Source organism: Nonomuraea insulae, from assembly GCF_042656245.1.
The window spans coordinates 110,753-167,776 of sequence record NZ_JBHSPA010000031.1 but is presented as its reverse complement, the minus strand read 5'-3'; the positions used below and the strand labels follow the sequence as shown (position 1 = coordinate 167,776).

At 69.3% G+C, this 57,024-nt stretch carries 50 protein-coding genes and 1 pseudogene (2 of these 51 only partly in view); 32 read left to right on the top strand and 19 right to left on the bottom strand.

Going from position 1 to position 57,024, the window contains the following annotated elements:
• On the bottom strand, positions 1–776 hold the 5' portion of the coding sequence (locus tag ACFPZ3_RS28035; RefSeq protein ID WP_379517229.1) for a LacI family DNA-binding transcriptional regulator. The gene continues 241 nt to the left of window position 1, outside the view; 776 of the gene's 1,017 nt are visible here — the first part of the coding sequence; its start codon is at positions 774–776; the stop codon falls past the left edge of the window.
• A 137-nt stretch (positions 777–913) separates the two neighbouring features.
• Here ACFPZ3_RS28035 and ACFPZ3_RS28030 point away from each other — a divergent pair, with 137 nt between their 5' ends.
• Positions 914–2,995, top strand: a complete 2,082-nt coding sequence (locus tag ACFPZ3_RS28030) for an amylo-alpha-1,6-glucosidase (protein ID WP_379517228.1) — start codon at positions 914–916, stop codon at positions 2,993–2,995.
• Positions 2,996–3,059: 64 nt separating this feature from the next.
• On the opposite strand, the gene ACFPZ3_RS28025 is transcribed toward ACFPZ3_RS28030, so the two are convergent.
• Positions 3,060–4,289 (bottom strand): MFS transporter, encoded by a 1,230-nt coding sequence (locus ACFPZ3_RS28025; RefSeq protein WP_379517227.1) that lies wholly within the window; start codon positions 4,287–4,289, stop codon positions 3,060–3,062.
• A gap of 347 nt (positions 4,290–4,636) precedes the next feature.
• Between ACFPZ3_RS28025 and ACFPZ3_RS28020 the strand changes: the two genes are divergently transcribed.
• Positions 4,637–5,788, top strand: a complete 1,152-nt coding sequence (locus tag ACFPZ3_RS28020; protein ID WP_379517226.1) for a sensor histidine kinase — start codon at positions 4,637–4,639, stop codon at positions 5,786–5,788.
• Here ACFPZ3_RS28020 and ACFPZ3_RS28015 read toward each other — a convergent pair.
• The gene (locus ACFPZ3_RS28015; protein WP_379517225.1) at positions 5,777–6,466 is read right to left on the bottom strand and encodes a winged helix-turn-helix transcriptional regulator; all 690 of its coding nucleotides are present in this window, start codon (positions 6,464–6,466) and stop codon (positions 5,777–5,779) included. The genes ACFPZ3_RS28020 and ACFPZ3_RS28015 overlap by 12 nt on opposite strands.
• Positions 6,467–6,581: 115 nt before the next feature.
• Here ACFPZ3_RS28015 and ACFPZ3_RS28010 point away from each other — a divergent pair, with 115 nt between their 5' ends.
• Complete coding sequence (locus ACFPZ3_RS28010) at positions 6,582–6,944, top strand: DsrE family protein (RefSeq protein WP_379517224.1); 363 nt, start codon at positions 6,582–6,584, stop codon at positions 6,942–6,944.
• A 317-nt stretch (positions 6,945–7,261) separates the two neighbouring features.
• Here the strand turns inward: ACFPZ3_RS28010 and ACFPZ3_RS28005 are convergent, their stop codons facing one another.
• Positions 7,262–8,248 (bottom strand): LLM class flavin-dependent oxidoreductase, encoded by a 987-nt coding sequence (locus ACFPZ3_RS28005; protein ID WP_379517223.1) that lies wholly within the window; start codon positions 8,246–8,248, stop codon positions 7,262–7,264.
• 229 nt (positions 8,249–8,477) lie between these two features.
• Between ACFPZ3_RS28005 and ACFPZ3_RS28000 the strand changes: the two genes are divergently transcribed.
• The 4 genes from ACFPZ3_RS28000 to ACFPZ3_RS27985 all read left to right on the top strand — a co-directional run bounded on the left by ACFPZ3_RS28000 (position 8,478) and on the right by ACFPZ3_RS27985 (position 12,396).
• Entirely contained in the window at positions 8,478–10,403 is a 1,926-nt protein-coding gene (locus ACFPZ3_RS28000) for an ABC transporter ATP-binding protein/permease (protein ID WP_379517222.1), read from the top strand.
• A 58-nt stretch (positions 10,404–10,461) separates the two neighbouring features.
• Positions 10,462–11,076 carry a VOC family protein gene (locus ACFPZ3_RS27995; RefSeq protein ID WP_379517221.1) on the top strand — a complete coding sequence of 205 codons (615 nt, stop codon included), beginning with the start codon at positions 10,462–10,464 and terminating at the stop codon, positions 11,074–11,076.
• A 92-nt stretch (positions 11,077–11,168) separates the two neighbouring features.
• Complete coding sequence (locus ACFPZ3_RS27990; protein ID WP_379517220.1) at positions 11,169–11,957, top strand: PAS domain S-box protein; 789 nt, start codon at positions 11,169–11,171, stop codon at positions 11,955–11,957.
• Complete coding sequence (locus ACFPZ3_RS27985) at positions 11,941–12,396, top strand: hypothetical protein (RefSeq protein ID WP_379517219.1); 456 nt, start codon at positions 11,941–11,943, stop codon at positions 12,394–12,396. The genes ACFPZ3_RS27990 and ACFPZ3_RS27985 overlap by 17 nt, the downstream gene beginning before the upstream one ends.
• Positions 12,397–12,468: 72 nt before the next feature.
• Here the strand turns inward: ACFPZ3_RS27985 and ACFPZ3_RS27980 are convergent, their stop codons facing one another.
• The 3 genes from ACFPZ3_RS27980 to ACFPZ3_RS27970 form a co-directional block, all read right to left on the bottom strand.
• The gene (locus ACFPZ3_RS27980) at positions 12,469–13,878 is read right to left on the bottom strand and encodes an arabinose isomerase (RefSeq protein ID WP_379517218.1); all 1,410 of its coding nucleotides are present in this window, start codon (positions 13,876–13,878) and stop codon (positions 12,469–12,471) included.
• A gap of 112 nt (positions 13,879–13,990) precedes the next feature.
• Positions 13,991–15,634, bottom strand: a complete 1,644-nt coding sequence (locus tag ACFPZ3_RS27975; protein WP_379517217.1) for a glycosyl hydrolase family 28 protein — start codon at positions 15,632–15,634, stop codon at positions 13,991–13,993.
• A 96-nt stretch (positions 15,635–15,730) separates the two neighbouring features.
• On the bottom strand, positions 15,731–16,774 hold the full coding sequence (locus ACFPZ3_RS27970; protein ID WP_379517216.1) for a LacI family DNA-binding transcriptional regulator: 1,044 nt from the start codon (positions 16,772–16,774) through the stop codon (positions 15,731–15,733).
• A 257-nt stretch (positions 16,775–17,031) separates the two neighbouring features.
• Between ACFPZ3_RS27970 and ACFPZ3_RS27965 the strand changes: the two genes are divergently transcribed.
• The 7 genes from ACFPZ3_RS27965 (at position 17,032) to ACFPZ3_RS27935 (ending at position 25,599) form a co-directional block, all read left to right on the top strand.
• A complete protein-coding gene (locus ACFPZ3_RS27965) occupies positions 17,032–17,985 on the top strand; it encodes a carbohydrate ABC transporter permease (RefSeq protein WP_379517215.1) in 954 nt (317 codons plus the stop codon).
• Entirely contained in the window at positions 17,985–18,809 is an 825-nt protein-coding gene (locus ACFPZ3_RS27960; protein ID WP_379517214.1) for a carbohydrate ABC transporter permease, read from the top strand. Before ACFPZ3_RS27965 ends, ACFPZ3_RS27960 begins: the two co-directional genes overlap by 1 nt.
• Before the next feature lie 41 nt (positions 18,810–18,850).
• Positions 18,851–20,122 carry an ABC transporter substrate-binding protein gene (locus ACFPZ3_RS27955; RefSeq protein WP_379517213.1) on the top strand — a complete coding sequence of 424 codons (1,272 nt, stop codon included), beginning with the start codon at positions 18,851–18,853 and terminating at the stop codon, positions 20,120–20,122.
• Between the two features lie 25 nt (positions 20,123–20,147).
• Positions 20,148–21,374: an enolase C-terminal domain-like protein gene (locus ACFPZ3_RS27950; RefSeq protein ID WP_379517212.1), complete on the top strand. Its 1,227-nt coding sequence runs from the start codon at positions 20,148–20,150 to the stop codon at positions 21,372–21,374.
• A gap of 5 nt (positions 21,375–21,379) precedes the next feature.
• The gene (locus tag ACFPZ3_RS27945) at positions 21,380–22,579 is read left to right on the top strand and encodes a hypothetical protein (protein ID WP_379517211.1); all 1,200 of its coding nucleotides are present in this window, start codon (positions 21,380–21,382) and stop codon (positions 22,577–22,579) included.
• 171 nt (positions 22,580–22,750) lie between these two features.
• Positions 22,751–24,100 carry a hypothetical protein gene (locus ACFPZ3_RS27940; protein WP_379517210.1) on the top strand — a complete coding sequence of 450 codons (1,350 nt, stop codon included), beginning with the start codon at positions 22,751–22,753 and terminating at the stop codon, positions 24,098–24,100.
• 77 nt (positions 24,101–24,177) lie between these two features.
• Entirely contained in the window at positions 24,178–25,599 is a 1,422-nt protein-coding gene (locus ACFPZ3_RS27935) for a WGR domain-containing protein (RefSeq protein ID WP_379517209.1), read from the top strand.
• 112 nt (positions 25,600–25,711) lie between these two features.
• Here ACFPZ3_RS27935 and ACFPZ3_RS27930 read toward each other — a convergent pair whose 3' ends face one another.
• Complete coding sequence (locus ACFPZ3_RS27930; RefSeq protein WP_379517208.1) at positions 25,712–29,743, bottom strand: glycosyl hydrolase 115 family protein; 4,032 nt, start codon at positions 29,741–29,743, stop codon at positions 25,712–25,714.
• A gap of 203 nt (positions 29,744–29,946) precedes the next feature.
• Between ACFPZ3_RS27930 and ACFPZ3_RS27925 the strand changes: the two are divergent.
• Positions 29,947–30,291, top strand: a pseudogene (locus ACFPZ3_RS27925) (LacI family DNA-binding transcriptional regulator); the annotation flags it as partial.
• A gap of 103 nt (positions 30,292–30,394) precedes the next feature.
• Complete coding sequence (locus ACFPZ3_RS27920) at positions 30,395–30,604, top strand: substrate-binding domain-containing protein (protein WP_379517207.1); 210 nt, start codon at positions 30,395–30,397, stop codon at positions 30,602–30,604.
• Positions 30,605–30,640: 36 nt separating this feature from the next.
• On the opposite strand, the gene ACFPZ3_RS27915 is transcribed toward ACFPZ3_RS27920, so the two are convergent.
• Positions 30,641–31,201: a TetR/AcrR family transcriptional regulator gene (locus ACFPZ3_RS27915; protein ID WP_379517206.1), complete on the bottom strand. Its 561-nt coding sequence runs from the start codon at positions 31,199–31,201 to the stop codon at positions 30,641–30,643.
• 84 nt (positions 31,202–31,285) lie between these two features.
• Here ACFPZ3_RS27915 and ACFPZ3_RS27910 point away from each other — a divergent pair, with 84 nt between their 5' ends.
• From ACFPZ3_RS27910 to ACFPZ3_RS27900, 3 genes are read left to right on the top strand one after another with little or no spacing between them, the layout of a single operon-like run.
• A complete protein-coding gene (locus ACFPZ3_RS27910) occupies positions 31,286–32,470 on the top strand; it encodes an alpha/beta hydrolase family protein (RefSeq protein WP_379517205.1) in 1,185 nt (394 codons plus the stop codon).
• The gene (locus tag ACFPZ3_RS27905; protein ID WP_379517204.1) at positions 32,467–33,072 is read left to right on the top strand and encodes a VC0807 family protein; all 606 of its coding nucleotides are present in this window, start codon (positions 32,467–32,469) and stop codon (positions 33,070–33,072) included. The genes ACFPZ3_RS27910 and ACFPZ3_RS27905 overlap by 4 nt, the downstream gene beginning before the upstream one ends.
• A gap of 41 nt (positions 33,073–33,113) precedes the next feature.
• Positions 33,114–33,389 carry a nucleoside hydrolase gene (locus tag ACFPZ3_RS27900; RefSeq protein WP_379517203.1) on the top strand — a complete coding sequence of 92 codons (276 nt, stop codon included), beginning with the start codon at positions 33,114–33,116 and terminating at the stop codon, positions 33,387–33,389.
• A gap of 278 nt (positions 33,390–33,667) precedes the next feature.
• Here the strand turns inward: ACFPZ3_RS27900 and ACFPZ3_RS27895 are convergent, their stop codons facing one another.
• Positions 33,668–35,989, bottom strand: coding sequence for an arylsulfatase (locus tag ACFPZ3_RS27895; RefSeq protein ID WP_379517202.1), 2,322 nt, complete (start codon positions 35,987–35,989; stop codon positions 33,668–33,670).
• A gap of 188 nt (positions 35,990–36,177) precedes the next feature.
• Here ACFPZ3_RS27895 and nhaA point away from each other — a divergent pair, with 188 nt between their 5' ends.
• Both nhaA and ACFPZ3_RS27885 read left to right on the top strand, forming a co-directional pair.
• Complete coding sequence (gene nhaA / locus ACFPZ3_RS27890; RefSeq protein ID WP_379517201.1) at positions 36,178–37,464, top strand: Na+/H+ antiporter NhaA; 1,287 nt, start codon at positions 36,178–36,180, stop codon at positions 37,462–37,464.
• 317 nt (positions 37,465–37,781) lie between these two features.
• Positions 37,782–37,928: a hypothetical protein gene (locus ACFPZ3_RS27885; protein ID WP_379517200.1), complete on the top strand. Its 147-nt coding sequence runs from the start codon at positions 37,782–37,784 to the stop codon at positions 37,926–37,928.
• Between the two features lie 12 nt (positions 37,929–37,940).
• Here ACFPZ3_RS27885 and ACFPZ3_RS27880 read toward each other — a convergent pair whose 3' ends face one another.
• The 6 genes from ACFPZ3_RS27880 to ACFPZ3_RS27855 all read right to left on the bottom strand — a co-directional run bounded on the left by ACFPZ3_RS27880 (position 37,941) and on the right by ACFPZ3_RS27855 (position 44,741).
• Positions 37,941–38,759: a trypsin-like serine protease gene (locus ACFPZ3_RS27880; RefSeq protein WP_379517199.1), complete on the bottom strand. Its 819-nt coding sequence runs from the start codon at positions 38,757–38,759 to the stop codon at positions 37,941–37,943.
• Between the two features lie 570 nt (positions 38,760–39,329).
• Positions 39,330–40,205, bottom strand: coding sequence for an alpha/beta fold hydrolase (locus ACFPZ3_RS27875; RefSeq protein ID WP_379517198.1), 876 nt, complete (start codon positions 40,203–40,205; stop codon positions 39,330–39,332).
• A 123-nt stretch (positions 40,206–40,328) separates the two neighbouring features.
• A complete protein-coding gene (locus ACFPZ3_RS27870) occupies positions 40,329–41,009 on the bottom strand; it encodes an alpha/beta fold hydrolase (RefSeq protein ID WP_379517197.1) in 681 nt (226 codons plus the stop codon).
• A gap of 124 nt (positions 41,010–41,133) precedes the next feature.
• Positions 41,134–43,458: an ATP-binding protein gene (locus ACFPZ3_RS27865; protein WP_379517196.1), complete on the bottom strand. Its 2,325-nt coding sequence runs from the start codon at positions 43,456–43,458 to the stop codon at positions 41,134–41,136.
• 72 nt (positions 43,459–43,530) lie between these two features.
• Entirely contained in the window at positions 43,531–44,424 is an 894-nt protein-coding gene (locus ACFPZ3_RS27860) for a hypothetical protein (RefSeq protein ID WP_379517195.1), read from the bottom strand.
• On the bottom strand, positions 44,421–44,741 hold the full coding sequence (locus ACFPZ3_RS27855; RefSeq protein ID WP_379517194.1) for a PadR family transcriptional regulator: 321 nt from the start codon (positions 44,739–44,741) through the stop codon (positions 44,421–44,423). Before ACFPZ3_RS27855 ends, ACFPZ3_RS27860 begins: the two co-directional genes overlap by 4 nt.
• 194 nt (positions 44,742–44,935) lie before the next feature.
• Between ACFPZ3_RS27855 and ACFPZ3_RS27850 the strand changes: the two genes are divergently transcribed.
• The 5 genes from ACFPZ3_RS27850 (at position 44,936) to ACFPZ3_RS27830 (ending at position 48,334) form a co-directional block, all read left to right on the top strand.
• Positions 44,936–45,454, top strand: coding sequence for a MauE/DoxX family redox-associated membrane protein (locus ACFPZ3_RS27850; RefSeq protein WP_379517193.1), 519 nt, complete (start codon positions 44,936–44,938; stop codon positions 45,452–45,454).
• Positions 45,454–45,972, top strand: coding sequence for a TlpA family protein disulfide reductase (locus ACFPZ3_RS27845; RefSeq protein WP_379517192.1), 519 nt, complete (start codon positions 45,454–45,456; stop codon positions 45,970–45,972). The genes ACFPZ3_RS27850 and ACFPZ3_RS27845 overlap by 1 nt, the downstream gene beginning before the upstream one ends.
• Positions 45,969–47,780, top strand: a complete 1,812-nt coding sequence (locus tag ACFPZ3_RS27840) for an ABC transporter ATP-binding protein (protein ID WP_379517191.1) — start codon at positions 45,969–45,971, stop codon at positions 47,778–47,780. The genes ACFPZ3_RS27845 and ACFPZ3_RS27840 overlap by 4 nt, the downstream gene beginning before the upstream one ends.
• A 123-nt stretch (positions 47,781–47,903) precedes the next feature.
• Positions 47,904–48,134 carry a hypothetical protein gene (locus ACFPZ3_RS27835; RefSeq protein WP_379517190.1) on the top strand — a complete coding sequence of 77 codons (231 nt, stop codon included), beginning with the start codon at positions 47,904–47,906 and terminating at the stop codon, positions 48,132–48,134.
• A gap of 50 nt (positions 48,135–48,184) precedes the next feature.
• Positions 48,185–48,334: a hypothetical protein gene (locus ACFPZ3_RS27830; RefSeq protein WP_379517189.1), complete on the top strand. Its 150-nt coding sequence runs from the start codon at positions 48,185–48,187 to the stop codon at positions 48,332–48,334.
• Positions 48,335–48,381: 47 nt separating this feature from the next.
• On the opposite strand, the gene ACFPZ3_RS27825 is transcribed toward ACFPZ3_RS27830, so the two are convergent.
• The gene (locus ACFPZ3_RS27825; RefSeq protein WP_379517188.1) at positions 48,382–48,990 is read right to left on the bottom strand and encodes a TetR/AcrR family transcriptional regulator; all 609 of its coding nucleotides are present in this window, start codon (positions 48,988–48,990) and stop codon (positions 48,382–48,384) included.
• Between the two features lie 147 nt (positions 48,991–49,137).
• On the opposite strand from ACFPZ3_RS27825, the gene ACFPZ3_RS27820 reads away from it, so the two are divergent.
• The 6 genes from ACFPZ3_RS27820 to ACFPZ3_RS27795 all read left to right on the top strand — a co-directional run bounded on the left by ACFPZ3_RS27820 (position 49,138) and on the right by ACFPZ3_RS27795 (position 54,748).
• Positions 49,138–49,851: an SDR family oxidoreductase gene (locus tag ACFPZ3_RS27820; protein WP_379517187.1), complete on the top strand. Its 714-nt coding sequence runs from the start codon at positions 49,138–49,140 to the stop codon at positions 49,849–49,851.
• Between the two features lie 95 nt (positions 49,852–49,946).
• Complete coding sequence (locus tag ACFPZ3_RS27815; protein WP_379517186.1) at positions 49,947–50,627, top strand: response regulator; 681 nt, start codon at positions 49,947–49,949, stop codon at positions 50,625–50,627.
• A gap of 308 nt (positions 50,628–50,935) precedes the next feature.
• Positions 50,936–52,264, top strand: a complete 1,329-nt coding sequence (locus tag ACFPZ3_RS27810) for a sensor histidine kinase (RefSeq protein ID WP_379517185.1) — start codon at positions 50,936–50,938, stop codon at positions 52,262–52,264.
• Between the two features lie 83 nt (positions 52,265–52,347).
• Positions 52,348–53,346 (top strand): hydroxymethylbilane synthase, encoded by a 999-nt coding sequence (gene hemC / locus ACFPZ3_RS27805; protein ID WP_379517184.1) that lies wholly within the window; start codon positions 52,348–52,350, stop codon positions 53,344–53,346.
• A gap of 297 nt (positions 53,347–53,643) precedes the next feature.
• A complete protein-coding gene (locus tag ACFPZ3_RS27800; RefSeq protein ID WP_379517183.1) occupies positions 53,644–54,309 on the top strand; it encodes a DUF6230 family protein in 666 nt (221 codons plus the stop codon).
• A gap of 34 nt (positions 54,310–54,343) precedes the next feature.
• The gene (locus ACFPZ3_RS27795) at positions 54,344–54,748 is read left to right on the top strand and encodes a DUF6114 domain-containing protein (RefSeq protein WP_379517182.1); all 405 of its coding nucleotides are present in this window, start codon (positions 54,344–54,346) and stop codon (positions 54,746–54,748) included.
• Positions 54,749–54,788: 40 nt separating this feature from the next.
• On the opposite strand, the gene ACFPZ3_RS27790 is transcribed toward ACFPZ3_RS27795, so the two are convergent.
• On the bottom strand, positions 54,789–56,588 hold the full coding sequence (locus ACFPZ3_RS27790; protein ID WP_379517181.1) for an alkyl/aryl-sulfatase: 1,800 nt from the start codon (positions 56,586–56,588) through the stop codon (positions 54,789–54,791).
• A 206-nt stretch (positions 56,589–56,794) separates the two neighbouring features.
• Positions 56,795–57,024, bottom strand: partial view of an FAD-dependent oxidoreductase gene (locus ACFPZ3_RS27785; protein ID WP_379517180.1) — the end only. Its footprint extends 1,129 nt past the window's final position; the window shows 230 of its 1,359 coding nt (coding positions 1,130–1,359); its start codon lies off the right edge, out of view — the gene reads right to left on this strand; the stop codon is at positions 56,795–56,797.

Below are 57,024 nucleotides of genomic sequence, written 5' to 3'. Positions count from 1 at the left end.
GCGGTGGCGCCGGCGGCGATCAGCTCCCTCGCCGCCGCCTCACCCTCGGCCGCCGACCCATCGGTCCGCCGCTCCAGCCCGCCCGCGTCCTGGAGGTTCGCACGCCGCATCAGGCTCGCGTCTTCGAGCTTCGGGTGCGTCGTCGGACCCGCGTCTTCGAGCGCCCGGGTCCAGCCGTTCCTGCGGTCGTCGCCCACGCCGGATCCCTCGGGCCAGCCGATGAACCCGATCCGCCGGTGACCCGCGTCGAGCAGGTGCCGGGTGGCGGCGGCCGTCCCCGCCGCGCCGTCCACATCCACCCACGGGTGGGCGTCGCCCTCCGGCGAGCCCCACGGCCGCCCGAAGGTGACGAACGCCAGCTCCCGCTCGGCGAGCCACGAGGTGCGCACATCGCCGTAATGCGTGCTGGTCAGCACGAACGCATCCGGTTCGTACGCCCCGAGCAGGTCGTCGAACGTGGCGATCTCCGACCGGTCGTCGTCGGCCGTGTAAAGGATCACCCGATATCCCGCCTTGGCCGCCGACCTGGTCAGCCCGTGCAGGAACCGGTCGAACACGTTCATGCCATCCTGGGTCTGCTCGATCCGGACGGCCAGCAGGCGCGACCGGCCGGTCCGCATGCGCCGAGCGGCCTGGTTCACCCGGTAGCCGAGCTCCTCGACCGCCTGCCGTACGCGCTCGCGGGTCTCCTCGCGGACGAGGCCGGGGGAGTTCAGTACGTTCGAGACGGTCTGCCGGGAGACACTGGCCCGCCGTGCGACGTCGGCAATCGTCACCTTTTCGGGCATCATGTCGCTTTCTAATGGTTTGAACGTTCAAATCGAAGTATGGCAGGATTGGATCGTTCAAGTTAACTGAGTGTTACGCACTATCTCTCCTGGACGATCCGCCTGTCAAGATTCGGGGGCCGCTTGTGCTCGACCAAGCCACGCACCGCCTGCAACCGCTGTTGCACGACCTCGTCAGCACCGTACTGGCACCGACGACCGCGCTGAGCGGCGCCGACGGGCAGATCAGGGCCGCCGGGGTCCAGGGCCTGTTCCACGCGGACGCGCGGGCGTTGTCGCAGGTCACGCTGGCCGTGGACGGCAGGGAGCCGGAGGCGGTGGGCCACGCCGACCAGGCCGCGGGCCGCACCAGGTTCGTGTCCGTGGTCCGCTGGCTGGGCGACCGGATCGCCGACCCCACGGTCCGCGTCGACCGCACCCGCGAGGTCGCCCCCGGACGGATGGCGGAGCTCATCGAGATCGCCTCCACCGCGACACACCCGGTGTCGGCCACCGTCACCCTGGACCTGAGCTGCGACTTCGCCTCGATCGACCTGGTGAAGTCCGGCGGCACAGCCGCCCCGGCCCCCGCCTCGGCCGCCGGCGACGGGTCCCTGGAGTGGCGGTCCGGCCGCGTCCGCGTACGGGCGACCGGCGAGAACGCGACGGCGGAAGCGCACGACCCGGCGGCAGCCTCGCCCGCGGTGGGCGGACGGTTGCGCTGGGAGATCTCGCTCGCGCCCGGCGAGCGTGTCACGCTGCGGTGGTCCGTCGTGATCGAGGACCCCGGCGCGGTGGTCACCGCGCCGTCCAAGCCGCTGGAGTGGAGCGTCCCCCAGGTGACGGCCGACGACGCCCGCCTGGTACGGCTGGCGGCCCGCTCTCTCGAAGACCTGCGCTCCCTCCGGCTGGCGGAGAGCGGCGAGCCGGAGGAGACGTTCCTGGGCGCGGGGGTGCCGTGGTTCCTGACGCTGTTCGGGCGCGACAGCCTCTGGGCCGCCAGGATGCTCCTGCCACTGGGCACCGACCTGGCCGCGAGCACCCTGCGCGTGCTGGCCAGACGGCAGGGCACCCACGTCGACCCGGCCTCGGGCGAGGCCCCCGGCAAGATCATGCACGAGCTGCGCCGCCACGAGCACGGCCACCGCCGGCTCCGGCTGCCCGCCGCCTACTACGGCACCATCGACGCCACCCCGCTCTGGATCGGCCTGCTGCACGACGCCTGGCGCTGGGGCATGCCGGCCGCCCAGATCGAGCCCCTGCTCCCGGCCCTGGAGGCGGCGCTCGGCTGGCTCGGCGACCACGCTGACCCGGACGGGGACGGCTTCCTGGAGTACATCGACTCGACCGGCCACGGCCTGGCCAACCAGGGGTGGAAGGACTCGGGCGACGCCGTCCGCTTTCGCGACGGCCGCCAGGCGGAACCGCCCATCGCGCTGGCGGAGGTCCAGGGCTACGCCTGCGCGGCCGCTCATCAGGGGGCCGCCCTGCTGGCGGCGTTCGGCCGCGAGGGGGCCGGGCGGTGGCTCGACTACGCGGGCACGATGGCCGGCCGCTTCCGCGACCACTTCTGGGTCGGCGCGGGCAACGGTTATCCCGCGCTGGCTCTCGACCGGGACAAACAGCCGGTCGACTCGTTGACCAGCAACATCGGTCACCTCCTCGGCACGGGCCTGCTGTCACAGGGGGAGGAGGCGAGGGTGGCGGAACTCCTCGGCGCCCCGGCGATGTCCGGCGGCTTCGGGCTCCGTACGATGTCGGCCGATGACGGCGCGTTCAGCCCGTTGTCCTACCACTGCGGGTCCGTCTGGTCGCACGACACCGCCATCGTCATCGCCGGCCTCGCCAGAACCGGTCACCACCGGCCGGCGGCGGAGCTGGCACAGGGACTCCTGGCGGCGGCGGAGGGCTTCGACTACCGCCTGCCCGAACTGCACGCGGGCGACTCACGGGACACCGTCGGCCGCCCGGTGGCCTACCCGGCCGCCTGCCGCCCCCAGGCGTGGTCGGCCGCCGCCGCCCTGACGCTGCTGCACGCGGCTGTGGGCCTGTATCCGGACGTACCGGGCGGCAAGGTCCTGCTGCGTCCCTTGGCGGGAGCCCCGCTCGGGGCCGTTACGGTGCGTGGCCTGCGCGTGGCGGGAGCCGAGGTCACCGTGTCGATCGACCGCTCGGGCCGGGCCGAGGCAACGGGTCTCCCACCCGGCTTGGTGATCGACGGACCGTGACGGCCCTCCAGGGAGGGCCGGGTCTTCCAGGTGGTCGAGGCCACAGTCGAGGCCCCGGTGCCGGTCACCTGGCGGACGGACGGCTTGGTCTCGGTTGTCCTGGCAGGTGCAGTGCGCGCGTTCCCGCCAGGGCCAGCACCATCATCGTGGCCGTGGCCGCCGAGGCGATCGCGAAGCCGCCGTACGCCCCGATCGCGTCCACCGCCTGCCCGGAGGCCGCCGCCGCGACGGCCGAGCCGGCCGCGCTCGCCGAGTTCAGCCAGGTGAACGCCTGGGTGAGCGCGTGCCGGTGCACGGTCGCCTCGGTGATCACCCCCGCGACCACCAGGATCGCCGGGATCGTCGTGCCGGTCAGCGCGATCGCCACCCCTATCCCCGGCAGCGAGTCGGCCACGAGCAGCGGCAGGCAGGCGATGGCCAGCGCGGACGTCCCGAGCGCCAGTTGCACCCGCGGCGCCGCGCGCCACCGGCGCATCCCGTACAGCCAGCCGGCCAGCAGCCCGCCGCAGCTCGACGCCGCATAGAGCGGGACGGCGGCGGCGGGGGCTCCGTGCTCGACCGCGAAGGCCGCCACCGAAACCTGCATCGCGCCGAAGAACACGCCGATGGCGAGGCTAAGCCCGGCGAGCACGGCGAATCCCGGCCGCAGCAACGACCGGCCCGCCCGGCGGCGCTCGTGCGCCTCGGCCGCCGTCGAAGGCGCGGTGCGGCGCTGCGCGGCGAACGCCAGCCCGCCCGCCACCACCAGGACGGCCGCGAGCACCGAGCCGATGGCCGGATGCCCGCCCGCCCCGACCGCGCTGACCACGACAGGACCGGCCAGATACGCCAGCCCGTTCGCGAGCGACTCCAGCGCGAAGGCGGCGGGCAGCTCGGCCGACCGGCCGCCGCGCAGCAGGGCCGACCAGCGGGCCGCGGACAGCGCGCCGAGCTGCGGGATCGTCGCGCCGGCCACCACCCCGGCCGCCGCCATCAGCCACGCCGGGCTGCCGAGCGTGACCAGGGCCAGCAGCGTGGCCACCGCGACGGCGTGGGCGAGCAGCGCGGGCGGCAGCACCCGGGTCTGCCCGAAGCGGTCGATCAGCCGGCCGAGCTGCGGCCCGGCCAGCGCCTCCGCGACGGCGAACGCGCCGGTCACCAGACCGGCCACGGCGTAGGAGCCGGTCCGGCCGTGGATGAGCCAGACGAGGCCGAGGCTGGTCATCGCGATGCCGACGCGGCCGGCGGCGGCGGTGCAGAAGAAGGCCGCGGCACCAGGGGTACGCAGCAGGATGCGGTAGGTCGCCGGAAGCACGGCGCGTCCCTTTCGCCGCCCGGCGGGGCGGACCACCCGGGGTCGTCGGCGTCCGAAGGTGCCGACCCGTGGTCATCGCCTGGAACCGTCCAGTGCCGGCGCGGAATGGGGACGCTCACCCCACGCCGGGCTCCGTCACCGAGCAGAAGTCTCACATCGATCGTTGTCGGCGTAGAGCTTAGGCGTATGACTCGGGCCGGGTCCAGAGGGCGCGTGTCCGTTCGGATCCCCCATTCCGGACGATGCTCAGGCCAGTCCCGGGTGACCATATGCGTTCCATATGGGGGCGTTGCGATACTGCCTGGATGCGCGTGCTCTTGGTCGAAGACGAGACCGGCGGCTGAGGGATGGTCCGGCTGACCGCCCGGGCCAGGCTCGCGCTGCTGCAGACCACGCTGGTGCTGGCCGCCGGCGCCGCGCTGACCGGGCTGACCTACCTGCTGACGCGGCGCCGCACGTTGTACACCCAGCTGGACCCGAGCGGCTCCGACCCGCGGGGCACGCTCGAGCTGACGCCACCGAGGGCCGAGGGGCTGCGCGACCTCGCCGACCGGGTGCAGGCCGACACCCTGTCCGCGCTGCTGCCCCAGGCCGCTCTGGCGCTCGTCGTGGTGACCGGGCTGGCCGCCGTACTGGGCTGGCTGGTGGCCGGCCGGGTGCTGCGGCCGATCCGGGTGATCTCCGCCACCGCGCGGCGGCTGTCCGCCGAGAACCTCACCGAGCGGGTGCCGGTCACCACCCCCGCCGACGAGCTGTCCGCGTTGTCGGTCACGGTCAACGGGATGCTGGACCGCATCCAGCGCGGCGTCGCCGAACGGGACCGGGTCCTGGACAGCCAGCGGCTGTTCACCGCCAACGCCGCCCACGAGCTGCGCACCCCGCTGACCACCGCGCGCACCGCGATCGACGTCACCCTGGACGGAGACCCCAGCCGCGCCGAGCTGCTCACGATGGCCGGCGACGTCCGCGGCGCGGTCGAGCACATGCAGCGCGTCCTGGACGGGCTGCTGCTGCTGGCGCGCAGCCAGGCCGGGCTCCGAGCGCGGGAACCGGCCGACCTGGCCGCCCTTGCGACCGCCGCCCTCGACGCCGCCGGAGCGCGGGCGGCCGCCGCAGGCATTGCCGTACGACCCGAGCTGCGGCCGGCACCGGTCAGCGGCGAGCCGGTCCTGCTGGAACGGATGATCGGCAACCTGGTCGACAACGCGGTCCGCTACAACCGGACGGGCGGGCACCTGGTCGTCGACACGGGTACGGCGGGTGGGCGCGCCGTCCTGCGGATCTCCAACTCCGGCCGGGAGATCGCGCCCGAGGAGGCGCGGACGCTGGTGGAACCGTTCGTGCACGGGCAGGGGACCCGCGTCCGTACCGACGGCCTGGGGCTGGGGCTGTCGATCGTGCGCGCGGTCACCCTCGCCCACCGGGGACGGATCACGGTCGCCGCCCGTGCCGGCGGCGGCCTCGACATCACCGTGGACCTGCCGCGGTCACCGGGGTAGCGGCGTCTCCGCCCGTTCGACGGCGGCGAACGGGCTGCCGTGCAGCCACTGCGGCAACGCGTGGCAGGCGGCGGAGTCGCCGGTCAGGCGCACCGTCTCGTCGCGTAGCGCGGCCGACCAGGTCAGATCGCCCATCCAGATGCGGGTCAGGGTCGGCACCTCGGTCTCCAGCCAGACGTTGATCGGGAAGCCCGGGTAGATGTCGCACGCGTCGACACCGGATCGGGACAGGACGAGCCACCATTGACGCTGACCGGCCAGCGCGTCCTTGAACTGGATCTGCACCGTGGCCGGCTTGTCGGGCATGCGGGCCGGCCGGCACTCCCGCTTGATCTGGAGCATCAGCAGCGTGGGGTCGAACTCGTCCGGGCGGATCTCGTGCATCCAGCGCACGGCCCACGCGCCCATCAGCTCCAGGAGCGGGTTCAGCTCCTTCCCGGCCTCCGTGAGGAGGTAGCGAGGCTCGCCGCCGATCACGTCGCGGCGCACCAGGCCGGCGTGCTGCAACTCGCGCAGTCGCGCCGCCAGCAACGACGGCGACATCCCCGGCAGGCCGCGGGCGATGCCGTTGAACCGGTCCTCACCCCATAACAGCTCGCGGACGATGAGCAGGGTCCAACGTTCGGCGAGGACCTCGGCGGCTCGGGCGACCGGGCAGTACTGACCGTAGCGCTTCATGGCCTCATCATCACCGCGGCACCGGCTCCGTACCACTACAAAAAAAGTACTAGGCCCCCGGACGCGTGTCCCGCAGTCTCGTGAGCGGAAGCAGGCACATTCGAGGAGGCAGCAGATGTCCGGAAAAGCAGTCATCAGTCTGACGACCGGTCTGGAGGACTCCGAGCGGGTCACGGTGGCGTTCCTGGTCGCCGTGGGCGCGGCCGAGGAAGGCCGGCCGACCCTGATGTTCCTGACCAAGGAGGCCGTCCGGCTGGCGTTGCACGGCGTCGCCGTCGGAACGGCCTGCGAGGGCTGCCCACCGCTGCCCGACCTGATCCAGCGATACCAGAACGCGGGCGGGACCTTCCTGGTCTGCCCGCTCTGCTTCACCGCCAAGGGCCTCGACGAGACCCAGCTGATCAAGTCGGCCGAGATCGGCGGCACGGTGCCGATGTGGCGCTGGATCGGCGACGGCGCGACGACGTTCAGCTACTGACCGGCTGGAAGCGCGTGCCTACGGCGAGGACCACGTCGGCCGCCTCGGCGAGCGCGGCCGGCTCGGCGGACGCTCCCGCGCCCGTCACCCCGCCGCCCGCCCAGATGAGCGGCCGACGGGCGTGGGCGAGCAGCCGAGCACCTGCAGCGCCGTGGTGACCTGACCGGCCCCGGTGGTCGGACCTGCGGAGGTCAGGCTTTCCACTTCTGCGCCTCCTGCTCGACGGCCTTCTCGTCGAAGGTGTTGTACTGCTTGGCCAGCGTGAAGTGTGGACGGGGACTATCGGACGTGGGCGCCGTCGCCGCTGCCGCTCGCCGTCAGGCGGTGAGCTGGGGGATGACCTTCTCGCCGAACAGCCGGATCGCGGCGAGCACCTCATCCCGGGGCAAGCCCCCGATGTCGATCAGCACCAGGTGCGCGTCAAGCCCCAGCAGCTTCCGCTGAGCGTTGAGCCGATCGGCGACCTCACTGGGGTCACCGCAGATCGCCGCGCCCTCCATCAACGTGTCGATGTCGATCGCCTTGCCGTCACCACGCCACGGGCTGGCGAACGAGGCGTACGCCTCCAGATAGGGCCGCCACCGTTCCCGCGCGCCGTTCCCGGCGACGAACACGTGACTGGGCAAAGCGACCCGGCCGGGACGGTCCCGCCGATAGTCGGCCACGACGTCCACGTAAATGCTCGGGTCGCGCAGGGTGCTGGGCAACATGAGCGGCATTCCCAGCTCGGCGGCGAATTCCGCGGACGCCGCCGACGCGCTGCCGACCCACAGCGTCGGGTGCGGTTTCTGGATCGGGCGCGGTGTGGTGGTGACGTTCTCCAGCGGGCCGCGGAACGTACCGTGCCAGGAGACGTTCTTCTCCTGCAGCAGTTTTAGCAGCAGACGCAGGTATTCGTAGAACCGCGGCGCCAAGTCCGAGGGTGCGATGCCGAAGGCGGCGTCGGTTTCCTTGGACACGCCGCGGGCCACGATGAGTTCGGCTCGTCCGTTGGACAGCACGTCGAGAGTGGCGAGTTCTTCCGCGACCCGCACGGGGTCGTGGTGGGCCAGCAGGGTGACGCCGGTGGAAAGGCGCAGCGTGGTCGTGCGGGCCGCGATCGTGGCGAGCAGGAGACCCGGTGCGGAGACGATGTAGCGGGTGAAGTGGTGCTCGCCGATGGCCACGCCGGTGAATCCGGCCTCTTCCGCCACAACCGCCTGGTCGACCATGGCGCGGATCCGATCCCGCTCGGAGGGTGCTTTCCCGGTATGAGGATCCGGCAGGTGATCCCCGAGGATCAGCAGGTAGACCGATGAGATCATGAAAGTCCCCGTGATCATACGCGTGGCACTTCGCGGTCGTCAGGCACCGGCGCCGGCCGTGCACCCGACGTTCCACAAGAGTCTCGGCGAGCCCCTATAACGACTATAAAAGCCGATAAGTCACCACATCATTGGCGAAGTGCGGCCTGCTGCTGTGGGGCGCAGAAGCGCAACCACACATGTGCACGAGTTCAATGCTCGTCACACTCCGTGCATATACGTTGCCGGAATGGAGTTGTTCACCCCGACGCTCGACTGGGACTCTGAGGTCTGGAAATCACTGGTGTGGATCGCCGAAGCCTGGGCGATCGCGGCGGTGTGCACCTTGGCGATCCTCGTGCTGATCGGCCTGTTCACGACGTGGGGCAGGCAATTCTGGCGCATCACCGGCGCGTACTTCAGCGGCCCGGGGAGCGTCAAGGTCTGGCTCTGGCTCGGCGCCGTGCTGTTGTCGGTGATCACCGGCGTCCGCCTGGACGTGCTGTTCAGCTACCAGGGCAACGACATGTTGTCCAGCCTCCAGGTCGCGGTTCAGGGCATCGCCGTCCACGACCCTCAGGTGAAAGGCTCCGGCGAACGCGGCTTCTGGACGTCCCTGTGGATCTTCTGCGTCCTGGCGGCGATACACATCGTCCGGCTGCTGCTGGATCTGTTCCTCCTCCAGCGGTTCGTGCTGGCCTGGCGCGTCTGGCTCACCGACAGGCTGACCGGGGACTGGCTCGACGGCAGGGCCTACTACCGCTCACGGTTCATCGACGACCCCATCGACAACCCGGACCAGCGGATTCAGTCCGACATCGACCTGGTCACCGCCGGATACGGATCTCTGCCCAACCTTCCGAGCAACGGGGGGACGTCCAGCACACTGCTGTTCGGCGGGATCTCCGCGGTCGCCTCGATCGTGTCCTTCACGGCGATCCTGTGGCATCTCTCGGGCACGCTGTCCCTCTTCGGGGTCGAGCTCCCCAAGGCGATGTTCTGGATCGGGCTGGTCTACGTCCTCATCGCCTCCGTCATCGCGTTCTGGATCGGCAGGCCGATCATCTGGCTGGCCTTCAGGAACGAGAAGTTCAACGCGGCGTTCCGTTACGCCCTGGTACGCCTGCGCGACGCGGCGGAGGCGGTCGCGTTCTACCGCGGCGAGATCGCGGAGCGCTCAGGGCTGCGGCGCCTGTTCGCCCCCATCGTCGCCAACTACAAGCGGTACCTGAACAGGACCATCGGCTTCAACGCCTGGAACTACGCGATCAGTCAGAGCATCGTGCCCCTGCCCTACCTGCTGCAGGCGCCGCGGCTGTTCGCCGCCGAGATCCGCCTCGGTGATCTCACCCAGTCGGCATCGGTGTTCAACGAGATCCAGGGCGGCCTGTCCTTCTTCAGGAACGCCTACGACGCCTTCGCCGGATACCGGGCGGCGATCATCCGGCTGCACGGTCTGGTCGTCGCCAACGAGGAGGCCAGGGCGCTGCCGGAGGTGACGACGCTGCCCTGCGTCGACGGGACGGTTCAGCTCAGCGCCGTCGAGGTCCGTGCCCCTGACGGACGGCAGTTGATCAGGCCGCTCGACATGCGGCTGGACGTGGGGGACACGTTGGTCGTCACCGGGCCGTCCGGCACCGGCAAGACCACTCTGTTGCGTAGCCTCGCCGAGTTGTGGCCGTTCAGCACCGGTACGCTGACCCGGCCGTGCGGGCCCAACGAGACGATGTTCCTGTCGCAGCTGCCCTACGTGCCGCTGGGCGACCTGCGCGCCGTCGTCACCTATCCCGGCCAGGAGGGCGACGTCGATGACGAGAGCCTGCGCGACATCCTGCGCAAGGTCATGCTGCCGCACCTCGTGGACCGGCTCGACGAGGTGCAGGACTGGGCCAAGGTGCTTTCCCCCGGCGAACAGCAGCGGATCGCGTTCGCCCGGATCCTGCTGACGAAACCGAAGGTGGCGTTCCTCGACGAGTCGACCTCGGCGCTGGACGAGCACCTGGAGTTCATCCTCTATCGACTGGTGCGGTCGGAGCTGCCCGACACCATCGTCGTCAGCGTCAGCCACCGCTCGACGGTCAAGCAGCACCACACCCACGAACTCGAGCTGCTCGGCCGCGGCGAATGGCGCTTCGGTCCGCTGGGAGACGACGAACAGGAACCCGCTCCGGCGTGACCGGATCGATCAGAAACGGAGAAGCGCGGGTGGCCATGCCGCACTTAGCGTGGCCCCTATGGCTTCCATCGAATGCGTCACCCTTGAGGTGGTCGACCCCACGGCGGCCAGCCTCTTCTACACCACTGTCTTCGGTCCGGACATCCCGGTGCGCCCGCAGGCCTCGGAGGCGCCGACGACCGGCTTCCGCGGGTTCACGCTGTCGCTCGTCGTGTCCCAGCCGGCCACCGTCAACGGCTTCATCGACGCCGCACTCGGCGCCGGTGCCACGTCGTTGAAGCCGGCCGCGAAGTCGCTGTGGGGCTACGGCGGTGTCGTGCAAGCCCCGGACGGGACGATCTGGACGATCGCCTCCGCGTCGAAGAAGGACACCGGCCCGGCCACCCGGCAGATCGACGAGATCGTGCTCCAGCTGGGGGCCGCGGACGTGGCCGCGACCAAGCGGTTCTACGTCGACCTCGGCCTCGCCGTGGCGAAGAGCTACGGCAGCAGGTACGTCGAGTTCGCCATCCCGTCGAGTCCCGTCAAACTGTCGCTCTACAAGCGCCGGGCCCTCGCCAAGGTCGCCGGCGTCGCTCCCGACGGCACCGGATCGCACCGGCTCATCATCGGCGGCGACACCGGGCCCTTCACCGACCCGGACGGTTTCGTCTGGGAGCTCACCGGCTCGTAGGCGGACCGGCGCGCCCCAACCCCGAAAAAACGTTTTCGACGGGCCGCCGATAAACCCATCCAAGGCTAACTATATGTATTAATCTAGCGACCGTGAGTAACGGAGAGGTTGTCAGAGCGGCCTTAGTCCGCCGCGCCCTGCGCCGCATCGGACGGCGCGGCGCCTCCCTCGCCTTCGTCGGCTTACTGGGGCAGGTCATCGCCGCGTCCCTCGCGTTCGCGCCGCCCGCCCAGCGCGCGGGCCTGGGCTACACCGCGCTCGCCTCCATCGTCCCGCTGAGCGTCTGGGCTCTGGTCTGGTGCGTCGTCGGCGCCCTGTGCCTGGTGCAGATGTTCATGCGCTCCGACCGGGTCGCGTTCGCCTCCGCCACCGCACTGCTCATCCTGTACGGCCTGGTGCACCTGGTCTCCACCTTCACCGGGGCCAACCCGCGCGGCTGGGTCGCAGGAGGGATCTGGCTGGCGTTCGGCGGCTGGATCGCCCTGATCGCCACCTGGCCGGAGGCCGCCCAACCCCCGGGGCGGCTTCCCGGCACCCTGCCCCCGGCGGCGGCCGTCGTGGTCGCCGACGCCGCCGGGATCATCCAGTCGTGGAACCTCCAGGCCGCCACCCTGTTCGGATGGAGCACCGAGGAGGCCGTAGGCCGGCCGCTGACGATTCTGATGCCGCCACGCCTGCGCGAGCAGCATGCCGCCGGACTGACCCGGGTGCGCTCGACCGGCCGCTCCGAACTGGCCGGGCGGATCATCCCGCTCGTGGGCCTGCGGCGCGACGGCACCGAGTTCCCCATCGCGCTGACCGTGAACGCCTGGCATCACGAGCACGGGATCGCCTACACGGGTGTGATCCGGCCTGTGAGGGGAGGTGGCGAGCCTGACTGACATCCTCATCCAGATCGCCGTGGGCATCGTCCCGCTCGGCGTGGCGTACATGGCCTTCCGCTCCGCCACCGACGCGAACAAGAAGACGCAGCAGACCGCGCTGCTCCAGGTCGAGCGCCAGGCCGAACTGGAGCGCTCCAAAGTCGACGCCGAGGCCTTCCTGAGAGCCAAGACGATCTACGAAGACGCGCTCAGCCAGCTGGAGAAACAGCTCGCCCGGATGCAGACTCAGGCCGCCCAGGTGAACACGGACCTGGCCACCGAGCAGAGCTCCTCCACCGCGATGCGCGATCAGATCGGCCGTCTCCAGGCCCAGATCCGGGCCCTGGAACGCACGGTCGTCACATTGCGCACGCAACTCAGGTCAGTCGGCCTGGCCCCCGCACCCGCGTCCGAGACGACCGGCCCCTACCAGCTCCGGCATCCGCCGAAGGAATGAAGGAGAAGCCACCATCCACCCTCTGGCAGCGCTGCCCCATCCCGTTTCCACCACGGCCGGGCACGCCTGTTGCTAGACCTTGACGAAGTCGAGTTCGAGCAGGTGGGCCAGCGACTTGAGCTCAGCGGCGCGGTGGCCCACCCCGAGAGCCCAGTGGTGGGAGATTCCGGTCGCGCTCCACTCATCGGTCCACTCGCCCGGGTCGCGGCCGAAGTCGACGCGCGACGTGGTGTTGCCGATCCGCAGATGGGGCCCGTCCACCGTCTCGCCCTCCGAGGCGACGAAGGCGAAACGACCGTCCCTGCGTTGGATGAGGCCGAACGCCGTGACCGGCCCATGCTTGACGTCGAACTCCACCGAGACGCCCCAGCCGCGCTTGCCGTGGTAGACGCCCAGGCCGCGCAGGAGCGGGCGGCGGGAGCTGATGGCCAGGTGGGCGGGGCCGTCGTGGCCCATCTCGACGTGAGCCCGGTGGAAGTCCAGCGCCTGCAGCTCCGTGAACGAGCCACCGGCCCCCAGCCGGTCCATGATCAGCATGGCGAGGCTGGTGCGGAGCTCGTACTCGCCGGCGGCCGGGACGCCGCGGGCGGTGAGCAGGGACGCGCCGAGGATCATGCCGGCGCCGAGCCGTTCGTGCTGCTCGCCGTCCAGGCCGCGGTGGTAGTAGGCGAGGCTGTCCAGCTCGAAGTCCTCGACCAGGCGGTCCAGGCCGGCCGAGACGCGGCAGGCCCAGTCCAGGTCGGCGTCGTTGACGGTATCGGCCAGCTCGAAGATCTTCTCGGTCTCGGCGCGCTTGGCGGTGGCCTCGGCGTCGGTGACCTGCTCCACGCGTACGCGCAGGTCGTCGAATTCCAGCACCTCGACGTGCCCGCCGAAGTTGGCGGAGACGAGGGTGAGGTCGGTGGAGACGTCCAGCATGCCGGGGTAGAGGTGGCCCATGAGGCCGTGGCGGCCGTGGCGCAGGGCGGCGCGGGCGGCGGCGGCGCGCACCCAGCCCGCGATCTTCGTCCAGGCGCGCTCGTCCTCCAGATATCCCGAGACCGAGCGGAAGGGGATGCCGACCCGCTGGAAGGTGTTGGCCATCTCGGGCAGCGGGCAGGCGCCGCAGTAGGCCAGCCACTGGCCGGTGTCGAAGGTGGCGTGCTCCATCGACTCGGTCGGCTGCAGGTTGATGAGCAGCACCGGGGCGCCGCTGCGCTGCGCGATCGGCACGAGCATGGTGGCCGTCATGTACGTGGTGAGGAACCCGACGATGAGGTCACAACCGGCGGCCCGCAGCTTCTCGGCCGCCGCCGCGCCCTCCTGGGCGTCGGAGATGAACCCGACGTCGACGATCTCCGCGTCGAGCTCCCGCATGCGCTGGGAGACCCGCCCGGCCGAGCGCTGGAGCTGGGGGAGCAGGTCGGGGAACTGGGGCCAGTACGCGCCGAGCCCGCCGGCGACGAGGCCGACGCGTACCTTCTTGGTGCTGATGATGATCACATCCAGAGTCGGAAGCCGTACGAAAACGTTTTACTCACGAGGTGCTGCCGGGACCGTCAGTATCGCGCAGGACCCCCAGGACCGTCACGAAGGGACGTGGAGCCCTCGATGGTCAGCCTGTGATGGTCACGGGGCCGTAGTCGGAGAGGTTGGTGATGTTCATCTGGCCGAGTGACGTGGCCGGGGCCGAACCGCCGGGCATGTACACCCGATCCAGCGTGACGCCGGTGATCGGGGCGCCGGGCTTGCCGTTGATCCGGCCCGGCGTGGTGCCGGCGTCGCGGATCCGCGCGTTGGTCACGGTGACCCCGCGGACCGGGCCGACGCCGTGGGTGTCGCCGGTCCACAGGACCAGCCAGGTGCGGTTGCCGTCGTTGCTGTAGCTCAGCCGTTCCACGTCGACATCCTCGAAACGTATCCGGGAAGCCGTGGCTGAGCCGTACTTGTGGTGGACGCCCATGCCGACGGCGGCGTCGTAGACGACCGCGCGGCGGAACGTCACGCTGTCCTGGTTCTGGATGACGCCCTGGCCGACCTTGAGCCCGTAGCAGAACGTCCACGACATGAGGTCTTCGAAGCTCACCCCGGAGAGCGGCCTGGGGTCGCCGGGCACCTCGCGGAACAGGTCCACGGTGTCGTCCCAGGTCTTGGTGCTGAACGGATCGTCATGGCCGATGCCTATCGCGTTGCTGACGGTCACGTTCGACGACTCCATGACGTCGATGCCGTCGTTCTCGCCCATGCCGAAGCGGTTGAAGATCTTCAGATTGCGGAAGATCATGTTCGACGAGCGAGCCGGCATGATGGCCCAGCTGCTCGACTCGCGGAAGGTGACACCATCCAGGGTGAACCCGTCGGTGTAGATGGGCGTGAGCAGGTTGACGGCGAGATTGCCCGGCTGCAGCGCCGCCGCCCCGTTGCCGTCGATGACCCCACGTCCGTAGATCGAGATGTTGTCCGACGAGTAACGGGTCGATATGAACCAGGTGACGTCGCGGTTCTGGGAGTCCTTGTGCCAGTGCGTGGTGTAGTTGGCCCGCTCGCCGGTGTACCGCAGCACGGCGCCTTGCTCCAGGTAGAGCGCGAGGTCGCTGCGCAGGTAGAGGTTGCCGACGGCGTAGACGCCGGGCGGCACATAGACGACGCCCTGCCGGCCGTTGGCCGAGCCCCAGGCGGCGGCGTCGTTCAGCGCCTGCTGGAACGCGGTGGTGGCGTAGCCGCTGCCCGGCTGCACGGAGTACGGGGCGTTGCGGACGTTGAAGATCCCCGCGCCGCTGGACGGGGGCCGATTGTTCTCCCCCGGGTCGATCGCGATGACGAGGTCGGGCCGGCCGTCGACCTTGACGATCAGGTACGCGTTGTCGTGCACGGTGAAGGTCAGGGTGGGGCCGCTGACGGAGCCGGCGATACCGAGCTTGCGCGGGCTGATGCTGTACGCGCCGATGTTCGTGTTGTTGCTCTTCGTGACCGCCAGGGTGGCGTCGCCGTCGCCCATCGCGAACTGGGCGATGTCGTAGCTCTGGTAGCCGTTGTAGCCCGCGTACTTCTGCACCGGCACGCCGCGGCCGTTGACGGTCAGCCGGTAGTCGGTCGACAAGGGGTAGATCGACTGCACCGGGTAGATGGAGGTGTCGGCGGCCGCGGCTTCGGCGGCCTGTGGTGCGACGAGGACGGCCACCATGCCGACGATGGCGGAGCCGATCGCGAGCAGGCGGGAGACGGGAGACGGGCGGGGGGATCGCAGGTTCGACCTCATGAGCGTGCCTCCGGGAACCACGATTTCATGATCGTGAATCGATTCACAGCCTGGGCGGGAGCGTAGTGACGGCATTGCGGCCGTGTCAACAGCCTGTTACGCGTTATCTCCCGCGATGGGAAGGGAGGTCGCGCGGACCACGAGCTCCGGCTCGAAACGCCCCTCCATGTCCCGCTCGCTCTCCAAGCCGAGCAAGATCCGGACCGCGCCGGCCCCCAGGGCCGCGGATGGGTGGCGGATGGTCGTGAGCGGCACGATCGCGAAGTCGGCGAACTCTATGTCGTCGTAACCGACCAGCGAGAGATCTTCGGGCACCCGGATCCCGCTGACGATCAGCCCGTGCAGGAGACCCAGTGCGAGCAGGTCGTTGCCCGCGACGATGCCGTCGGGGAAGCCGGTCGCCGAGCGCCGGAGCAGCGTACGCGCGACCGCCTCGCCGACCTTCGCGGTCTGCACCTGAATGCGGATGATCTCCAGCGCCGCCGGCTCCTGAGACTCCGCGACCGCCCGCTTGACCCCGGCCAGCCGCAGGTCGACGTGGGGGTGCGCGCCGCCGACGAAGATCAGGCGCCGCCGCCCCTGAGCGAGCAGGTGTGAGGCGGCGAGATGACCGCCCCGCTCGTTGTCGCCCGAGATCGCCGGGTAGCTGTGCGGGCCTGGCGCGACGCCGACGAGGACGAACGGCGTGCCGCGCTCCCGCAGCCCGAGCAGCTCCGCGGGCACGTCGCCGACGGGGGCGGCGAGGATGCCGCTCACCTGCTGGGACTCGAAGAAGTTGAGGTAGGCGCGCTCGCGTGTGGGGCTCTCGTCGCTGTTGGCGACGAGGATGAAGCGGCCGTGCGCGGCGGCCTCCGCCTCCGCGCCCGCGGCGAGCTCCGCGTAGACGGGGTTGCTCATGTTGGAGACCAGCAGTCCGAGCGCGAGACTGTGGCCGACCCGCAGCCGCCGCGCCGCGTCGTTGCCGACGTAGCCGAGCTCGCCGGCCGCGGCGAGGACCCGCTCACGCAGGTCCGGGGAGACCCGGTTCGGCTGGGTGAAGGTGTAGGAAACGGTCGCCCGAGAGACCCCGGCGCGCGCCGCGACATCGCCGACCGTGGCGGCGGAAGCGTCGGCCTTCTTCTGCGCGGGTCCAGAGGTCATCGTGCTCCTCACTGCGTACGTCGGCGCCGGTCAGCCTAGCGCATGGGTGAATGGATTCACGAAACCGGTCACCCAGCGCCATAACGCCATTGACATGCTCCGAGGGCATGCGTAATCTGCCCGAAACGCCGTGAATCGATTCACGAGCTTGAAGCAATGGCCTGATGACGGCCGCGATCACCCCCGCCTCCTCACGTCCGGCAGGACACATCTGCGCACTGACGGACGCGACACGGCGCCTGCGAGAGGAGTCACACGTGGCTGTGCCGCATGCCACGACGACACCGCCTGACGTGCGTAAATCCGCCACCCGGCCGTTTCGCGACGATGCGGGCGGGTCCCGCCGCAAGATCGGTGTCCGCGCACCATGGTGGTTCGTCGTGCCGGCGATCTCGATCTACCTCTTCATCGTCGTCGTGCCCAGCGCCCGGGGCGCGGTGTTCTCCTTCACCGACTGGAACGGCCTGCGCCCCGACTGGTCAGTGGTCGGCCTGGACAACTACGCCTCCGTCTTCTCCGACCGCACCGCGCGGGACGCGCTGGTCAACACCCTGGTCCTGGCGGCCATGGCCATGGTGGCGCAGAACGTCGTCGGCCTGCTGCTGGCCCTGGGCGTGAACAGCATGGTCAGGAGCCGCTACGTGCTCCGGGTGATCTTCTTTGCGCCGGTGGTGCTGACACCGCTGGTGGCCGGGTACGTGTGGAGCTTCCTGCTCTCGCCCAACGGCGCGATCAACGAGGCGCTGCGAGCCGTGGGGCTGAGCGGGCTGGCGCACGACTGGCTCGGCGATCCGGACACCGCGCTGTACGCGATCGTCCTGGAGATCGTCTGGCAGTTCGCCGGCTACTCCATGGTGATCTACCTGGCGGGGCTGCAGGCGATCCCCGCCGAGGTGCTGGAGGCGGCGACGATCGACGGGGCCGGGGCCTGGAGCAAGTTCCGCCGGGTTGTGCTGCCGCTGCTCAACGGTGCGGTCGTGATCAACGTGATGCTCTGCCTGATCGGCGGGCTCAAGCAGTTCGACCAGGTCATGGCCATGACCGGCGGTGGGCCTGGCACCGCGACCGAGACGATCTCGACGGCGATCTACAAGAGCGCCTTCTCGCTCGGCGACTTCCCGTTCTCGATCGCGCTGGCCGTTGTCATGACCGTGGTCATCGCGGTCCTGGCCGCCGTCCAGTTCCGCCTGACGCAGAGGAAGGTCTCCTGATGCACGCGCGATACACCTGGCGGACGCTGCTTCGCGAAGTGAGCCTGATCCTGCTCGCGCTGGTGTTCCTCGTGCCGCTCCTAGGCCTGCTCAACGTGTCGCTCAAGCCTCAGGACAGTCAGACCGGCGCGCTGGCCTTCGCGTTCCCGCCGACCTTCGACAACTACGCCGCGGCCTGGGACCAGGCAAGCCTCGGCGCGGCGCTGGCCAACAGCTTCCTGATCACGACCGTCAGCGTCGTCCTGATCATCGTCTTCGCGGCGATGGCCGCCTACCCGCTGGCTCGCGTGACCCGCGGCTGGTCGCGGTACACCTTCTCCTTCGTCATCGGCGGCCTGCTCGTCCCCGGTCAGCTCGCGCTGCTCCCGTTGTACGCCACCATGCGCGACTTCGACCTGCTCGGCTCCCTCTGGGCGGTGATCCTGATCAACGTCGGGCAGCAGATACCGTTCTCGGTCTTCCTGTACACGATGTTCCTGCGTGAGCTGCCGCTCGACTACGAGGAGGCCGCGCTGCTCGACGGGTGCGGGCCGCTGCGCTCGTTCGTCACCGTCGTGTTCCCGCTGCTGCGCCCCGTCACCGGCACCGTGGTGATCCTCAACGCGGTCGGCATCTGGAACGAGTTCTTCACGCCGCTGCTCTACCTGGGCGGCAGCGACAACACCACGGCCCCGGTGGCCATCTACGGCTTCGTCAGCCAGTACGTCTCCCAGTGGCCGCTCATCTTCGCCGGCCTGGTGATCAGCGTCATCCCGATCCTGGTCGTCTACTTCGCGCTGCAGCGGCACATCATCAAGGGCTTCGCCGGCGGGCTCAAAGGCTAGAGCTCCGCCATCCCCCCTGCGTTCCGACCCTGGAGTCTGTCATGAAATTTGGCACAACGTTCGCGTCCGTGTGCTGTCTCGCCGTCGCCGCGGCCGCCTGCTCCACCTCGGGCGGCGGCTCCACGACCGCCGCCGCCTCGGACAAGGTGCTGACCCTGGCCGCCGCGGGCCAGGGCCCGGCCAAGGCCGCGGTGGCGGCGTTCCAGAAGGCCAATCCCGGCGTCACGGTGAAGACGATCTACACCGAGGACGACGCGTCGTACCAGCAGCAGCTCCGCACCCAGCTCGCGTCGGGGACGGCGCCCGACGTGTTCCGCATGTGGCCGGGCGGCGGCAACTCGATGGCCGTGCGCGACCTGAGCAGGGACGGCATGCTGATGGACCTGTCGGGGGAGGGCTGGGCGAGCGGCCTGAGCGCTGACCTCAAGGCCGTCACCAGCGACCCGGCGGGCAAGGTGGTCGCCGTCCCGGTGACGATCGGCGCGATCGGCGCGGTCTGGAACGACCGGGCGCTGCGGGCGAGCGGGCTGAGCAAGCCGGCGACCTGGCCGGAGGTGCTCACGTTCTGCAAGGACGCCAAGGCCAAGGGCGTCGTGCCGTTCGCGCTCGGCCTGAAGTCGGCCTGGGTGACGCAGCTCGTGCCGTACGCGCTGACCGCCTCGCTCGTCTACGGCCCCGCCCGGGACTTCGCCCAGCGGCAGCGGGACGGCGAGGCCACCTTCGGCGGCTCAGCGTGGAAGCAGGCGCTGGAGAAGTACGTGGAGATGCGGGACAAGGGCTGCTTCAACGACAGCCCCAACGGCGTCGGCTACGACGAGCAGATGCAGATGTTCGGCCAGGGCAAGGCGCTCGGCGTCGTCCACGTGTTGTCGGCGGTGCAGTCCGCGCTCGAGTACGCGCCCAAGGGCACCACGTTCTCGATGACGCCGTTCCCCGCCACCGGCAGCGCCGATGACACGTACGTGCCGGTGTCGGTGGGCATCGTCTACGGCGTCAACGCCAAGGCCAGGAACCCGGCGCTGGCCAGGAAGTTCATGGAGTTCCTCGCCTCGCCCGAGGGCCAGGCGTTGTACGCCACCGCCTCCGGCAGCAGCCCCGCGCTGAGGAGCCCGTCCTTCAAGGCCGACGCGCTCCAGCAGCCGGTGCTCGACGCGGTCGCGGCCGGCCGCTCCACGCTCTACCCGGACCAATCCTGGCCCAACGCGAAGGTCCAGCAGGAGCACCTGACCTCGATCCAGGAGCTGTTCAACGGGACGGTGGACGTGCCCACCGTGCTCTCCCGCATGGACAAGGCGTTCGCCGCCACCAAGTGACCACCACCTCCGACCGAAGGAAACCATGACGAGGATCCGCGACCTGGTCATCACGCCCGTCGCCTTCCGCGACCCGCCGCTGCTGAACTCCACCGGCCTGCACGAGCCCCTCGCGCTGCGTTGCGTCCTGCAACTGCACGTGGACGGCGGCATCGTCGGGCTGGGCGAGTGCCCGGGCGACCGCGGGCAACTGGACCGGCTCGCCGCGGTGCGCGAGCACGTCATCGGCCACAGCGTGCACGCGATCAACCGCATCGAGCGGGCGGTCGAGCGGACGCTGGCCGGCGTCGCCGATCCGATCGCGCGGCGCGCCACGTTCTCGGCGATCGAGGTGGCCTGCCTGGACGCGCAGGGTCACCTGGCCGGCGTGCCGGTCGCCGAGCTGCTCGGCGGCGCGGTGCGGCCCGCGGTGCCGTACGCCGCGTACCTGTTCTACAAGTGGGCCGCCCACCCCGGCGCGGACGAGGACGAGTGGGGCCCGGCCACCACCCCTGAGGGGCTGGTGGAGCAGGCGCGCCGGATGATCGACCGGTACGGCTTCCGCTCGGTCAAGCTCAAAGGCGGCGTCTTCGAGCCGGACGAGGAGATCGCCGCGATCATGGCGCTGCGCGCGGCGCTGCCCGGCGTACCGCTGCGGCTCGACCCCAACGGCGCCTGGACCGCGGAGACCGCCCGGCGGGTGGCCAAGGAGCTGGACGGCACGCTGGAGTACCTGGAGGACCCGGTGCTCGGCATGGACGACATGGCCGCGGTCGCGGCCACCGCACCGATGCCGCTGGCCAGCAACATGTGCACGACGTCGCTGGAGACGATCGCGCCGGTGGTGGAGCGGGGCGCGGTTCAGGTGGTGCTGTCCGACCACCACTACTGGGGCGGGCTGCGCCGCACCCAGCACCTGGCCACCGTCTGCGACACCTTCGGCCTGGGACTGTCCATGCACTCCAACTCCCACCTGGGTATCAGCCTGGCGGCCATGACCCACGTGGCCGCCACCATCCCCACCCTCACCTACGCCTGTGACACGCACTACCCGTGGAACGCCGCCGACGACGTGGTGCTCCCCGGCGCGCTGCGGTTCGCCGAAGGCGCCGTGCCGGTGCCGGACGGGCCGGGGCTGGGCGTGCGGCTCGACCACGACGCGCTGGCCCGGCTGCACGAGGCGTACGTGCGCTCGGGACGGCAGGTCCGCGACGACGCCGGCTATCTGCGCCGATTCCAGCCGGGCTTCGACCCGTCGCTCCCGCGCTGGTGAGCGCCATGGAAGCGTGCCTGTGGATCACGCCCAAGATCTTCGACGACCTGCGCGAGCCGGGCCCCGGCGTGGCCGCGTTCTTCGACCACCACGCGGACTGGCTGGCCGACCGGCCGGTCTCGGTGGTGTTCTGCGCGGGCAACGGCGACCACATCCTGAACTATCGCGGCCCCGACGGCTGGAAGGAGCGCTTCGACTGGGCCCGCTACAACTGCTTCGCGCTCGGTCCCGGCGGGCCGGTCGCCATGACGCGCGCGCACAACCTCGACTGGCTGGCGCGGGTGCGTGACGGCGGTGAGCGGTCGGCGAACCCGTACTCGGCGGGGCCCATGTTCACGCTGTCGGAGCAGCCGATGGACTACGAGGTGCTGGCCGGGATCTACGCGGCCGTACGGGCCGAGGCGGAGCGACGCGGGCTGCGGGTGAACCTGCTGGAGTACCTGGAGCCGGGGCCCGAGTTCTGCCGCAGCCGGTGGAAGACCGTGCTGCACCCGGAGGTGGCCGGCAGCGCCGCCGACGCGGGCGGCCACATGGTGCCGGGCGTCATCGACGTGACCGCCCCGCTGTCGGCCGACCCGCGGCCCTACGCCGCTCATCCGGGCGGCATCCCGTCCGGGCTGCCCGCCGGGGACTTCGTCGCCGCCCAGACCGCCGCCTTCACCCGCGACTTCGGACTGGACGGCGTCATGCTCGGCAACCAGTTCGGCCTGATCGGATTCTGGCACCCGGACAACGCGCCACCGCTCACCTCTGAGCGGATGGCCGGGATCGAGCGGTTCTTCCTGCGGCTGCGCGAGGCGATGGGGGAGCGGCTGGTCTACTGGATGGACACGTACTGGCGGGCCGAGGTCGAGCGCTCCGCGTGGGGCATGACCGACGCCGCGTACCGCAGCCTTGACGCCATCCTGGTCAGCACCTTCGCGGTGCTGGTGGAGCGGACTGAGATCGTGCCCAACCTGCTCAGCAAGGCGGCGCTGGAGGGGCCGCGCACACTGCTGGGCCTGGACTTCGTCGACCCGTGGTACTGGTACCGCACCTACCTCGACGACCGGCGCACCTATCTCTACCAGCGGGAGGTGCTGGCGGCGCACGCCACGTCCGTGGCGGGCGTCTCCTTCTTCGCCAACGACACCTTCGGCCACTACGTGCCCGGCCCTGAGCTAGGGAGCACGTTGGAGGTGGTGAGAAGGGCGGAGAAGGAATGACGCACCACCGCTCCGGCCGCATCTCCACGCGGTGGGGAACGTGGTCCCATTCCGCCCCGAAACTCGAGTCATGAAAAGTCAGGATTTCCGACCAAAAGGGGGTTAAGGTATCAGCCGCAAGCCGGGAATGATCTTTGTCGCGTGACGAAGCCCGGCCGTTCTGGAGGCTGAATGTCTGGCTGGAACCTGCGTATCGGCACGGCGGCGTCAGCGCTCGTGCTCACCGCCACACCCCTCGTCACCCTTCTCACCACAGGCACCGCGCACGCGGCCGCCTCCGTCTACTACGTGGACTCCGTCAACGGCAACGACGCGAGGGCCGGCACCACGGAGGCCACCGCGTGGAAGACCCTCACCAAGGCCTCGTCGGCGACCCTGGCCGCGGGCTCCAAACTGCTGCTCCGCCGGGGCAGCGCCTGGCAGGGGCAGCAGCTCGCGATCACCGAGTCAGGCAGTGCCGCGGCCCCGATCGTCGTGGACTCCTACGGTACGAGCACCGCCAGGCCGGTGGTCGCCGGGCACACCGAGGCGTGCGTGAGCCTGGACGGCTCCCACATCGAGGTCTACAACCTGCAGATCGGCCGGGCGCAGGACGTCGGCCGCTGTGAATGGGCCGGCATCAAGGTGACCGGCAACGACAACGTCATCGAGCGCAACTACATCACCGGCGCCGCGGCCGGGGTCTACATCGCGCCCAAGGCGGCCGACAGCGCGGTGACCGCGAACGATTTCGTCGACAACAACCACATGAGCAAGCTCACCGAGGACAACCCGAACGACGACTCCGGTGCGTTCGCCATCCTGGTCCAGGGCGACGACTCCAACATCGCCTGGAACGACATCCGCGGCTCGATCGCGTTCAGCTACGACTACGGCATGGACGGGGCGGCCGTGGAGATCTTCCTCGGCTCCAACAACCGTGTCCACCACAACATCGCGGTGGACAACGACACCTTCACCGAACTCGGCACCAGCAAGGAGACCAACGAGGACGGCACTCCCGCCGACCCCGACGGCACCTCGGGCAACCTCTTCGAGTACAACGTGATCGACGGCTCCGAGACGCGGACGGCCTTGATCACGCGCGGCCCGCAGGAGCCCGGCGAGGACCCCGACCCGAACGGGCCCGTCCTGGCCACCACCTTCCGCAACAACAGCGTGCACCTGACCAACGCCGAGTCCCAGGGCGTCGTCTGCGACGCGGGCTGCACCAACGCCCACCTGTCGATGTCGCAGAACATCGTCCAGGCCGTGGTCAAGACCGCCTACGGCCCGAACGTCACCGACAGCCACCACAACGTGTTCTTCACCGACGGGCAGCATCAGATGGGCGGGGCGAACAACGTCGAGGCCGACCCGCTGTTCAACCTCGCGAACACGGCCAACCCGCTGAGCCTGCGCGCCGGCAGCCCGGCCATCGACCTCGGGATCACGAAGTTCAGCGACGACGACGTGACCGGGCGGGCGATCGACGGCAGCGACGGCGCGGTCGACGCGGGGGCCTACGAGTACGACAAGTAGCGCCCCGGCTTTTGTCGCCGCCGTCCTCTAGTCTCCCGAGCAATTGATCAAGCCCGGCAAACAGGAGATGTACGGACATGACCTACCTCGAGTTGTCCGAGGACGGCGGCGGATCGCACAAGTTCTACGAGGTGACCGTGGTGGGCACGCAGGTCACGATCACCTACGGTCGCATCGGGGAAGCCGGTCAGACGAAGGTCGCCGGCTTCCCCACCGAGGCCAAGGCCCAGGCGGCGGCGGCCAAGAAGATCGGTGAGAAGGCCCGCAAGGGCTACGCCCCGGCCGTCCGCGGGGTGCGTCAGCGCCGGGCCGTCACCCGCAGGGCCATCGCCAGCACTCGCTCGACCGCCAGGCAGGCGCCCGTCCTGTGGCGCTTCGACACCGGCGACGCCGCGTTCGGCATCTTCGTGGACGAGGAGCGCTGCTGGGTCGGCAACCAGCGCGGCGACGTCTACACCGTCACCCACTCCGGCACCGTGACCGGGCGCTTCCGGCTGCCCGACGGCGTCAAGTGCATCGTGGCCGACGACTTCTGGATCTACGCCGGCTGCGACGACGGCCGCGTGTACGACCTGAGCGGAAAGGTGCCGAGGGCCGCGTACGAGATCGCCGCCGACGTGGACATCTACTGGCTCGACATCCACGACGGCGTGCTCGGCGTCTCCGACAGGGCCGGCCGGGTCACCACGATCGACTACGAGGATGAGTTCCAGTGGGCGCGCCCCGGCACCGGCACCTCCGCGTGGATGGTCAGGTGCGACGAGGACGCCGTCTACCACGGCCACTCGAACGGCGTCGCCCGTTACGACGCCGCCGACGGCAGGGTCGTCTGGGAGAGCTCGGTGGCGGACCAGGTGCTGTTCGGCTGGCAGGAGGAGCACTCCGTCTACGCCGGCACCGGCCGCCGCACCGTACACCGCCTGGCCAAGGGCGACGGCCGGGGCGAGGCCGTCTACCAGTGCGACGGCGCCGTCTACTCCTGCGCCACCTCGCCGGGCGGCCGGCACGTTTTCGCGGGCGACAACCACTCCTCGGTCTACTGCTTCGACGCCTCGGGCGAGCGGCTGTGGAAGCTCGGCACCGGCTGCGGATCCGCCTTCTCCATGCAGTTCCTCGACGACCGCCTGTACATCGTCACCACCGACGGCTCGCTGGTCTGCATCGACGCGAGCGAGGCGGCCATCGCCGCGGCCCGCGCGGGCACCGTGCCGCAGCCGTTCGATGTCAAGGCGGCGGCCTCCCTGGAGGTGGTCGAGCCCTCGGTCGTGGTGGAGACCGTCTCGGCCGGCGCGGACGCGGGCGACGGAGTGGTCGTCGAGTGCGTCAGGGAAGGCGAACGGCTGCGGGTCCGCGTGGTCAGCCCCGGCTACGAGTCGTGGAACGTGCAGTTCCCCAAGGATGTCAGGGAGGCGGGCGCACAGTACATCGTGGAGGGCCTGCGCTCGGCCGGGCGCGGGGGCTTCTACCGCGCGTACGGAAACATCCGGCGCCTGCTCTGACGGCCTCTGCGCACCCGCACACGTCTGCCAGGTGGGCCGGCCTGGACATGGAACCGGATGGGGTCAGGTCCGTAGGGTCTCCAGGGCGCGTTGACACACGGCATGCCAGGCGTCATGACGTGCTCGCTCCCCGGTCGCTGGGGGTTTGGAAGCCGGTGAGGCCGGGTGTGTCGTCCGTGGTCAAGGCGATCTGGTTGAGCACCAGCCCGGCCTCACGAGGCGCCAGCGAGATCGTGTGCTCACCCGGCCCGAGCGCCAACGCGGCCGCGGCGACGCCCGTGCTGCCGTACCAGGTCTCGAACCCGGTCTCCGGCCCGGACTTGCTCGACTGGTATCTCCACTGCCCGTCGACGGTCACGTGGTAGGAGTCGGCGTCGGCGTTCGGGTTGCTCGTGTTGACGAACAGGTAGTAGGTGCCACCGGTCCCGATGTCGACGGTGAAGTCGAGCCGCGGTGGTGACCCTGCCGCGGTGCTCCCGTTGACCTTCTCCGTCGGGCCGGCCTTGAACAACGCCTCGGCCTGGGCCGCCGAGGTCGCCAGCCACTGCGCCTTCGCGCCGGCGTCGGCCGGCGGGACGACCTGGAGACCGTTACGAGCCAGCGCCCAGCCGTGCGTCCCGTTGTTGCTGTCGGCCGCGTTGGCGAAAGCGCTCTTCTCCAAGGCGTCGGCCGCGTCGAAGACGACCGAACCGTCCCGCTCCAGATAGGGGCCGACCGGCGCCCCCGCGGCGCCGCCCACCGTGACAGGCGCCACCCAGGCCTCACCACCGGCGGTGATGGAGACCTCGGCCGTTCCGACCCGGCGCCCGGTGACCCGCACCTGACCGTTCTCCACCGCGACCGACACGGCGCTCTCGTTGTCGGACTCCGCGGCCACCACGTCCCGCACACCCTCGACCGTGCTCTTCTCACCCACCGACGTCCGGATCGCGGGCAGCCGGCGGAGCCTCGGCATCGTGTCAGGGTGAGGCGCCACGGTGGCCCGCTGGGGTGCGGCGATGTTGTTCGGGCTCTCGGGCGGGCCGACCAGGCCGTCACCGGCCGCGTCGGCGCGGGTCTCGATGATGATCCGGTCGAAGAGGATCGCCGCGTCCGAGCGGTAGACCACCAGGTCGTGCCAGCCGGGTGTGGTCACGTCGATGGTGAAGTTCAGGGGTTCGATTCCATGCATGATGTTGAATCCCCAGGCGCTGGTGCTCGTACCGGCGACAGAGTTGCCGCGCAGCAGGCTGGGGGCCTGGTCGTCGAGCCCGATCGCGGTGCGCGCGGTTCGCGGGGTGCCGTCGTCCTCCGTGCCCTCGTTCAGCGTCGGAATCCGGTAGAAGGTCCCGGTGAACCTCCCGGTGGAGGTGAAGTAGACCCGGTAGGTCAGGCGGGCGGTCGTCTCGAAGCCGGAGTCGACCCGGGGCGCGATCTCCGGGAAGCCGCCCATCGACGCCCCGCGCTGGCCCACGCCCTGAAGGGGGGCCCACTTGCTCCCGTCGGCGCCGGGCACGTTCTTGGAGAAGTGCTCGGCCTCGAGGGCCACGTATCCGTTGGCCTCCAGGTGCGACGGCTCGGCGGTACGGCGCAGATCCACGGCTGCCCGCTGCGCGTCGACCGTGAACGTCGCGACCGGGTCGCCGGACTTGGCGCCGTGGACGGCGTTGTAGACCCGGATCGTCCCCGTCGCGGCCGGGTGGTTCCTGGCGACCGTCACCGTGACCCGTTGCTCCGTCGCGGTCGTGCCCGAGCGCCGGGAAAGGGTGATCCACCGGGCGTCCGTCTCGGCGACCCACTCCTGCGGGCCGGCCACGTCGTCCCGGGAGAACACGTCGAAGAACCGTTTGTCGTCTGGCGCGGCCGAGTTGAACCTCAGCGTGCCGCTGCCGGGCTCCTTGCTCCCCTCGGCGGCGGCGCCCACCGCGTCGGTCGGTGTGGCCAACCGGGCATACCGGTCGTTGGTCAGCATGACGGTGCCCTCGTTCGGGAAGCCTTCGGGATGGCTGTGACCGATGGCGTGGTCCCACTTGCCGTCGCTGATCGTGTTCCAGTAGTCCTCGTCGGTGAGGATGCGCTCACGGGCCTGCTTCGAGAGCAGCTCGTAGCTTCCCGCGCTGGCGTAACGGCCTTGGGCGGCAGCCAGCTGGTTCTTCCAGTAGTAGCCGAGCTGCTCCGCCATGTTGCGGTAGGACAGGACCCGGTGGAGCACCTGCTGATAGAACGCGGAGCGATAGCGCGGGTCGAGCTTCGCGGAGACACCCTTGAGGATCGCCACCAGCTCATTGGACTCGTTGATGTAGCGCTGGAGCTCATCCCCGTCCGAGGTGGCGCTGAACGGGAAGACCTGGCCGTTGTGGATCCTTCCCGAGCTCGCGTTGGAGGAGTTGATCTCGCCCCAGAACTCGGCGCGCTTGGTGTTCTCGAGCGCGTCGAACCTTTCCAGCGCGTCGGCGGCCACGGCGGCGTCGTCGCCCTTCAGCCGGAAGTCTCGCTGCACGTGCTCGGTGAGGAACCTGCTCCCGATGTTCGTGTCGTCATAGCCCTGAACGTCCCACGCGAGCTTGGCGAACAGGTCGAGCTTGATCTCACCGGGCTTGATGTCCCCGACATTGAGGATCCAGTAGCGTCCCGCGGCGGAGTTCCACGCCCGGCGTAACTGCTGCACCATCAAGGACATCGGCGTCGAGTTCAGCCACAGGTAGCTCTTCGGCTCGCCCCAGTAGGAGATGTGGTAGTAGACGCCGTTCCCGCCGGATCGGGCGGCTTCGGTCCGCGTGGGCACCTGGCGCAGATAGCCCTGGTTGTCCTCGGCCCACATCAGGGTCACGTCGCCGGGGATGTGGTCCTTCAGCCCGGCGTTGTAGAGATCGTTCATCTCCTTGTAGGGGATGAACACCTGCGGCACGGCGTCGACGCTGCCGTAGACCTCCGCGATCAGCTTGCGCTGCTCGCGGATGACGTCGGCCAGCATCTCGATCTTGTCCTTGAATCCGTACGGGTTACCGGGCGTGAACACCGGATCGCTGTCGTGTACACCGCGGATGCCCAGGGCAAGGATGTTCTCGAAGCCGGCGTTGGCGACCACCCGCTGGCGCCAGTACTCCAGGATCGCGGGCTTGTTGATCGAATAGTTGAAGGCCGCCACGGCGTCCGGGCCCTTGATGTCGAGCGCGTCCTTGTTGCGGTCGTACCACTGCCGCCACTCGCCCTCGTTGTTGCGCAGCATCAGCTCCGCGTGAGAGGAGGATGCGACCACGCCGAACGCCGCCGCCTCGCGGGCGTTGATCGGTGTCCCCTGGTCGTACGTCCCGGTGTCGGTGACCGCGTTGAACGCCCTCGAGGCCAGGTGCATCGCCGGCCACAGCGTGTTCAGCCTGAGCCGCAGCATCAGCTCATAGACGTGCCGGTAGTAGTTGACATCAGGCGTGCCGTTGCCGGTGGGTAACTTCTTCTTCGCCCACGCGATGGTGCGTTCCTCGTCGTTGACGAAGATCCCGCGGTACTTGACGTCCGGCCCGTCGTCGACCCGGGTCCTGCCTTTGACCTCGATGTCGCCGCGCGGCTTGACCGGCACGTCGCTGTACCAGTACCACGGCGAGACGCCGATCTCCTCGGAGATCGAGTAGATCCCGTAGATCGTCCCGCGGGCATCGCTGCCCGCGATCACCAGCGCGTTGTCGACCCCGGGGACCGGGTTCTTGATGGTCTTGGTCGCGTACGCCTCCCACGCGCCCTCGATCCCGGCGGCCTCGTCGAACTTGCCGGCTCCGACGATCTCGTCGATCAGCCGGCTCTGGCCGATCTGGCCGACGATGATCGCGGTCTTCCGGCCCGCGGCCTCAGTCAGCAGGGCCGGCAGTTTGCGCTGGTCGGCCTTCGCCAGCCGCGCTTCCTTGGCCGGCTCGTCGTCGGCGAACAGGCTCTGCACCGCGGTGGGATCGATCGCCCCGGTCACCATGGCGACATCCTGACGCAGGTCCTGGACCGCGCGGCGCACCTGCGCGTAGTCCCGGTCGGCGTGATCGCCGCCGTAGGACGGGTCGATCAGGATCGGCGCGGTCGTGTGACCGTTGAAGATGGTGAAGCCGGTCGATGACGCCTGCGCCGGCGTCGCCCCCACCGATGTCAGCGACGCGGCCAGCAGCAGAGCGCCGGTCGTCACAGCCGCGGACCACCGCCTGGCCCGACCCCGCGAAATTGTGCTCGTCGTGCTGCACATCTCGACCTCTTTGCCCGGGTTACGACACCCCTCGCGCTTCTCGTCCGACACGTCATCGTGTGGCTGGCATGATCGCAACGTAGGTACGAGGCGACAACTTCTGCAAGGGGTTGCCAGAATTTCCATAATCGTGGCTAGACGCGTACGTGGAGCCCACCATCTTCGACGTCGCGCAGGCTGCCGGCGTGGCCGCGTCGACGGTCTCCCGGGCGTTCAACAAGCCCGGCCGGGTCAACGAAGCGACGCGACAGCGGATCGTCGCTGCCGCCGCACAGCTCGGCTACCAGCACAGACCGCAGAACCGCGCTCTTCCGGGTCTACGCCACCGCACCATCGCCATGGTGCTCTCCGACATCACCAATCCCCACTTCTTCGAGCTGATCCGCGGCGCGGAGCAGCGCGCGAAGGCGTCGGACGTCACTCTGGTGATCGTCAACGCCGAGGAGTCCCGGCGCATCGAGGAGAACCAGATTCGCGGCCTGGCCGCCGGCGTGGACGGGTTCGTGCTGGCCTCCAGCCGGCTCGACGACGACGTCCTGCGCGACGAGCGCCGGGGCCGAAGCGCGCGGTGTCCGGGTCCCGGCCGACATCAGCGTGATCGGGTTCGACGACATCTTCGCCGCCGACTTCGTCCATCCCTCGTTGAGCACCCTGGCCGGGCCCGGCTCGCACGCCGGCCGACTCGCGGTGGAGCTCCTGATCGAGCAGCTCGCCGCACGGTCACACCGCGAGGGTGAGGTGATCCGCCTGCCTACCGAGCTGGTGCTGCGCGAGTCATCCGGCCCGGCGGAACGCCGCGCCTGAGCGGCACAGCATTCCTGCCGTGCCCGAGGACCGCGCCTAGGTTTCCCCGGGAAGGCTCAGTAGCCGGTCCACCAGCATGTGTGCGTGCTCGACCCCGACCGGCCGGTTGAAGAAGATCAGGTGGTAGTACAGCGGCGCGATCACCACCTCCAGCAGCTCCAGCAGGCTCGGCGGCCGCTCACCTCGCGCCGCGGCGCGCTCGAACATGGCGTTGAGGTGCACGGCCCGCTCCATCAGGTACGTCTCACCCTCGGGCCCCTTCGAGCCGACCATCGCCGCCCGGACGTAGAGCACGCCCATGGGTGAGGCCAGGTCCTCGGCGATCTTCGCCGCGTAGCCCCTCAGGTCACCGCGGAGGGTGCCGGTGTCGGGTATCGGCGAGTCGGTCGTGAGCCAGTCGGTGACCATGTCGTCCACCAGTGCGCTCAGGGAGCCCCAGCGCCGGTAGATGGTTGCCTGGTGCACCCCGGAGCGTTCGGCGACCAGCGGGATGCTGAGGTCGTCCCAGGTTTCCTCTTTCAGCAGTTCGAGCACCGCTGCGTGGACCTGCGCGCGGACTCGGGCCGTGCGGCCTCCTGGGCGTCGTGCGGGTTGCATGGAGCCATATTAACGCGAAGTCACTTGCATTAGATGCAGGCCTGGCCTATGTTGAAGCGAATAAATTCGCGTTAGGTGGTTCTGATGAAACCGTTGATCTTCGAGAAGGACCTGACCTTCTGGTACGAGACGCTGCGCTCGTTCGGCCACATCGCCTACGGCGGCGCCGACTTCGGCGAGGTGGTCGTGACCGCGCAGCGCATCACCGAGGGCGACTACGACAGCTGGCACGACGAGTGGCTGGCCACGGCGGACCGGGTCACGGCAGAAGCGGAGGCGGCGCTGGCCGGCGGCCACCATGTCAGCGCCAGGGACGGCTACCTGCGGGCGTCGAACTACTACCGCTCCGCCGAGTTCTTCCTGCACGGCACTCCGGACGACCCGCGCATCGACGCGGCCTACAGCCGCCAGGTCGCCTGCTTCGGCGAGTACGTCAAGCTCGTGGAGCACATCGAGCCGGTCCAGATCCCCTACGGGCCGGCCACGCTCAGCGGCTACTTCTACCGCGGCACCCGGGGCGCGACCGTGGTCATGCACAACGGCTTCGACGGCAGCGCCGAGGAGATGCACTTCTTCGCCGCCGCTGCCCTGCACGAGCGCGGCTTCAACGTCCTGGTCTTCGACGGCCCCGGCCAGCCCGCGGCGATGCGCGCGGGCCTGCTTCTCCGCCCCGACTGGGAGCACGTCGTCAGCCCGGTGCTGGACTGGCTGGCCGCCGCGCCGTACGACATCGATCCTGAGCAGGTGGCGTTGCTCGGCGTCAGCATGGGCGGGTTGCTCGCGCCACGCGCGGCGGCGTTCGAGCCGCGCGTGAAGGCGCTGATCGCCTTCGACGGCGTCTACGACATGGGCGCGGCGATCGCCGCGCACCTGGGCGGCGACCACATAGCGGCCCGCGCGGCCCTGCGACATCCCGAGGCCGACACGGTCATCGGCGCCATGATGGCGCACAACCCGGTCGCCCGCTGGGCCTTCGGCCACGGCACCTGGGTGACCGGCGCCACCCCGGCCGGATACGCGCTGAAGATGCTGGACTACCACCTGCGCGACGGTGTCGCCGAGCGCATCTCCTGCCCGACGCTGGTGTGCTCCGCGCCGGAAGACTTCGCCTTCCAGGGCCAGCCCGAAGCCCTGTACGAGCACCTGACCTGCGACAGAACCCTGATCGAGTTCAGCGCGGCGGAAGGCGCCGACGCGCACTGCCAATCGGGCGCGCAGAAGCTCGCCCTCGCCCGCATCGCCGACTGGCTGGAAAGGACATTCCGATGAAGAAGTTTCTGCCCATCATGTTGCTCGACGTGGTCCCCGTCGTCGCCGCCTACTACCTCCTGCGCCTGGCGGACGTGGCGGAGGGCACCGCGCTGCTGGTGGCCACCGCCGTCGGCGTCGCCCGCGTGGCCTGGGTGGCGATCAAGGACCGGCGCCTGGACGGCTTCGCCGCCTGCACCGGCCTGGTCTTCGCCCTGGGCCTGGCCCTGTCGTTCGTGTCCGGCGACGAGCGGTTGCTGCTGGCGGTCAAGTCGCTCACCACCGGGGTCCTGGCCGTGGTGCTCATCGGCACCTGCGTGGCCGGCAAGCCCGCCGCCTTCGGCATCGCCAAGCGCTTCGGCGCCGAGGACGAGGCCACCGCCGCCCGCTGGGACGTCCTGTACGCCCACAACCCCGCCTTCCGCCACATCTACCTGGTCATGACCTTCGTCTGGGCCGGCGCCCTGCTGGCCGAATCCCTGGTCCGCATCCCGCTGGTGTACCTGCTGCCCATCGACGTGACGACGGGCCTGTCCACCGTCCTGCTGCTGGGCACGCTCGGCCTGGCCGGTGCCTGGAGCGCGTGGTACGGCAAGCGCGGCGAACTGGCCGCGACCGCCTGACGGGCGGCGCCCCCCGATATCGACGTCAAGAAAGGAATGGGATGAAAGACCTGATTCTGGATGTGGACGACGCGCTGGCCCTCCTGTTCGCCGTGCGCCATCCGGACCTGCGGCTGCGCGCGGTGAGCTGCGTGGCGGGCAACGCCGGGCTCGACCAGGTCGTGGCCAACACGCTGAAGGTGCTGGACGCCGCCGGGGCGCCGGACGTACCGGTGGGCGCGGGGGACGGCGTGCGGCCGAGCCCGCCCTGGAACTGCTCAGGGACACCGTGCTCGGCGCGGCCGAGCCCGTCGTGCTGGTCGGGCTGGCGCCGCTGACCAACATCGCGCTGGACGTCTTCTCAACGTCTCCGTCGACGCGGCCACCTGCGAGGCGCTGACCGGGCACGAGGAGCCGGGCAGCCGGCTGGCGGGGCGGCTGCTGCGCCACCAGATCGCCATCTGCGGCATGGACCCGCGCGTGGCCGGCGACGGACTGCTCGGTGACGCGGGCGCGGTGTGCGCGGTCGCCGAGCCTGACGGTCTGGGGACGCCGCCCGCTACCGCAGGCTGTTCCTGGACACGGTGGTGCGGAACTGAGGGCCGTTCGCCGCAGGCTATTCGCGGGCGAGCATGGCCATTCCCTCGAGGTCGTGGTCGACATAGTGCGCACCGCTGACGCTGACGGTCACCTTCTTGATCGTTCCACCCGAGAACGGAAACGGTGCCGTATAGTCGCTGCTCACGGGATCGGCGGAGTCGCGTCCCACGCACAAACCCTCACCCGCGAGCGCGAATTTGCCGGGCTGGGTGCGCATCGTGCCTTCCACGACGGCCTGATCCCCGACGAACAGGCGCAGTCTGCCGCGCGCCACCCCTTCCGGCTCTTCGCCTTCCTTCGCGAATTCCACGCCGACGGTGATGGAACCCGTGGGAAGCGGCTCGTCGGACACGAAGCCCTGCTCTTCGACACCGAGAAAGTTGTAGCAATAACGCAGCGCGCCGTTCTTGATGAACAGAGCGTGCCCACCGAACCTCGAACCCTGCGCGAAGATCACACCTTCAGGGGAGTCGACGTCCAGCTCGGCCTTGATCGAGAAGGACCGGTTGCGGACATTGACCGCCACACCCTCGGGCACATCGGCCGTGCCCGGGTAGTAGACATAGACATCGCGTGGCTTGGCGGGCAGCGGACGCTCCAGGGCGAGTTGTTCGCGCGGCGTTCTGTCGTCCAGCGGGAACGCGCCGTTGGCTCCAGCCTCCGCGAACCAGAGCCCCACCAGTTGACGGACCCTGTCCGGATGTTCGGCCGACAGATCACAAGTTTCGGCTCGATCCTCGTCCACGTGATAGAGCTCCCACTCGTCGGCCATGAAGTCACCCTTGCCGTTGAGCGCTCCGTGGCGGGCCACGACCTTCCACCCGTCGTGGTAGAGAGCTCGGGTGCCGAGCATCGCGTAATACTGGGTGATGCGTGTGCTCGGGGCGTGCGCGTCGCTGAAGCTGTAGGCCATCGACGTGCCGTGCATCGGCGACTGGGTATGCCCTTTTATCTGCTGGGGCGGTTCGATGCCCACGAGTTCGAGCACGGTGGGCACGATGTCGATCGCGTGGTGATACTGGTCCCGCACCTGGCCGCCGACGTCCTTCATCTGCTTGGGCCAGCTGATGATCAGTGGGTCGGCGATGCCGCCTTCGAGGGTGTAGCGCTTGAACATCTTGTACGGCGTGTTGAAGGCCCACGCCCAGCCCGTCGGATAGTGGTTGTAGGCGTCCGGCCCGCCGAGCTTGTCCAGCTTGGCCAGGTTCTCCGCGGCATCCTCCGGCCAGCCGTTGAAGAACTTGTTCTCGTTGACCGAACCGTCAGGCGACCCTTCACCGCTGGCGCCGTTGTCGGAGACGACGACCACGATGGTGTTGTCCAGCTGTCCGGACTCCTCGAGATAATCCAGGAGTCTGCCGATCTGGTGGTCGGTGTAGGCGCAGAACGCGGCGAACACTTCGGCCATCCTGCAGAACAGGCGGCGCTCGTCCTCGGTGAGCGAGTCCCACGGCTTGACGTGGTCGCCGGGGACGATGACATCGCTCACGGGCCATGGGTTGATCGGCGAGAGCCGGGTGTCCGCCGGCACGACCCCATGCTCTTTCATGCGCTCGAGGACGACCTCGCGGTAGCGCTCGTAGCCCATGTCGAAGACGCCCTTGTATTTCTCGATCCATTCCCTGGGCGCGTGGTGAGGGGCGTGGGTGGCGCCGGGCGCGAAGTAGCAGAACCACGGCTTGTCCGGATCCACCTGGCGGATGTCACGGACGAACTCGATCGCGCGATCGGCCAAATCCCTGGACAGGTGGTATCCGTCCTCAGGGGAGTACGGCTGTTCGATGAAGTGCTGGTCATACGTCAGATCGGGAAACCACTGGTTGGTCTCACCGCCCAGGTAGCCGTAGTAGCGCTCGAAACCGCGGCTTGTCGGCCAGGTTCTGCGCGAACTGGCCATGCTCGACTCGGTCTCCGGCGTGAGATGCCACTTGCCGATACCCAGAGTCGAATAGCCGTGCTCGACCAGTATTTCGGCGAGGGTGCCGTTCTCCGGTGGGATCACCGCGCTGAGACCGGGAAACCCGTTGGCCCCCTCCACGATGCAGGCCATGCCGTTGCTGTGGGCGTTACGGCCGGTCAGCAGGCTGGAACGGGTCGGTGAGCAGAGCGCGGTGGTGTGCCAGTTGCTGTAACGCAGGCCCAGGTTCGCCAGCCGGGTCATGTTCGGCGTTTTCACCAGGCCGCCGAAGGTGTCCCAGCTCGCGATGCCGGTGTCGTCCCAGACGATGTAGAGCACGTTGGGCGACCCTTCGCGCGCTCGCGGAGGCAGAAAGGGCTCCCAGTCCGGAGTGGAGTCGCGAACGTCGAGATTGATCACGCCGTTGAATGTCCGGTTCACGTGTTCCTCCGCATCGGCACCTCACGACTGGATCCCCCAGGTGCGATCGAGTGCAACGCGGCGTTCACTCAACGAATGTTCAAGCCCGCCGGAGCGGTACTTTGCGCGTCTTGATACGTTGTTGACAGGTGTGCCGGGAAGTCTGGTCGGCGAGTGAGCGACCCGACCCCTGTGACGAGCGGAGTTCCATGCCCGGCCCCACTGTGCGACGTACACCACGCCTGCTCGACAGGAGCACGTGGCCAGAAGCCCGCCGTATCGCCGACATCCTGCGTAAGGAGACCATCGGCGGGGCATTGTTGCTCGTCGCCGCGCTCGCCGCGCTGATCTGGGCCAACTCTCCGTGGGCGCCGACGTACCAGGATCTGCGCGCGACCGAGATCGGGCCCGCCGCGCTGCATCTGAACCTCGACCTGGCCACCTGGGCCGCGGACGGGCTGCTCGCGATCTTCTTCTTCGTGGCCGGGCTGGAGCTCAAGCGGGAGTTCGTCGCCGGTGACCTGCGCGACCCGCGGCGGGCGGCGGTGCCGGTGGCCGCGGCGATCGGCGGGGTCGTGATGCCCGCCCTGGTGTACCTGGTGGTCACCGGCGGCGACGGGGTCGCCAGGGGATGGGCGATCCCCACCGCCACCGACATCGCCTTCGCGCTGGCGGTGCTGGCGGTGATCGGCCGGTCCCTGCCCGACGCGCTGCGTACCTTCCTGCTGACCTTGGCGGTGGTGGACGACCTGATCGCCATCGTCATCATCGCCGTCTTCTACACCTCGCAGCTCGCGGTGCTGCCGCTGCTGGCGGCGCTGGTGCCGCTGGGCGTCTTCGCGGTGCTGGTGCGGCGGCGGGTGCGCTCGTGGTGGCTGCTGTTGCCGCTGGCCTTCGTCACCTGGGCGCTGGTGCACGCCTCGGGCGTGCACGCCACCGTGGCCGGGGTGCTGCTGGCTCTGACCGTCCCCGTCCTGCCGGGGACACGTGCGGGCGGCTCGGGGCTGGCCGAGCACTTCGAGCATCGGTTCCGGCCGTTCTCCGCGGCATTCGCCGTTCCCGTCTTCGCCTTCTTCTCCGCCGGTGTCGCGCTGGGCGGGCTGAGCGGTCTGTCCGAGACGCTGACGGAGCCGGTCGCGGCGGGCATCGTGGCGGGGCTGCTGATCGGCAAGCCGCTCGGCATCCTGACCGCGACCTGGCTGGTGGCCCGTTTCACCCGCGCCACCCTGGACGAGGGGCTGGCCTGGGTCGACATGGCCGGGCTGGCCATCCTGGCCGGCATCGGGTTCACCGTGTCGCTGCTGATCGGGGACCTGGCGTTCGGCGCGTCCGGCGCGGATCAGGTCAAGGTCGCCGTCCTGGCCGGCTCACTGGCGGCGGCGCTGCTGGCCACGGTGATCCTGCGGCTGCGTGCCCGCCTCTACCAGCGCATTCACGAGGCCGAGACCGCCGACTCCGATCACGACGGCATCCCGGACCTCTACCAGTCTCCCTAGCCGCCCCACAGCGAGCCGTCCTGTACGCACGCCTCACCGGGCCACCTGACGACGCACGAACCCGCGGTCCATCGTCAAGAATGAAGTTTCGACCGATCGGCCTGGACGGTGCTCATAGCGTGGGCGGCACCTGGGCGCGAACATTCTTTCCACAAGGGGAATGGCGTTCTGGGAGCCGGTGCGCGCGTACTGGCAGGACCAGAACCCGCAGACCGAGGCCGCGGTCCGCCAGGCCCTGACCGTGGACGCCATCCGCTGGCAGTACCTGCACGGCGTGCCCGACGAGAGCGTGGTCAGCCCCGACACCTGGCATCACGATGGCGCGCGCCTTCGCCGAGGACGCGCCCGACGCCGAGACCCACCTGCTCGACGGCGGCCACTTCCTGCTCGAAAGCCGGCTCGACGCCGTGGCCGGACACATCCGCGGCTTCCTGGGGAGGGCACTGCCATCCTCGCTGCGGTAACCCCCGGCCCCGTCAGCGGGTCGTCGCCGGCGCCTTCGGGAGCGTGACGTACTTGCCCAGGAAGTGGCGGGCGCTGGGGACGTCCAGGCGGTAGTCGTAGTTGGTCAGTTTGCAGGCGTCGTCCGCGCCGCTGATGGAGGTGGCCACCAGCAGGTGTGAGTCAGGGCGCCCGAGGAAGTTGGGGCCGCCGGAGTCGCCGAAGCAGGTACTGCCGTCGCTCTTGGCCTTCGGCATCAGGTCCAGCCACTTGCCGGACATGCCCTTGAACGAGATCGACGCCTGGTTGCGGGTGTCGGCGTAGTGGTAGCGGTACTCCTGCTTCTGCGACTTCTTCTTGCCGGAGGAGACCTTGGTCGTGGACAGGGAGCCGTATCCGACCGAGGTGAAGCGGGTCGCGCTCATGTCGCCGGCGGCCTTGAGACGGTCGAGCAGGCCGGGCTCGGGAAGTTGGGCGGGCGTGATGTCCGGAACGGGTGTGCCGAAGACCACGACGGCCATGTCATGCAGGTCCGAGGACTCCTTGTAGCGGGGGTCCGGGACATAGCGTCCGGTGTGGAGAGTGGCTCCCCGCTGGTATTCGGTCTCGAACGTGACGTGGGCGGTCTTCTGACCGGGATCGCCGCAGTGTGCGGCGGTGAGGAAGACCGTGGGCGAGATCAGCGTGCCCGTGCAGTAGCTCCACGTGCCGTCGGGGTTGGGCGTCTCGTCGATGAGGGCGCCCACTTCCGGGTGCGCGTTTCCATCGGCGGCGCCGTTGGTGATGGCCGACGCCGGTGTGCTTGCCGCCATGATCCAGACAACCGGAACCACGACAAAGGGGACAAAACGCATTTTCGGAGTGTACGTATCTCTCCCCTGCGGAAAGAAGTGGTGAAGGAAAAGATCTACCGTTGGTTCCAGCACCGTGCGGTCACTGGCCTGGCCTGTGGCGAGGATGTCGATCGATCGCCGCCGGCCATGAACCCGTGCTGATCGTGTCCGGGCCGGCCGCCCGAGTTCGAAGACGCGGTCCAGGATCGGGGCGGTCGACGGGGGAAACAGCGCCGCCAGTCCGCGAAGCGGTTCCCGGCCGCCGGGGGGCACATGGAGCGGGACCGCCGGGCGCAGCGCCGGAGCCGGCCACTCCGCCAGCGGGCATGCCGGCACCGCATCCGAGCACGGTCACGCGCATCTTTCCGCCCTTGTTCGTGCCTGCCGAGCGACCCGCATACCTTGATCATGACGCTGACGCTGACGCGGATCGGGATCGCCAACCAGGCTTGACGAACACGCGAACCCTGGTCGGCATGACAGTGCCGGCTGTGCGGGCTGAGGCGTCCGTGGAGATGGGGCCAGGACGATCCACGAACCGAAGGCTTCGCTCCGGCACCCTTGTGGCTGCGGAGGATTCATTCGAGCAGATCAGCTTTCCCGCGTGAAGGTGGTGATCGCGGTGGCGAAGGCGTCGGGCTGTTCGATGTGTCCCAGGTGCCCGCTGTCGTGCAGGAGGATGTACTGGGAGTGGGGGATGCCTTGGTGCAGCATCTGGCCCCAGTGGGGTCCGCAGATGAAGTCGTGGGCGCCGCTGATGATCAGGCTCGGCGTGGTGATGCCGCCCAGCATGTCGCGTACGTCGAAGGGTGGTTCAGCGGCGCGCATGGGATCGATCCAGGCACGCAGCGACGCCCGGAGGGGAGCCAGGCCGGCTTCGTGGGCCCAGTAGTCGGCGAAGTAGGCGGGCAGGACGGCTCGCAGGCCCTGGGTGCAGGATTCGTTGTCGGTGGCGGCCAGGGTCTGCCGGAAGGCTTCCGGGATGCCGGCCGCCTCTGGCTGGTCGGGATGTCGCTGTGGGAGGCGGTCGAGGTTGCTGAGCGCCTGGTTCCAGAATTCTTCTCCGGTGCGGGGTGAGGTGTCGTAGAGGATCAGGCCGGCCAGGGCGTCGGGATGGGTGAGCACGTAGTGCTGAGCGACGAAGCCGCCGTGGGAGTGGCCGAGCAGGAACGGTCGCGTCGCGGTCAGATGCTCCATGACGCCCCGCAGGAACCGGGCGTAGGTGTCGATGCGGTAGTCCTGCGGCCGGGGCAGGTGCCCGGATCCGCCGGTGCCGATCGGCTCCAGGTAGACCAGGGTCAGATGCCGCTCCAGTTCGGGCATCCGCAGATACTCCCAGCCGAGTCCGGGGCCGCCCGGGTGGACGAGGCAGAGCGGGCCGGAGCCCGCGATGTGGTAGCGCTGAAGGACGCCCTCAATGCTGACCGTGTGGGTCCCCGGCAGCAGGGGGTCGGGGGCGAGGTTCACAAGGGTGCTCCTGACGAAGTAGACGGTGCTGCCCCGGGGTCGCCGGGGCAGCACTCAGGTGGTTGCGCCCGCGCCTGCCGGGCTGAGAGAGCGGATGGATGCTCGGCGTGATACGCGCAGTCGTCAGGCAGCGGCCTGACGGATGAGGTCGGCGACCGCGGCGGGCTGGGAGACGTAGACGGCGTGGCTGGCGACGGCCTCGACGACGGACGCTCCGGCGCGCTCGGCCATGGCGCGCTGGGCCGGCGGCGGGATCATGCGGTCGTCGGTGGCCACCAGGTACCAGGTCGGCTTGTGCCGCCAGGCCGGCTCGGTGACCACGCCGCTGAGGGCGTCCACACCCCAGGGGACCTGCGCGTCGGCCATGAACGCCGCCGTCCGCGCGGGCAGGTCGGCGGCGAACGCGCCGTGGAACTTGTCACGGTCGAGGAACAGGAAGCCGTCGCGCGGAGGCAGGATCGGCGGCACCGGCGCCCCGGGCGGCGGGTCGGCGATGAGCGTGCTGACCGATTCGCCCTTGTCCGGGGCGAACGCCGCGATATAGGCCAGCGCCGCCACGTTGGGGTGCGTACCGGCCTCGCTGACGACGGCCCCGCCGTAGGAGTGGCCGACGAGCACGGCCGGGCCGTCGAGCGCGTCCAGGACCTGGCGGGTCGCGGCGACGTCACCCTCCAGAGACAGCGTCGGGTTCTGCACGATCCGGACGTGGAAACCGTCCTTGGCCAGGTCGTCGTAGACGCCCTGCCACCCGGATCCGTCCACGAAGCCACCGTGCACCAGCACGATGTTCCTGATGGTCGTCATGGTCACTCCTGACCTGGATGGACAGGCCCGATGCCTGTCCGATGCGCTCCATTCAAGATGCGAGGAAGATCACGGGCCATGCAGAACAGCACGCAGAAGTACTGCGGAAACGGCCTTCCGCGGGTCAGGGCTCGGCCGTCGCCAGATCGCGGCAGCGGCCGCTCGCCTCGGCGTCGCCGACGGTCTCGTACACCTCGGCTGCCCGCGCGTAGGTGTGGCGGCTCTCGCCGGTCCGGCCCTCGTCGGCCAGCAAGGCCGCCAGTGTCTCCAGGGAGTGGGCCTGGGGGACGGGTAACTGGGCCTGCTCCATGAGGCTGACGGCCTCGGTGAGCTTGGTGATCGCTTCGGTTCGGTGGCCGAGCGATCCCAGACATTCGCCGACGCGGGCAAGCACGATCGGCCGGGTGAACGCCGCGATGCTCGGCGTCATCCCCGACTTGTCGTCGTTCAGCAGGGCCCACAGGTCGAGGTACTGCTCCAGCGCCTCGGCGTGGTGTCCGGCGTCGCGAAGGCAGGTGCCGAGGGCGCCGAGACACTGGCTGTACGTATCGATGTCGCCGTTGGCCTTGAACATCCGCGCCGCCTGGGTTTCCGACGCAGTGGCCTCATCCAGCCGTCCGAGCCTTCGAAGCGCACCTCCCGTGGCGTGGTGGGCCGAGGCGATCTGCGCCGTGGCGCCACTGCGGGTGGCGAGGTCGATCGCCCGGGCCGCGTAGCGCAGTGTGCTCTGCGGGTCGTCTCGTGGCACCAGATGGACCCAGGCCAGCGAGTTCAGCTGAGCGGCCTGCCGGGCCGGATCACCCAGGACCGCGGCGGCCTCGGCGCCGAGGGTGAAGACCTCATGCCAGTGCGGCGCGTGCATCCACCGGTCGGAGAACCAGTACATCGACTCGGCGCAGTCCAGGACCGCGGCATGCCGGCCGCCGCTCGCCGCGTGCCGCAACGCGCCCAGCCAGTTGTCCACGTTCGCGCGCAGCCAGTGGTCGGCCTCCTCCGGGGAGGACAGGTCGGCGTCAGCCCGGTCGGGACGGCCGTACGCGGGCTCGAACCATCGCCCGGCGGTGGTGGCCATCCGCAGCAGCCACGACGTCATCGTCGCGGTGATCGTGTCGCGCTCGGTCGCGGTCTCCTCCTCCTGCAGCCGATCGCGGGCGAACAGCCGCACCAGGTCGTGGAAGCGGTAACGGCCCGACGTACTGTCCTCCAGCAAACCGAGATCGACGAGCTCATCGAGGGCGTCCCAGGCGTCCGCCACCGAGATCCCGCCGAGCACCGCGGCGAGAGCGGCGCCGAAGGTACGGCCGGGCACCAGGGCCAGCCGGCGGAAGACCCGCCGCGCGGATGGGGCCAGCTGGTCGTAGGACATCCCGAACGCGGTCGCGATCTTGAGGTCGCCGGCTTTGAACTGCTCCAGGCGCCGCTCCTCGTCCGCCAACCGGCTGACGAACTCGGCGGCCGGCCAGCCGGGCCGGCTGACCAGCCGGTTTCCCGCGATCCGCAGGGCCAGCGGCAGGCCACCGCAGAACCGGGCAAGCTCGCCGATCGCCGCTCCACCGTCGGCCGACCCGCGCCTTCCCAAGATCCCGGTCAGCAGTTCGGCCGCTTCCACCGCCGGCAACGGGCCGAGGCTCAGCCGGTGCACGCCCTCCAGACCGGCCAGCAGCCGCCGGCTCGTCACGAGCGCCCTGCTGGGGCCGCCACCGGGGAGGATCGGACGGATCTGCTCCTCCGACCCGGCGTTGTCGAGCACCACGAGAACGCGCCGTTCCCGCAGGAGCGACCGGTACAACGAAGCGCGCTCCGACGCTTCGCGGGGCAGGTGCCGCTCGGCGATGCCGAGCGCGCGCAGCAGTTGCGTCAGGATATCGTCGAAGGTGAGCGGCTGGGGCGACATGCCGGCCAGGTCGACGAAGAACACCCCGTCGGAAAAGCTCGGCCGTAGCACATGGGCGGCGCGAACGGCGAAGGCTGTCTTGCCCAGTCCAGCCGCGCCGGTGATGAGCGCGACGCCGGCGGCTCCTGGCGCGTCCCCGGCGTGCACGAAGTCATCCGTCCAGGCCAGCTCGGCGGCACGGCCGGTGAAGTCGTCCACCGATCGCGGCAGCTCGCACAGACCAGAAGCCCGCGTCCAGTGATCTCGCAGCCGGCCCTCTCGCGCCAGGTCGACGAACTGCTGACGATCGTCCTCGCCCAGGGAAAGCGCCTGCGCCAGAGCGGCCACGGTCCGCTGCTGGGGCCCGCTGCTGCGCCCGCGCTCCATGTCCGACAAGGTCCGGGCACTGACCCCCGATGCCTCGGCGAGTTGTTCCAGCGTCAGACGCGCCATGCGCCGATGCCGGCGCAGCAACTCCGCGAAGCTGGATGGGGCGATGATGAGCCGCTCCTTGTCCTGTTGTGCCGCAGGCGGCTTCGAGCCTACGGGCCGCTGCCGCGCTTTCACCAACGTCATAGGGAACAGGCGCAACCGGCTTTCCTTGTCCGAGGAGATGATCGGCATCACCTGTGGTGCGAAAGGCGGCGGTCACGCCCTGGCGTGCACCCGACGGGCGGCGACCAAGGACGCCACGACGAGAGCGGTGAGCACGCCCCAGTACAGGAAGCCGCGGGAGCCGGTCGCCAGCAGGTTCTCGGCCAGGTAGACCAGGCCGGGAAGCAGGTAGACGGCGGCCGCCAGCGCCCAGCGGCCGTCCCTGGCGGCCAGCGTCGCGGCCAGCACCAGCAGCATGGCCGCCACCTCGACACCCGCCCGCGAGACGACCCAGGCGGGTTCCCACGTCGGCACCTGCGTGAGCTGCAGCACCCAGCCGGCCAGCGGGACGAGCAGCCACCGCGGCGACCGGGCGGGCATCGTCCCGCCCCACCACCGGGCCTTCCCGGACGCGCGGCCCGCCCCCGCCCGCCGAACGGCCAGCACCGTCGCCCCGGCCGCGACCATCCAGTAGGGCGCGACCGGCGCGAGGTCGCCGAACATCGGACCGAGGGTGAACATGGGCGTGCCGAGCCCCGGGATCATGGGCAAGCTCGCCGTCACCGCGGCGACCGCCGCAAGGGGAGCCGCGACGCGCATCCATCCCCGCACGAGCGCCACCATCAGGACGATCCCGAGCGCCGTCCACTCCGGGTAGATGACGTACGGCAGGACGGGAAACTGCGCGAAGGTGACGACCGCCACGCTCAGCACGCCGAGGTGCAGACCGTCGGCCCACGACGGCACGCCGGACGCGCGAGTGGCCCGGACGCGGACGGTGAACCCGCCGGCGAGGAGATGCAGTGCCTCACGGAGTGACGGACGACGCACCCCCGGCCCGGCCGCCTCCATCAGCGTGCCGATCAACTCCTCGCCGTGCTCGGCGCGGTAGCCCTTGGGGTAGGCGCGCAGGAGGCGGCGGTAGCGCCGTTCGAGAACGTGGTTCATCCGCTCGTCACCCCGCTCGGCCGCAGGACGAGTGCGGCGGCGCGCTGCATCCGGGCCGCCTGGGCACGGGCGGCGCCCACGCCGTCGTCGGTGATCCGGTAGTAGCGCCGCGGACGCCCGTTGACCGTCTCCTCGCGGTCCAGCCGCACCCAGCCGGTCTCCGAGAGCCGGTCGAGCGCGCTGTACAGGGTGCCTACGGCGAGGTCGACCTCGCCGAGCGACTGGGTCCGGGCCTGTTTGATGATCCCGTAGCCGTGGAGCGGTTCTTCCATCAAGGCGACGAGGATGAAGTAGGTCGCCTCCGTCATGCCGATCATGCTCCGACTATATATCGACCGTCGAAGTATTAGGAGCGGATGCGCGCATTGGTCGCCGACGGGCGCTCGAACCCACGCCGCACGCCATGAACAGCGCGGAAGACCACCCGCCCGCGCCGCGCGCCGGCCCATGCTGATAACCGCGCTACCGGCGCGCTAGCGCCGGGCTAATGGGCCGGAAGAGCATCTGGGGCATGGTTTACGTGCTGGTGGCGAGTCAGGTCCTTCTCGCCACGGTCTTCGTCGTCTCCGCGTACTCGAAGCTGCGTAGCCGTGCCGCACTACAGTCTTTCGCCGCCACCCTGCGACTGCTGCCCGGCCCGGCCCGGTTCCCGGCTGCCATGGCGACGGTGGCCATGGAACTTGTCGCCGCGGCCACCTTGATCGTGCTTCCACATGCGGGGCTGGCCGCCGGCGGGATGTTGTTGATCGCGTTCTCCACATGGATCGCTGTTTCTCTTCGCTGGGGGCAGCGCGAGCCATGCCGGTGCTTCGGCGCGTCCGTGACCCCGCTCGGCCCGGTGCATCTGGTCCGTAACGGGCTGCTGCTGCTCGTCGTCGCGCTGGGTTCGGTGGCGCTGATGTCTCCCGGCGGCCCCGTGACCGTGGCCGGCCTCGCCCTGGCGGTGCCGGTTGGGCTGGTCGGCGCCGTCCTCTTGATCGTCTTCGACGATATCGCCGCTTTGTTCACGGAAGTCTCGGGGAGTGCGTGATGCCGTATCTGATCGTTGCCGTCGCCCTGGTCGGCATGTTGTGCCTGCTGAATCTCCTGCTGACGGTCGGAGTGATCCGCCGGCTGCGGAAGCAGGCCGCGTCAGCCGCATCCTTGCCGCACATGGGGGAAGGGCTCGCCGTCGGGGAGAGGATCCCGGAGTTCGCCGCCATCACCACCGATGGCGAGCCGATCTCCGATGAGCTGATCGAAGGGCCCGCCCTGATCGGCTTCTTCTCCCCGTCCTGTCAGCCCTGCAGGGAACTCATGCCGCGCTTCATCGACCATGCCCGCCGAACCCCGGGTGCCGTGCTCGCCGTCGTCGTCACCGACGGCGACGAGGAGGCCGCCGCCGACGTCGAACGCCTCGCCGAGGTGGCACGTGTCGTGGTCGAGGCGCCTCAGGCCGCCGTTCAGAGCGCCTTCCAGGTCGCCGGCTATCCGACCGTCTTCGAGATCGGTGCGGACGGCAGGGTCGCCGACAACGATCCCGTGTTGCCCGCCACGGTCAGCGCATGATCCGAACGGCGAAGGCCGCCGCAGGGGTGGCCCTGCGCGCGGCCCCGGGACTGACGGCGGTCTATGTCCTGGTGATGATCGCTGAGGCGATCGCGCCGATCGCGGTGGCGTGGCTGACCAAACTGGTGGTCGACTCCCTGGCAGGACAGGGATCGGCGGCCGAGCTGAGCACCCTCGCGGTGGGGCTGGCCGCCGCGGGCATCCTGATGACGGTGCTGCCCCAGCTCATGCAGTACCTCAGCAGCGAGATGGGCAGGTTGTTCACCGCCCAGACCACCACACAGCTGTTCTCCGCGACGCTGCGATTCGCCGGATTGCGCCGGTTCGAGGACCCCAACTTCCACGACCAGCTGCGGATGGCGAAGAACAGCCTGGCAACGGGACAGGAAGTCGTCACCGGATGCCTGGGGGTCGCGAGCGCGGTGATCACGCTGGCCGGAATGGTCGGCTCCCTTCTGATGGTCAGTCCGGTTCTCACCGGGATCGTCCTGGCCACCGGGGTTCCCGCGCTGCTGGCGCAGTTGCGGCTGTCGCATCGTCGCGCCGCGATGATGTGGGACATCGGCCCGGCCGAACGACGCCAGATGTTCTACGGCGAACTGCTCACCACGATCGCGGCGGCGAAGGAGATCCGTCTGTTCAACAGCGGCCGTTTCCTGCGAGGCCGCATGATGACCGAGTTACGCACGTCCAACGCCGCACGCCGCCGGATGGACCTCAAGGAACTGTCCGTTGAGGGCCTGCTGACGCTGCTCGGCGCCGTGGTCGCGGGCGGCGGGCTGATCTGGGCCGTCATCTCCGCCGGCTCCGGCGCGTTGAGCATCGGCGACGTGTCCCTGCTGATCGCCGCCATCGGCGCGGTCCAGGCCGCCCTCAACGGGCTGATCATCGGTATCGCCGCCCTCCACCAGGATCTGCTCATGTTCGGCCATTACGTGGCCGTGACCTCGGCCGAACCCGACCTCCCCATTCCCGCCGAGCCCGCGCCACTGCCCCGGCTGAGCCACGGCATCCAGCTGACCGACGTGTGGTTCCGCTACAGCGAGGATCACCCGTGGATCCTGCGCGGCCTGAGCCTGTTCATCCCGGCCGGCGCGGCGGTCGCCATCGTCGGTCTGAACGGGGCCGGCAAGTCCACCCTCGTCAAGCTCCTGTGCCGGTTCTACGACCCGCAGCACGGAAGCATCACGTGGGACGGCGTCGACATCCGTGACGTGCACCCCGATGATCTGCGGCACCGCATCAGCGGAGTGTTCCAGGACCACATGGCCTACGACATGTCCGCGGCCGACAACGTCTCCATCGGTTTCGTCCCCGCCCGTGAGGACGAAGCCCGCATCCGCGGGGCCGCTCACGAGGCCGGGATTGACGACAAGCTCTCCTCCCTTCCTCGCGGGTACGACACCCTGCTGACGCGGACGTTCTTCAGCGAGGACGACAAGGACGACCCCGACACGGGTGTCGTGCTCAGCGGCGGGCAATGGCAGCGTACGGCCCTGGCCCGAGCGATGTTCCGCGGCCACCGCGACCTCGTGATCCTCGACGAGCCCTCCGCCGGGCTGGACCCCGAGGCCGAGGCCGACGTGCACGCCAGGACCCGGCGCCGCCGCCACGGAGCCAGCAGCCTGCTCATCTCTCACCGGCTCAACACCGTGCGCGACGCCGACCTCATCGTCGTTCTGGAGGACGGCGCCATCCGGGAAGCCGGGAAGCACGGCGCCCTCATGGCCGCCCGCGGCCCCTACGCACGGCTCTTCAACCTCCAGGCGACCGGGTACCGCGAGCCGGAAGAGGCGGTGGCCCTGTGAGGTGTGTGCTCCTGCGGTTCCGCCCTCGGTGGTGGCCGAAGGTTGTCGCCAGTCAGTAAAGGAGCCGACATAGATCAACTGACCGAGTTCTGAGACCGTAAAGCGAAGAAATGGATGAAGAGCGTGAAGATCATAACCGGACTCGCGGACCGCGTTGCGGCCCTGGTCCTTCCCGAGGACTCCGCCGGCGCCGTCATCAAGTGCTACAACAAGCCCATTGACGGCTATTGGTGGGGGCGGTGCTACTACAACCCCGCCTGCGGCAGCAGGTCGATGAAGGACAAGTACGCGTGCCACTGGGGGCCGGGAAGCACCTTCGGGGTGCGGAGCACTCTCAGCCGCAAGTGTTGCTAGCCGCGTAGCGGCCACTCAGGGGCCGGACGGTTGTCCGGCCCCTGAGAAGGATGCCTCATCACCTGGCCGGGCTGGCGGAGCGGGCGTCGCTGGCCGGTGGCCGGTTGGAGTACGGGGAGACGGCGGACGGCGGGTTGGAGTGCGGGGAGACGGCGGACGGCGGGTTCCGGCGGGCGGCCGGGCTGCCGTGGCCACGGTGAGGGGTTACTGCTGATCTAGCGCTGTCGGTCGACGGTTCCTGGGCTGGTCAGCCACGCACTGCGGCCAGGCACTCGTCGTACAGGTCCATGATGTCGCCCTTGCCGTCATTGTCGACCCACGTCATCGACGCGACATCCAGGCATGCGAACGCCGTCGCGATCACCGCGCGGGCCTTCGCGCCCACGCTGCCGGTGCCGGCGTCCATACGCGCCTCGATGAGCGGCAGCAGGTCCTCCTGGAATCGCAGTCGCTTCTCGAGCCAACCGGCACGCAGCGAGGCGGTGTTGTGCAGGAGGCGAAACCGCTCCAAGGCTTCTTCGCGGCTGTTGTGCAAGGTCAGTACGGCGGCGACCCCTGCGCGCAGGGACTCCCAGACACCGGCTTCGGCCGGCAGTTCGCCGATCGTGTCCGTCAGGACCTGCCTGAACCTGCTCTGGTCGCCGCCGAGAAGGTCCTCCTTGGTGCCGAAGTAGCGGAAGAGGGTGCGCTGGGAGACGCCGGCCTCTCGGGCGATCTGGGCGACGGTCGTCTCGTCGTAGCCCTGCTCGGTGAACAGGCGCAGTGCCGTCTCAAGGATCTCTCGGGAGGCCAGCTGCCGTGTCCGGTCCCACAGCGTGGCCGGTGCGCCCCCCGCTGTCTCGGCTTCCTGCTTCATGTGCCCAGGCTAACACCGCACTGCCAGAGTGGCATCCGCATGCAATTTGGCATTCACTGCCAGGCAGTCGTACGCTGCCCGAAGCGATCGTCGCGGAACAACCCGCCCGATCCCCATGCCTCTCACAAGCACGCAAAGGAACGCATCATGTCCGCACCCGCAGCTTTGATCACCGGTGGAACCAGCGGCATCGGCAAGGCGACCGCTGAGCTGCTCCACGCCCGCGGCCACCGCGTCATGGTCACCGGCGTCAGCAACCTCGCCGACGCCGGACTTCCCGAAGGCGTCACGGTCGTCCGGGCCGACGCACGGTCCCTGCCGGACATCGACCATGCGATGGAGCAGGCACGCCGCCAATTCGGCTCCCTCGACCTGCTCTTCCTCAACGCGGGCATCTCCCGGCCCGGCCCGATCGAGTCAACCGACGAAGCCGCCTTCGACGCCCTGTTCGACATCAACGTCAAGGGCACCTTCTTCACCCTGCAAAAGGCGCTCCCGCTCCTCAACGAGGGCGCCTCGGTCGTGTTCACCGTGGGCGCCGGCGAAGGGCTCGGAGCCGCCATGACAGCCGCCAAGGGCGCTCTGATCCCCCTCATGCGCTCCCTCGCGCTCGAACTCGCCCCCCGCCGCATCCGCGTCAACGCCGTCAGCCCAGGACTGATCAACACCCCTGCCTACAGCAAGTTGGGTATCTCCCAGGAAATGATCGAATCCTGGGCCCGGGACGTCCCGCTCGGCCGCGTCGGCGCTCCCGCCGACATCGCCGAAGCCGTGGCCTTCCTCGCTTCGGACGCCGCCGGCTACATCACCGGCGACAACCTCGTCGTCTCCGGGGGCATGGGTGTTCACGCCCGCCCCTGACGAGCGGTTCCGCACCCGGCCCTGACTGGGAATGGCGGCCGTCGCCACGACGAAGTCTTCCTCGTCAGGCGAACCTGTCCGGTCACAGCACTAGCATGGCCCAGGTGAGAGTCGACGAGAGCGCGCCGATCCGGGTGCTGATCGTGGACGACGACGCCCTCGTACGCGCCGGTCTGACGTTGATGCTCAAAGGCGCCCCCGACCTGCACATCGTCGGCGCGGTGGCCGACGGCGGCGAGGTGGAGAGCGCCGTGGCCAAGCACGGTCCTGACGTGGTGCTCATGGACATCCGGATGAACGGCCTCGACGGCATCGAGGCGACCAGGCGGCTGCGGTCGCGGGCAGGGGCGCCCGAGGTGGTGGTGCTCACCACGTTCGACGCCGACGAGCTGGTGTTCAGGGCTTTGCGGTCGGGGGCGAGCGGGTTCCTGCTCAAGGACACCCCGCCGGAGGGCATCGTGGACGCCGTGCGGAAGGTCGTGGCGGGGGAGCCGATTCTGTCGCCGAGCGTCACGCGCAAGCTGATCGCCCATCTGGTGCCCGAGGAGGAGAGCCGACGACGTACCGACGCCCGTCAGGTGCTGGAGCGGCTGAGTGAGCGGGAGCGCGAGGTGGCGCTGGCGGTCGGCCAGGGGAAGCCGAACGCGGTGATCGCCGGTGAGCTGCACATGAGCGTGGGCACTGTGAAGGGGTACATCTCCCGCATTCTCACCAAGGCGGGCCTGGACAACCGGGTTCAGCTAGCCCTCATCGTCCACGACGCCGGGCTGGGGTAGCGGCCCAGGACCGGGACTCCGGCTCCCGACCGGTGAGGGCGAGCCGACTGATCGCGATCGTGCACTGCGGCGTCGAGGTTCCCTCAGTCGCCGGCGCAGCCGAGGTGCGCCCGAGGCGGGCAACCCTTCGTGGCTCATGGACGTGAGGCCAGACGATTTGACGAGGTGTTGGCCTCACCCGCGCCAACACCTGCCCTCTGTTTCTACGAGCCGCGACCAGCCGCGTGTTCCCCTAGATGAGGGAACTCGATATGACATTCCGACACCGCATCTCGATCACTACGCGTGTCACACTGTTCACTGCGGCTGTGGCGACGCTCCTGTCCGCCCTGCTGGCTCTCGCGCTCATGCTCGCGTTCTATCGGTACGCCACCACGTCGTTGACATCAGAGGTCATGGCGGCTGGCGGCCGGGTAGCCAGCGAGGTGGAGCGCCACGAAGCCTTCGCCACCCCCCTTGCCGAGCACAGTGACCGCAACCTGCAGGTTGTCGATCCCCGGGGTCTGGTTGTCGCCTCGACAGCGCAGCTGCAGGGCAAGCCGGTCATGGCGCCCTTTGGCCCTGACAGTAAGAACATCGCCCACTCCGTCGTGTGCGGCGGCGTCTTCCCTTCCCGCGGGTGTCAGATCGTGGTCGCGCAGTCGGCGCACACGAGGGCAGGGAACTGGATCATCTACAGTTCCTCCCCGAAGATTCCCCCGTACGTCGATCCATGGCTCGCCACCATGGTGGCAGGCGTCGCGGTGCTGCTGGCCGCGGCCATGACGCTCCTCGGCTATCGGATCGCCAATGCGGCGCTCAAGCCGGTGACCGCCATCCGCGCGGAACTCGACAAGATCAACGAGACCTGCCCCGAACGCCGGGTTCCTTATCCGCCGGTCCAGGACGAGGTGCACGATCTGGCTGACAGCGTCAACCGGACCCTGGCCCGTCTACAGGCCGCGATGGAGCAACAGCGTGCCTTCACCTCAGATGCCTCTCATGAGCTGCGTAGCCCCATTGCCGCGATACGCGCCGAGATCGAGGACGCGCTGCTCGCGCCTGAGGAGACCAGCGTGCCCACGGTGGGCAACACCGTTCTGAGCAGCGTGGGCAGGCTTGAGGCCATCGTCGACGACTTGCTGACCATCGCACGGCAGGATCGAGGTCGGCTCGTCGAACACGAGCCGGTCGACCTGCCGGAACTCGTGACCGAGGTATGTGGCAGGCGGCCTCACCCGAGCAAGAGGTTCGAATACGAGCTTGAGCGCGGCGTGGTAGTGATCGGTGACCGGGCCCGGCTGTCACATCTGCTCGCCAACCTGATCGACAACGCCGAACGGCACGCCACCTCCACAATCACCTTCCGTGTACGGCATGTGACCAGCCCGAAGCGTGACGCTCAACGCTTCCCGAACGGCATCGCGGTGCTGGAGGTGATCGACGACGGGACGGGCATCGATCCCGGCAAGCGCGAGCTGGTCTTCCATCGATTCGCCCGGCTGGACACGGCCCGCGACAGAGGCGCCGGAGGCACCGGGTTGGGCCTGCCGATCGCCCGGCAGATCGCCGAGGCACACGGTGGCACCCTGCAGATCGAGGACTACCCCCAAGGCACGCGGTTCGTCCTGCGCCTTCCCTCCGCCAGTCGGCGCTGAACAGCCCCTCAAAGGACCTACGACAGGGCCCACTAAGCTCGCCGCTGACACGGCTGAAACCAGATCAGGAAGAGCCACACCACGTGAACCCGCTGACCGAAGTCGTCCTCACCCGATTCAGCGACGCCCCCCTGCGAATCGGTACCCGTACGTCCACCTTGGCCAGGGTCCAAAGCAGCCATGTCGCTGAACTGATCACGAAGCTTGTTCCCGACGTCGCCATCGAGATCGTGCCGACGCGGGTCAGCGCCGATCTGTGGCCCGCCGACCTGGCCGAGATCGGCGGCAAGGGCGCCTTCAGCAGGGAAATCGACCACGCCCTGACCAGCGCGCGGATCGACATCGCCGTCCACTGCCTGAAAGACGTCCCCGGTGACGTCCCCCTCGCGGAGGGAACCTCGTTCGGCGCCTACCTGCCGCGCGACGACGTCCACGACGTCGTGGTCACCCGCGGCGATGTCCCCTTCGCGGATCTCCCGTCCGGTTCGCTCGTCGGCACCAGCTCCGTACGCCGCCACGCCCAACTCAGCATCCACCGGCCCGACCTCAGGATCGAACGCATCCGGGGGAACGTCGACACGCGCCTGAGCAGGCTGGACGAGAAGGACGGCGAGTACGCCGCCCTCATCCTGGCCCGCGCCGGCCTGATCCGCCTCGGCCTCCTCGACCGCTACCACGAGGTACTGCCCCTGGAGTTCCGCGGCGCCGAGGAAGGCATCGTCTCCATGGTGCCGCCCGTGGGCGCCGGCGTCATCGGCCTGCAGGCCCGCGACTCCGACACCCCGGTCATGCGGCTCCTGGACGAGCTCAACCACCCGCTGACCGCGCGGCACGTCCTGGCTGAGCGCACCATGCTGCACATGCTGCTCGGTCACTGCAACAGTCCGATCGCAGGGCACGCCTCCACCGGCTCGGACGGGCAGATGGGTCTGTTCGGGATGGTGTTCAACCGTGACGGCAGCGCCTTCGTGCGCTCCCACGCCTGGGGCGACCACTCCGACCCGGCCTCTCTGGGAGCACGCGTCGCCGCCGACCTGCTCCACCGGGGCGCCCGCGACCTGATCGCCGCCACCCGGAAATGACCTGCGGGCCTGACGTACGGCCCGATCTCGCGCGGCTGCGCTACGCGGAGACCATTCGGCCCCCTCACTGAGTTGGTCCAGATTTTGCCTTCGCGGTGTCGCCGGTGGGAAGCCTGGTCGTAAATACGCCGGTGGCCGTTGGCACTTGGGCTTATGCGCCGGCAATCGCGGGGTGAGATGTTCGTTTTGTAGGTTTCCGTGGCTTGTTTGGCTATCAATCCGCAGAGGAATCACTTGATCCTGTCGTGGCGTGGATCATCGACGCCGACATGATCGCTGGGTGAAGGGGCGGGTTCCGTGATCGAGCGTCTACGCCTGTGGTACGACGGTTGGGCCTCTCCTGTGCTGCGGAGGGGGCGTCTGAACACCGCCGTTCTCGGGCGTGTGCGATGGCGACGTTTCGCGCTGATCTTCGCGCCCGCGATGGGGCTGGCCTTTGTCCTGCTGGGCGCCATGTCGCAGGGTGTCATCGGCGCGTCATTCGCGGTGTCCGGCGTTCCGTTCAAGATTTCCGCTGACGTCTTGCGAGCCCAGGGACTATCCGCCTACGAGACCGTCGACCGGACGAAGGACGGCAAGCCCATCCGTGTGCTCGTCTCCGGGATCAGACACGCCGAATTGGTCAACCTGTGCGAGACGGTGCTGCTCAAGTCCGCAGTGGGCGTTGCCACACTCAAAGCCACGGCAGGCACCGGAGACGTTCCCGCCACAGGCGAGCACATGATCACTGACGCGCCGCTCACCCTGGGCGACGGGATCTTCAGGGAGCTTCAGGCGGGCCGGGACGCGAGCACTCTGGACGAAGTCGCGGGAGTCATCGGGCGAATCGGCGGGTTCGGGGAACAAGCCAGGACGTTCACCATCCGCAATTTCAGGGCCGTGGGCATCGCCTCCAGCGCCGGGACTCTTCGGCTTCCCGACCTGAAGATCTCGATACTGCCTGGTAAGCACGAGTGTTTCTAGGGCGATTGGCCGCGGTGCTGGGGGAGAAGAGACGATGAAGACATGGCGGCGCTCACGGCCGTTCTGGGGCGGGCTGTTCACGCTCATGGCCGGTTTGGAGCTTCTCAGCGTTTCCTTCGCGGTCGAGGCGCTGCCCGTGATCGTACGGTCGGGCACCATGGGAAGGGCCCTCATGATCGCGATCGTGATGATCATCGTGGGTGTGCTCCTGTGGCTTCAGCCGGCCCAGGGGGTATTGCTCGGTCTGGTCGCCGTGGTGCTGTCCATGGCCGCGTTGCTCTACACCAACCTCGGCGGATTTCTGATCGGTACGACGCTGGGCCTGCTCGGTGGCGCTCTGGGCGCCGCATGGACCGTTTCGTCACCACCGGTCCCGCGCAGCATGGGCGCGCCCGCCAGCGAGGATCAGGCTCTGGTCACCACCTCGGTGGCTGAATGATCAGCTTGTGGTGACAGAGGATGACGCGCCATCGCTGCTGTTATGGGGTGGAGATGGCGAAGTCAGGCGTGGGGCTGTCGAGCAGCTCGGACAGTCTGCGCAGTACGCCCATGTCGCCCTCGTGCTCGATCCCGTCGGAACCCCGGCCGGCCAGCAGGGCCAGCAACTGGGCCTTGGTGAGCCGGAGCGTCAGGTCGACCGGCTGTTCCGGCGGGTCCGCCTGCTGGATGAGCGCGCCGTTGGACAGCGTGGTGCGGTGCCGCTCGCCCAGATCGGTCAGCTGCCAGTCGATCGCGAAGCGGTCGTTCCACGCCTCAGGTCCGTTGAGACGGATGGCGAGCGTGTCGAAGATCTGCTCCACCGTCAGGGCGCCGATCATGTCGGGGGAGGTGGCGTCGAGGTCGGCGGGCACGACGTCGCCGGTCAGCTCCAGGGCGGCCATCAGGTAGAAGTTACGCCAGGTGCCGTTCTCGCAGCCGTGACCGAGCCGGGTGTAGACCTCGGCCAGCAGCCGGCGGGCCTCGCCGTCGCGCTCGTCGGCGAAGACGACGTGATTGAGGATCGTGGCCGCGAAGCGCAGATCGCCGTCGCTGATGAAGCGGCGGGCGAAGGCGATCGCGCCGTGGCTGCCGCCCATGCACTCGACGTAGCGCCTGGCCTGTTCGAGCGGCGGATGCTCCCACAGATGGGCCGGGTTGCCGTCGAACCAGCCCAGGTAACGCTGGTAGATCGCCTTGACGTTGTGGCTGACCGAGCCGTAGTAGCCGTGCGTGTGCCAGACCTGCTCCAGCGCGGGCGGCATCCGCATCTGCTCGGCGATCTCGCCGCCGGTCAGGCCCTGGTTCATCAGGCGCAGCGTCTGGTCGTGCAGGTATGCGTACATGTCGCGCTGCTCGGACAGGAACGTGACGATGCTCTCCCGGCCCCAGGTGGGCCAGTGGTGTGAGGCGAAGGCCACGTCCGCCTGGCCGGCGAACAGCGTGATGGTCTCGGTCAGGTAGCGGGCCCAGATGCGGGTGTCGCGGACTTGTGCGCCCCGCAGCGTGAGGATGTTGTGCTGGTTGTGGGTGGCGTTCTCGGCCATGCACAACGCCCGCCGGTCGGGGAACAGGAAGTTCATCTCCGCCGGCGCCTCGGTGCCCGGGGTGAGCTGGAAGATCATCCGTACCCCGTCGATCGTCTCCTGCTGTCCGGTATGGGTGATGTCCTTGCTCGGCGGCAGCAGCGACATCGTTCCGGTGGACGTCGTCAGGCCCAGACCTGCGCCGATCTGGCCCTGTGCCGAACGCGGTAGCGCCGGGCCGTACATGTAGACCGAGCGGCGGGTCATCGCGATGCCCGCGTAGACGTTCTCCGACACCGCGTGCTCCATGAACCCGGCCGGGGCCAGGATAGGCACGCTGCCGTCGGTGACGCCGCGCACCCCGCCGAAGTGGTCACCGTGGCAGTGGGTGTAGATCACCGCGGTGACCGGGCGCTCGCCCCGGTGGTCGCGATACAGCCGCAGAGCCGCCGCCGCGCACTCCGTGGAGATCAGCGGATCGATGACGATGACACCCGTGTCCCCCTCCACCAGCGTCATGTTCGACAGATCCAGACCGCGCACCTGGTAGATGCCGTCCGTCACCTCGTACAACCCCTGTTTGGCGCACAGTTGCCCCTGCCGCCACAGGCTCGGATGAGCGGTGTCCGGGCACTCGCCCTCAAGGAAGCCGAAAGAGTCGCCGTCCCACACCACCCGGCCGTCCGCCGCGCTCACCACCGCCGGGCTCAGCTTGGCGACGAAACCCCGCTCGGCGTTGTCGAAGTCGGAACGGTCGTGAAAGGGAAGATCTGCCATAAACTCATGCATTCCCCCTCCCGATTCAGGCCAATGCCACAGAACCACCAAGTCGTGCGCCGGCCGCGGGAGGGTGTCTACTGCGTGCGGACCGCGCTGCCCAACGTCCGCAAAACGGTCCCGGTGGGCAACGCGTGGGGCTGGGGCCGCGTGGTGACCACACAGACATATCCGCACGCCGAATGCGGCGCCGACGGCTGACCCTCCTAGGAGGGGGCGAGCCGTGCTCCGCGCGAGCGGAGAGAATCCTGCAGCGCCGTCACATCGAGGTCTTCGACGCGCTTGCCGGACGCCGCCGCGTGGGCGGCCGCCACGCCCGCCGCCTCGCCGGTGGTGAAACAGGTGGCGGTGATCCGCAGCGAGCCGTTCGCCTCGTGGGTGGAGGAGACGCAGCGTCCCGCGACGAGCAGGTTGCCGAGGCCGGAGGGTACGAGAA

Bases quoted from the DNA above. Each gene is read 5' to 3' on its own strand.
- ACFPZ3_RS27795 (WP_379517182.1), top strand. From the start codon at position 54,344: ATGAAGACATGGCGGCGCTCACGGCCGTTCTGGGGCGGGCTGTTCACG.
- ACFPZ3_RS27860 (WP_379517195.1), bottom strand. From the start codon at position 44,424: ATGAACCACGTTCTCGAACGGCGCTACCGCCGCCTCCTGCGCGCCTAC.
- ACFPZ3_RS27885 (WP_379517200.1), top strand. From the start codon at position 37,782: ATGGCGCGCGCCTTCGCCGAGGACGCGCCCGACGCCGAGACCCACCTG.
- ACFPZ3_RS27870 (WP_379517197.1), bottom strand. From the start codon at position 41,009: ATGACGACCATCAGGAACATCGTGCTGGTGCACGGTGGCTTCGTGGAC.
- ACFPZ3_RS27960 (WP_379517214.1), top strand. From the start codon at position 17,985: ATGCACGCGCGATACACCTGGCGGACGCTGCTTCGCGAAGTGAGCCTG.
- ACFPZ3_RS27970 (WP_379517216.1), bottom strand. From the start codon at position 16,774: ATGACCTCTGGACCCGCGCAGAAGAAGGCCGACGCTTCCGCCGCCACG.
- ACFPZ3_RS27940 (WP_379517210.1), top strand. From the start codon at position 22,751: ATGTCTGGCTGGAACCTGCGTATCGGCACGGCGGCGTCAGCGCTCGTG.
- ACFPZ3_RS27865 (WP_379517196.1), bottom strand. From the start codon at position 43,458: ATGACGTTGGTGAAAGCGCGGCAGCGGCCCGTAGGCTCGAAGCCGCCT.
- ACFPZ3_RS27790 (WP_379517181.1), bottom strand. From the start codon at position 56,588: ATGGCAGATCTTCCCTTTCACGACCGTTCCGACTTCGACAACGCCGAG.
- ACFPZ3_RS27935 (WP_379517209.1), top strand. From the start codon at position 24,178: ATGACCTACCTCGAGTTGTCCGAGGACGGCGGCGGATCGCACAAGTTC.
- ACFPZ3_RS27850 (WP_379517193.1), top strand. From the start codon at position 44,936: ATGGTTTACGTGCTGGTGGCGAGTCAGGTCCTTCTCGCCACGGTCTTC.
- ACFPZ3_RS27905 (WP_379517204.1), top strand. From the start codon at position 32,467: ATGAAGAAGTTTCTGCCCATCATGTTGCTCGACGTGGTCCCCGTCGTC.
- ACFPZ3_RS27950 (WP_379517212.1), top strand. From the start codon at position 20,148: ATGACGAGGATCCGCGACCTGGTCATCACGCCCGTCGCCTTCCGCGAC.
- ACFPZ3_RS27900 (WP_379517203.1), top strand. From the start codon at position 33,114: ATGAAAGACCTGATTCTGGATGTGGACGACGCGCTGGCCCTCCTGTTC.
- ACFPZ3_RS27910 (WP_379517205.1), top strand. From the start codon at position 31,286: ATGAAACCGTTGATCTTCGAGAAGGACCTGACCTTCTGGTACGAGACG.
- ACFPZ3_RS28020 (WP_379517226.1), top strand. From the start codon at position 4,637: ATGGTCCGGCTGACCGCCCGGGCCAGGCTCGCGCTGCTGCAGACCACG.
- ACFPZ3_RS27880 (WP_379517199.1), bottom strand. From the start codon at position 38,759: ATGCGTTTTGTCCCCTTTGTCGTGGTTCCGGTTGTCTGGATCATGGCG.
- ACFPZ3_RS27815 (WP_379517186.1), top strand. From the start codon at position 49,947: ATGGCCCAGGTGAGAGTCGACGAGAGCGCGCCGATCCGGGTGCTGATC.
- ACFPZ3_RS27845 (WP_379517192.1), top strand. From the start codon at position 45,454: ATGCCGTATCTGATCGTTGCCGTCGCCCTGGTCGGCATGTTGTGCCTG.
- ACFPZ3_RS27855 (WP_379517194.1), bottom strand. From the start codon at position 44,741: ATGATCGGCATGACGGAGGCGACCTACTTCATCCTCGTCGCCTTGATG.
- ACFPZ3_RS27995 (WP_379517221.1), top strand. From the start codon at position 10,462: ATGGCTTCCATCGAATGCGTCACCCTTGAGGTGGTCGACCCCACGGCG.
- ACFPZ3_RS27840 (WP_379517191.1), top strand. From the start codon at position 45,969: ATGATCCGAACGGCGAAGGCCGCCGCAGGGGTGGCCCTGCGCGCGGCC.
- ACFPZ3_RS27975 (WP_379517217.1), bottom strand. From the start codon at position 15,634: ATGAGGTCGAACCTGCGATCCCCCCGCCCGTCTCCCGTCTCCCGCCTG.
- ACFPZ3_RS27830 (WP_379517189.1), top strand. From the start codon at position 48,185: ATGCCTCATCACCTGGCCGGGCTGGCGGAGCGGGCGTCGCTGGCCGGT.
- ACFPZ3_RS27820 (WP_379517187.1), top strand. From the start codon at position 49,138: ATGTCCGCACCCGCAGCTTTGATCACCGGTGGAACCAGCGGCATCGGC.
- ACFPZ3_RS28005 (WP_379517223.1), bottom strand. From the start codon at position 8,248: ATGATCTCATCGGTCTACCTGCTGATCCTCGGGGATCACCTGCCGGAT.
- nhaA (WP_379517201.1), top strand. From the start codon at position 36,178: ATGCCCGGCCCCACTGTGCGACGTACACCACGCCTGCTCGACAGGAGC.
- ACFPZ3_RS27955 (WP_379517213.1), top strand. From the start codon at position 18,851: ATGAAATTTGGCACAACGTTCGCGTCCGTGTGCTGTCTCGCCGTCGCC.
- ACFPZ3_RS27945 (WP_379517211.1), top strand. From the start codon at position 21,380: ATGGAAGCGTGCCTGTGGATCACGCCCAAGATCTTCGACGACCTGCGC.
- ACFPZ3_RS27825 (WP_379517188.1), bottom strand. From the start codon at position 48,990: ATGAAGCAGGAAGCCGAGACAGCGGGGGGCGCACCGGCCACGCTGTGG.
- ACFPZ3_RS28010 (WP_379517224.1), top strand. From the start codon at position 6,582: ATGTCCGGAAAAGCAGTCATCAGTCTGACGACCGGTCTGGAGGACTCC.
- ACFPZ3_RS27915 (WP_379517206.1), bottom strand. From the start codon at position 31,201: ATGCAACCCGCACGACGCCCAGGAGGCCGCACGGCCCGAGTCCGCGCG.
- ACFPZ3_RS28015 (WP_379517225.1), bottom strand. From the start codon at position 6,466: ATGAAGCGCTACGGTCAGTACTGCCCGGTCGCCCGAGCCGCCGAGGTC.
- ACFPZ3_RS28000 (WP_379517222.1), top strand. From the start codon at position 8,478: ATGGAGTTGTTCACCCCGACGCTCGACTGGGACTCTGAGGTCTGGAAA.